Genomic DNA, 57,351 nt, shown 5'->3' on the forward strand with positions numbered 1-57,351 from the left:
ACAATCTCGACAAAACTCGCCGTCGAGGGTGAGGCCCAATATAAACAGGCGATCGCCGCTTGTAATTCCGAACTGTCCACGCTCAAGTCGGGCCTTGCGCTCGTGGAGAGCGAATTTCGCGGAAACGCTAACAGCATGGAGGCCCTCACGGCCAAGGGGGCCGCCCTGGATTCCATGTATAAAAAGCAACAGGAGAAGGTCTCCACCCTGGAGGCCGCCCTCCGCAACGCCCAGCGGGCACAGGAGGAATACTCCTCCCGGGTATCAACGGCACAAAGCAATATAGAGCGGTGTGAGCGGGCCCTTGAAACCTTGCGGAGGTCCACCGGGGACACCTCCAGAGAGCAAGAGGCCCTCACAAAGGAACTCGACAAATGGAACGCCGAACTTGAGGAGGCCCAGGCCGGACAGGCGGCGGCGGAGCGTGGGGTCCAGAACTGGCAAAAACAATTAAACGGAGCAAAGATTGAACTCAACACTTTATCCGACGAGATAGGGAAAAATAACGGATATTTGAGTGAGGCAAGGGCAAGCGCCGACGGGTGCGCGAACTCCATAGACAAATACGGGAAGGAGACAAAAAAAGCAGGAGAGGAGTCCGGGAAATTCGGCGAAAGAGCAAAAAGCGCAATCGACAACCTCGCCACCGTATTAGCGGCGGCGGGAATTGCTAAAACCGTGAAGGAGATCGCAGACACTCTTATGGAGTGTGCAAAGGCCGCAGAAAGTTTTGAAACTTCTATGGCGAAGGTCTCCACACTGGCAGATACAAGCGTCGTCCCATTGGAAACCCTCAAAACGGAACTTGTGACCTTGTCCGGCGAGACAGGCGTCGCCGTGGGGGCACTGGCCGAGGCGGCCTATCAAGCCCTCTCGGCGGGTGTGGATACGGCGGACGTTGTGAACTTTGTCGCCACGGCCACAAAGACCTCGGCGGCGGGCTTTACGGAGGCGTCGACGGCGGTTGACGTTCTGACAACCGCGATTAACTCCTACAAGCTGGAGGGAACAGAGGCCGAGCGCGTGGCCTCTATGCTCGTAAAGACACAGGACGAGGGCAAGACCTCCGTCGGAGAGCTGGCCGCCAACATGGGCCGCGTGATCCCGTCCGCCGCCGCCTACAACGTAAGCCTCGAAAACCTGACGACCGCCTATGCAATCCTTACTAAAAGCGGAACAAATACGGCTATTTCGACGACGAACCTCGGCGCTATGTTTGACGAGCTGGCAAAGAACGGCTCCAACGTGGCCGGGATTCTGGAGGATCAAACCGGAAAGAGCTTCTCCGAACTCATGGCGAGCGGCTCCAATCTCGGGGACATTATGGCGATCCTCTCCGATAGCGCGAACGGGGACGCGACCGCGTTCTCCAACCTCTGGAGTAGCACCACGGCGGGCAAGGCGGCCCTCTCCCTCCTCAATACCGGGGCAGAAGAATTTGACCGGACCCTCGGCGTTATGGCGAACAGCTCCGGGGCCGTCGACCGCAATTTTCAGATCATGGCGGATACAACGGAGTTTGCACACCAGCGAATGACAAACGCCGCGGAAAATCTGAAAATCGCCGTCGGAGACCAATTAAATCCGTCACTTGAAAGATTGTACGACGTAGGGACGGACGCTTTCACATGGGCGGCAGATTTCGCAAACGAACACCCAGCGGTCGTGAAAGCTGTTGCGGCGGTTGTCATAGGGCTCGGCACACTTGCGGCGGGAGTTACTGCCGTGGTAGCGGCAACTGCCGCGCTTGATGTGGTTATGGAGGCTAATCCGATAGGGTTGATTGCGGCGGCCACCGTTGCGGCTGTTGCCGCCGTCGGCGCATTTGCTTTTATGATGACCTCCGCGAGCGAGGAAACAAAAGCCTTTACGGGGTCACTCCAGGAGACAAAGGCGGCCTATGAGGAATTGTCCGAGACAATGGAGGCGGAGCAGGAGTCCACCGCCGCAAGCGCCGCCGCACTGGAGGAACTCCTCGCCGTAGAGGAAAAGTCCGCCGCACAAAAGGCGGCGATCTCTGAACTCGTAAACCAACTAAACGAAAGCGTCCCCGGGCTCAATCTCGCCTATGACGCGGAGCGGGACGCCCTGGAGGGCCTCACCGCCGCCGAGGTTTCGGCTATGGTCGAAAAGGCCGCCGCACAAGAGGAATATGAGGCCCAGGTCGCCCGCTTGTCTGAACTCTACACAGAACAGTCGGAAATATCCGCCCGCCTGGAGGAGGCTCAAGAGGCATTAAACACCGCCCAGGAAACAGGCTCCGGGAACACCAGGACACTCCAAAATGATATTAACGAACTCACCGCCGCCCAGGAAGAAAACGCCGCACAGATCGCGGAACTGGAGGAGGCGTCCCGGGAATACGGGGAGAAACAGGCGGAGGCCGCCGCCAAAACCCAGGAAATGACCTCCCGCGTGGAGGATATAACCGCCAAAATGGAGACCCTCCAAGCGGCCTATGAGGAAAGTTATAACGCCGCTATGGAGAGCATAGACGGACAACTCGGCCTCTTTAATGAGCTGGACGGATCGGCGAAAACCTCCATTGACAACCTGATCGGGACCCTACAAGGACAGGTCTCCTATATGGAAACCTACGCGGCCAACATTCAAAAGGCTATGGAGCTCGGTGTGGACGAGGGCTTAATTAAAAAGCTGTCCGACGGCTCCGAGGAGTCCGCGCAAATTTTGGCGGCCATTGTGGAGGGCGGCGAGGAGGATATAGCTGCCCTCAATGAACAGCTCGCAAAGGTGGAGAAGGGCAAAGAGGCGTTTTCCGAGACCGTGGCCGAAATGGAAACCGATTTTTCGGATCAAATGGAGGAACTTGTCCGGGACCTGGACGACGCGATCCAGGATATGGACCTATCCGACGACGCCTATCAGATCGGCGAAAACAATATGCAAGGGCTCATAGACGGAACGGCCAGTAAAAAGGCGGAGCTCGTGCGGAAGTATGCCGAAATGGGCCGCGCCGCCCTCGCCGCCTACAAGAAGGAGGTCGAACAAGCCTCCCCCTCGAAGAAATTCAACGAGGCGGGCCGCTTTGATATTCAAGGCATTATAAAGGGCGCGGAGGCAGAAAAGGCCAACCTCGCGGAGACCTACGCAGACGCGGGCCGGACCGCTTTGTCGGCTATGGAGAAAAGCCTCCCCTCCAGCGTGGAGGAACCGCCAACCTCGGCGGCCATCAACAGACAGACCGCGGCGATCGTGGCGGCGGTCCGGGGCCAGGACGGCGGAACAACTGGAGGTATCACTATCTATGTGGACAAGCTGGAGGTCCGGGACGATTCCGACGTTGAGCGGGTCGCCCGGGAACTCTACTATCTCACGGAACAGAAAAAGAGGTCGAGAGGAGGCGGCAGTTTATGAGCGGTTTTTCTTTCCGGGGCGTCCATAGTAGCAAATTCGGAATTTATACACAGGACACGAGCCGGATCATTCTCCCCCCGCGGCGGGAGGGAAAGGTCGTGATCCCGGGCCGCTCCGGCTATTATGACGGCGTGGCCGGGAATGTGTACGACGAGCGGGCGGAGACGATTCATTGTGCGTTTAAGTGCCCGAAAGGGAAAACCGTCCCGGAGGTATGCCGGGAGATCGCCTATTGGCTGTCCGGCACCGGGCGGCTCGCCTACGATAAAGAGCCGGATAAATACTATACGGCCCGTATCTCCGGCGGGCCCCCTATGGCGCAACACCTTAAATACGGGGAGTTTGATCTCACGTGGAACTATAACCCGCCTTTTGCCCTCGGGCGGACCGTGACCCAGCCGATCACCTCCGGGGAGAACCCGGTCGACTACCGGGGCACAGCGGAGACCCCTTGCATTATCGTTTTGAGGAACCTCTCCGACGCGGACGTCCTCACCATCACTATAACAGCTATAAAAAGGAGTGTTTGACTATGGACAAAAACAAGATCAAAGAAACGCTCGAAAAGCAGTTACAGCTACTTTCCGAGCGTTCCGCAGAAACAAAAAATCGGGATTATATGGAACTTGCGAAACTATCCGAGTCTATGTGCTTGCTGGCAGAGACTATCAATCGGATTTGTCCGAGCGTTCCGTGAAACGCTTTTGAAGCGTTTCAATAAAATCCGCGATCTCGTTTGCGCTGTCTACGTCGATAGGGTATCTATCGCCGCGGGCCGCGCAAAGGATTTTAGCAATCTCGATTGAATTTGTGATTGCCGCGTTTTCGTTCATTGGAATCATTCGTATCACCCCCTTTTCTGGAAGAAAGTTTACCACAGAAAGGAAAGAGCGGCAACGGAGAAATGCGAAAAGGAGTGTTTAATTATGTACGCTTGCGACTACCTGGAAAATGGGATTTTGAACGCCCTCCGCGGCGTCACCTTTGCGGCTCCGGCGAAATGCTACCTTGCCCTTTACCTCAACGACCCAGGGGAAAGCGGCACGGCAGGAACAGAGGTAAGCTATACCGGATATAAGCGGATGGAAATTGACTTTTCCGCCCCGGCGGATTCCAACGGCGGGATCGGGGTCCAGAACCTCACCGACATTACTTTTCCGACCCCCGTCTCGGCGGCGGGCACCATTACCCATATCGGCGTCGTGGATTCCCTCACGGGCGGGAATATGCTCGCCCGGGGCGAGCTTGTGGAGCCCCTCATTATCGGGGCGGAGGAGCCTCCCGTATTCCTGGCCGGGGACGTGCTTTTCTATCTCACCGGGAACCTCTCCAAGGCGTGGAAAACAAAGGTTTTGAACGTCCTCCGGGGAAACTCTATCCAAGGGATCACACCCTATTTTTCCCTCTGGAACGGATCGCCGGAGTCCTCCGGCTCCGAGCTGTCCGGGGACAATTACCAGCGCGTCCCCCTCACATTCGGGGCCCCGACGGAGCAAACCTCCGGCCAGATTATCGCCCGCAACTCCCAGGCGGCGGCGTTTCCAAGGCCCTCGACCGCGTGGGGGACCTGGACCTATTCCGCCCTCTACTCCGCCGAGACCTCCGGCGAGCCCGTCTATATTAAGCCCCTGACGGAGTCCGTGGAACTCAAGCGCGGATATATGCCCACGATTGCGGAGGGGGCCGTGGAGGTAGGGATCAACTAATCATGTATAACGATAGACGGTATAGCCTCGCCCGGTACTCCGTCAACCAGGAGGCAAAGACGGTCGAGATCGCGGAGAGCTTTTCCGAGGCTATGGGGGCGGTTGCCGGGGCCGCGATCCCCGTTGATTTCCGGGACAAATACGCGGAGGCCCTCCAGGGCTCCGCGCGGGGGACGGTCTCTGTTATTTCCACGTTCTCGGCGGCTGACCGCCTATTTACGACGGCGAGAATGTCGGCGGACGTAGTGACACGGGCCGCCCTCTCCGAGGCCATCCAGGGCTCCATATACGGACAGAAGAACACGCCCGCGGCCCTGACCGTCCGGGACGTGCTGGCCGCCCGGGCCCAGGGCTCGAAGAATGTCCCCGCGCCCCTGGAGCTTGCGGACCGTCTCACCGCGGCGGCGGCGGGCTCGAAGAATGTCACGGCCTCCCTCAAGGTCTCCGAGGTCCTGACCTCCATGTTAGAGGCGACCTCACAGACCACGGAGCGGACAACCCTCCAGCTCACGATCCCGCCCGGGGGAGAATTGCGGATTGACAGCGAGCTTTTTCTCGTTCTCTTGAATGGGGAAAACGCCTTGCATACACAGTCCGGGGACTGGATCAACGTATCCCGGGAACTCCTCCGGCTCATTATCGAAAGCGCCTCCGGCGGCCAGCTCCGGGGACAGCTCATTTATACGGAGAGATACCTATGATAGAAATTTTTGATAAATCGCGGCGGCGGGTAGCGATCGCGGAGAACGCTCACGCCATTTCAGAACAGGAACGGATTAACGCCGTTTGGTATTTCTATTTTTCCCTCCCGTATAAGGACCCGAAAAATGAGTATTGCAAGCCCTTCTATTACGTCCGCCACAACGGCGGGGAGCTTTACCGGATCATGCCCGAGACCCTGACCGTGGACGAGTCCGGGAGCGTGGCCTATCAGTGCGAGCACGTCCTCGCAACTCTGATTGACAATATTCTTTTCGGGTATCACGTTGTCGGGAACCTCGGGACCTATACCCCCGACGTGATCCGGTACGTCCTGGATCACCAGCTTGTGAAAAATTGGGTCCTGGACGAGTGCGACTATAGAAACCAATTTGAATATGGGTGGGAGCAAGAGTCCCTCCTCTCCGCCCTATTTTCCGTGGCGACACCCCTCGCGGGCCCCTACATATGGCGGACAAATACGGCGGTTTATCCGTGGCGGCTGTCTCTCAAACGCCTGGACACCACGGGGCGCCCGGAAATGTACGTCCGGCGGCGGCACAATATGACAAGCTACCAGCGGAGCCGGGACCCTCAAAATATTGTGACCCGCCTCTATCCCCTCGGCTATGGCGAGGGCGTGAACCAGCTCGGGATCGGGAGCGTAAACGGCGGCGTCCCATACCTCCAGAGCCCGAAAGCAATCACGGACAAATACGGGATTATCGAAAGGGTATGGACGGATCGCCGCTATGAGGACCCGGCCTCCCTCAAGGCCGCGGCGGAGGCTATGCTCCGGGAGCTCCAGGAACCCGCCGTCTCCTATTCGGTCGGCTATCAGGAAATGACCGCCTCCGACTTTGACAAGGCCGAGGTCGGAAAACGCCTCCGTATGGTTTACCCGGAGATCGGGGAGAGCGTGGACACGTTCATAACAGAGATTAAGCGGGACTATGAGGACGCGGAGCGGTCCTCCCTGGTTGTGGCGAACAAGGAGACCTCGATCGCCTCCTCCCTGGCCGATATGGCGGACCGCCAGAGGATTGAGCAGACATACGCCCAGGGAGCAACCCAAATTTATAGCCAAGCCCTCCAGGCGAATTGTGACCGCTCCTCCGGGGCGGTAATGGACTTTTTCATCCCGGAGGAAATGCGGATTATAAACAAGGTCCTCGTCAAGGTGCGAATGACAAAATTCCGGGCCTACTCCAAGAGCACGGAGAGCGACGCCGCGAAGGTTGTCACCTCTACCACAAACGACGACCAAACCCGCACGAGCTCGGACGGGGGCCGGACCACCTCAACCACCACCACCAGCGACGACCAAACCCGTACAAGCTCGGACGGGGGCCGGACCACCTCGACCACCACAAGCGGCGGCGGACAAACCACCTCCAGCGGCGGCGGGGCCACCTCCAGCGCGACGGCCCTCGAAAGCTCGAACGTCCTCCCGAGCCAGACCACCGGGCAAGCGGTCCACAACCACGGCCTCCATAACGGAGTGCGGATTGCAATATATGGGGGCGTGGATGAAAACGGGGCCGTGATTGCGGACGGATACGAAGTATGGGTGGATTCCGGTGCCCATATCCACCCGGCCCACTCCCATACCATCCCGCCGCACACGCACACCGTAGACGACCACTCGCACAGGCTCACCATTCCGGCACACTCCCACACGACCACGATCCCCGGCCACTCTCACCGCGTCACCATCCCGGACCATAGGCACACGATCACGATCCCGGGGCACTCCCACAAGGTAACGGTCCCCTCCCATTCCCACAATATCACGCCGGGGATTTATCAATATGGGAACCCTCAAAAATTCGGGCTTTATATCAATGGGATAAAAAAAGCGGATTTCTCCGGGAGGACGGCGGAGCTTGATATTACGGACCTATTGACAGGCTCGGACAACATGATCCCCCGGGGGAGCTGGTTGTCCCTGGAGGTCCGCCCGGACGACCTCGCCTATATCAGCATTGATCTAATTGTCCAGGGCTTTATACAATCCCGCGGGGATAAAACAGTTTAGGAGGTTTTTCTATGGCAACAGTGCTCTATCCCGGTATTGCGTTTTCGCCGCAAGCCACCCTCACAAACAACCTCGGCGCGGCGGATACCATTATTGAGGTCTCGGACGCCTCGGCGTTTCCGCCCGCCCCGAACCTCGCTACCATTGGAACGGACGAGGAGGGAGAGACCATCCTCTACACCGCCAAAACGGAGACCGCCCTCTCCGGGTGCAAGCGGGGGGTCGAGGGTGCGGCCCGGGCCTGGACGGCGGGCGAGCTGATCGGGCGGAACTTCACCGCGAAGGATCACGCCGACCTGATCGCCGCCATTTCGGAGACCCGCGGCGCGGCCACGGCGGCGGCGGGCGCGGCAACGGAGGCGGGGGAGGCCGCAAAGGCCGCCCAGGACGCCGCAAGGGCCGCACAAGAGGCCGCAAGCGAGGCGGAGGGTAAAGCTACAGAGGCGGCGGAAACGGCGGAGAAAGCGGCCCAGGACGCGGGACAGGCAAAGAAGGACGCACAGACCGCGGCGGACGCGGCGGCCACGGCCCAGGGCGCGGCGGAGACGGCACAGACCGCGGCCACTTCCGCCTCCACGGAGGCCAGCAACGCGAAGAAAGAGGCTGGAGAGGCGAAAAAGACCGCGGACGAGGCCCTGGAGACCGCCCAGGCGGCGGGCGGGCTTTACCCTCAAATTATTGTGACCGTGGCGGCGGGGGCCGTTGTGACGTGCTCCAACGGCTCCAAGAGCTACGAGCAGACCTCCACGGGCGCGGCGGTCGTGTTCAATGTCCCGGATTATGGGACCTGGAGCGTCTCGGCGGAGCGGGACGGCCTCCCCTCGAACACCGTCGAGATCGTGGTGGACACGGCGAAGCAGTACGCCGCCGCCCTGGCCTTTTTCGAGTCCACGATTACCGTCAACGTGGAGGCGGGCTCCTCCGTGGTATGTGAGGGCGGCGGAAAAACGCAGACCAAAACCTCCGAGACGGGCTCCGTCGTCTTTACCGTCACCTCGGCGGCCACCTACACCATAACGGCCACCACGGGAGACGAGACCACAAGCGGGACGGTCCAGATCACCGCCTCCGGCGAGGCGAAAACCCTCACCCTTGAATATTTCCGATCCACGATTACCGTCAATATCGCCGCCGGGGCTTTTGTCACTTGTACGGACGGCAAGACCTCCCTCGAAGGGACCTCCAACGGCTCCGTCGTGTTTATGGTCCACAATGCGGGGACGTGGCAGATCACAGGCTCCATGAATGGAGAGACCACGAGCGGGACGGTACAGATCACGGCGGGCGGCCAGTCGAAAGTCCTCAACCTTGAATTTTTCTCCGCTACGATTACCGTCAACGTGGAGAGCAGCTCAACCGTCACTTGTGCGAAGGGCTCCAACACGCAGACAAAGACCTCCACGGGCTCCGTCGTCTTTACAGTAAAGGAGGCGGGCACCTACACCATAACCGCCACCAAGAGCGGACAGGAGGCGAGCGGGACGGTACAGATCACGGCGAACGGCCAGACAAAAACCCTCTCCCTCGCATATGTCCATATTTATAGCGCGGCATGGGACGGCTCCAGCACGACCAAGCTCACAAGAGGCGACGACGCGGCCCTCTTTACGGACCCCGTCCCAGCCGTGGGAAACGGGGCCGGGTCCTCCCCCTTTGACAACCGCCTACCGTGGTCCGGCATGACAAAAGTAACGGACGGGAATAACGTCCTTGTGAAAATTCCGAAATATTGGGTAAAGGTATCTCACGCGCCCTTTAAGGTCCAGATCGCGGACAAGGCGACCCCGGGCTATCAGGTTTCCCCGGCCCACCGGGACCGCGGGGACGGAGTCGGCGAGCGGGATGTTGTCTATATTGGCCGCTATGAGTGCGACGGCTCCTATATGTCCAGGAGCGGACAGGCCCCGAAAGTTTCGACGCCCCTCGCCACCTTCAGGAGCGGGATTCATGCCCTCGGCGCGGAGTATTGGCAAGCGGATATTGCTTTACATTTGACGTGGTGGTTTTTGTATATCGTGGAATATGCGGACTGGAACGGCCAGACGGCGATCGGACAGGGTAACGTAAGCTCCGGCGCAAAGATCAACACCGGGGCCACCGATTCCATGACCTACCACACAGGCCGCGCCGCGGGGACAGACGGCCAGACCGCCGTCCAGTATCGGAACATTGAAAACCCGTGGGGCAACGTCCGCGAGTGGAGAGACGGGATCATTTTCTCCGATACCAATATTTGCACCTATAACAACCCGGCTAACTTCTCCGACGCCTACAACGGGACCGGGGCCGTGGTGCGGAGCAACAAACGGGCCGCGTCGAGTGGATGGATCAAGGCATGGGGCCACGACACCAACGACCCGAGTTTTATTTATCCCTCGGAGATCGGCGGGTCCGAGACGACGTTCGTCCCGGATTATTGCTATTATAGCACCGGGGTCCGGGCCCTCCTTATCGGCGGCACTATGGCTACGGCACCAACGCGGGGCCGTTCTGCCTCTACGGCTACTACACGCCCGCCAACACCTACGCCAGCCTCGGCTCGCGCCTTCAAAAGCTCCCTCGGGCGGCGTAGCCGCCGGGGGGACCGGGGGGTCGCAACCCCCCGGAGGTAACGATAAACACACATTGACGAAAAGGAGGGATACAAATAAAAAGGGACTGGCTACGCTATGCGACCGGGCTTTTTGGCTCCCGCGTCCCGGATTATTGCAATTATAACACCGGGGTCCGGGCCCTCAATATCGGCGGCAACTATGGCAACGGCACCAACGCGGGGCCGTTCTACCTCAACGGCAACAACACGCCCGCCAACACCAACGCCAACCTCGGCTCGCGCCTACTTATTCAAGACATAGTCTCACCGCGTAGCCTTTTCCGTACCGCTCGGTAAAAATTGCCGTAGGGACATGGTTTAGTAAGCCTTTTTGGTTTGAAAGACCGTGAGGTGAATAAGAAAATTTATTTACATCCGAGAGGCAAAACATGAAAAGAATAGGATTCCTCATGGAGAGGCTTTGCAAAAAGGAGAACGCCCTCCAGGCGATCGAGGAAATAAACGAGGATCGCAAAGACAATAAAACCGCTCAATGGGTGGAGCGGACGAAGGAGGAACGGGCGGAGGAGCTTTGCAAGATCGCCCGGAACTTCCACCCGAAACCCGCCCGGACCTTTGAGCGGTACGACCCCACCGCAGGGAAAACCAGGATTATCAACGAGCCCGCCCTCTGGCCGGACCAATATATCCACCACATGATCGTCCAAGTCTTAAAGCCCATCCTTATGCGGGGCATGGATTATTTTTGTTGTGGGAGTATCCCGGGCCGGGGCCCGCACAGGGAGAAAAAAGCGATTGAGAAATGGCTCGACAAAGACCGCAAGGGGACAAAGTACGGCGGCGAGGCGGATATTAAAAAATTCTATGATTCCCTATCTCCTCGCGTGGTTATGAGATTCCTTTGCAGGAAAATCAAGGACCGGGAATTTCTCGCCCTGATATGGAAGATCATCAAGGCCGGGATCAAAATAGGCTTTTATATTTCTCAATGGCTCGCTAACGCCGTACTTGAGCCCCTGGACCACTATATCCGGGAAAAGCTCGGTATCCGCCGATATGGGCGGTATATTGATAATTTTACTTTTTTCGGCCCGAACAAGAAAAGGCTCCACAAGGCGATCCGGGCGATCATGGAATACCTCGCCCGTATGGGCCTACGCCTAAAGGAAAATTGGCAAGTCTACAATACCCGAAAGCGCATGGTCGACGCCGTGGGGTATCGCATGAAACGGGGCTTAACCCTGATCCGCAAGCGGAACCTCCTCCGCCTAAAAAGACAATGCACACGGGCGAGTAAACGGATCGAGGCGCGGCGGCGGGTAGACCCGAAACAGGCCCGGGGGATTCTGTCCAGGGCCGGACAGCTTAAACATTGTGCGGGAAAGAAACAGTATGAAAAGCACGTCCTCCCGATCCGGCCAGTTTTGAAAAACGCCGTCCGGGAGGCGGACAAAAGGAGGAGAAACCTATGCTTGAATACACGATCGGCATAATGAGGGACGGCGGGCGGCCCCGCCGCTACCTCCGTATTAAATCCGACGAGGCGATCCAGGTATTGGACCCCGTCGTATCCTTCACAAGAGCACAGGAGGACAAAAGGAGCGTTTACGAGTGCATAATCGGGGCCCTGATTCACGAGGCCCAGGAAGGAGGCTTTTTCTATGAATGGTACGAGCTGGAGAGCGTCCTTGTGGAGGTGGACCACACCCTCCCCGTTGCCGCGACCGTCCAGCGCATGGGCCCGGAGGCCACGATCGCCGCCGCAAAGATCGCCCGCCTGACGTTGCCGGGGCTGGACCTCGACGACGGCCAGAGGATCGCGGTCTCCGCCCTTTATGAGGACTGGAGCCCCGGGGCCGCCTATAAGGTCGGGGACGTGCGGAACGCGGGCGGCCAGACGTGGGAGTGTTTCCAGGAGCACGACAGCGCGGTTTACCCGGACATTTCCCCGGAGGGGACCGCGTGGCGCACATTCTGGAGGCCCCTCCACGGAAACACGCCGGAGACCGCCCGCCCCTTTGTGGAGGTCCAGGGGGCCCATGATACATATAAGGCGGGCGAGTATATGGTTTGGACAGACGGGACCGTCCGGGAGTGTATCCGGGAGACGAGTTTCGGCCCGGACGACGACCCGGACGCCTGGAGCCTCCCGGACAAGCCCGCGCCCGCGGCGGCGGAGGCCGCAGACCTGGAGGCTATGACGATCCCCCAACTCAAAGAATACGCCAAGGAGCACGGGATCAGCCTCGCCGGGAAAACCCTCAAGGCGGATATTGTGGCGGCCATAAAGGCCGAGCTTTAAGAAGGAGGAACAAAAGACAATGAAAGAAAATATTTTTCGTGGCGTGATCGCCGCCGCCGTGGCCGGAGCCGCGGCATACTTCCAGGAACTCGCCCTCCCCGTGGCGGTCCTTTTCCTTGTTATGGTCGTGGACTATATCTCTGGCATGGTCCGGGCATGGACCCGGGGCGAGCTTTGTTCCCGCGTGGGAATTATGGGGATTGTAAAAAAGGCCGCCTATCTCCTGGCCGTCGTCGTGGCGATTGTGGCCGATTGGGTGGTACAGACGGCGGCGGGCCAGATCGAGGTCGATTTCGGCGGATTCTTCTTTTTCGGCCTCCTCGTGACAATCTGGCTCGTTCTCAATGAGTGTATTTCGATCCTTGAGAACATTTCGCAGATCGGCGTCCCGCTCCCGTCTTTCCTTGTGGCATTGATTGAAAAGCTGAAAAGTACCACGGAAAATAAGGGGGAGGAGTTGCTGAAATGACGGGGGCAGAAAGAGAAAACTATATCTGGAGCCGCCTCACCGCCGCGGGCTTGACGCCCGCGGGGGCGGCGGGGCTCATGGGGAACCTTTACGCCGAGAGCGGCCTCAACCCGGCGAACTTGCAAAACACCCACGAGAAAAAGCTCGGCCTCACAGACGCCGCCTATACCGCCGCCGTGGACGCCGGAACCTATACCAATTTCGCCGGGGACGGCGCGGGGTATGGCCTCGCACAGTGGACCTATAAGACCCGCAAGGCGGCCCTCCTGGCCTATGTCCGGGCGGCGGGTCGGTCCGTGGGGGACCTGGAGACACAGGTCGGTTTTTTGCTCCAGGAGCTCGCCGGGAGTTACAAGGGCGTCCTCTCCACGCTGAAAAGCGCCCAGGACGTCCGAACCGCCTCCGACGCCGTCCTCCTCCAGTTTGAGCGGCCCGCCGACCAGGGCGAGGCCGCCCGGGCCCGCCGCGCCGGGTACGGGAAAACCTACTTTGACCGATACGCTCCGGCGGACACCTCCGGCCTCATGCCCTCCGGCGTGTTTGTGGACAAGCTCCTCACCGTGGCGGGGAATTTCAAAACCCTTTATATCATGGGGTGCTTTGGGGCCCCTATGACGCCGGAGAACAAGGCGAGATATACCAAAAATCACGCCTACAATACAAGCGAGGCACAAAAGGCACGGATCAACGCCGCCTCCGCCGATACATTCGGCTTTGATTGCGTCAACCTCATAAAAGGGATTTTGTGGGGCTGGAGCGGGGACGTCTCCAAAAGATATGGCGGCGCAACCTACCCGACCGCGGCGGCATTTGCGGCGGGGGCTTGCCCGGACGTGTCGGCGGACGGCATGATTAAAATTTGTAAGGAGGTCTCCACCGATTTCTCCCGGATCGTCCCCGGGGCGGCGGTATGGGTAAAGGGGCATATTGGGGTATATATCGGGGACGGCCTCGCGGTCGAATGTACTCCGAAATGGAGGAACAAGGTCCAAGTGACCGCCGTCTCCAATATCGGGACAAAGGCCGGATACAACGCCCGCAAGTGGACCAAGTGGGGGAAAATCCCCTATATCAACTATGAGGAGGAGATCGAGAACATGAGCAAAGAGGAATTAAAGGCACTGATCCGGGAGACCGTCCGGGAGGTCCTCGACGAGGAAAACCCGATCTATAAGGATTTGAAGGACGTCCCGGAATACTGGAAACCCACCGCCGCGGCGCTCCTGGAGGCCGGAGCCGTGAACGGCGGAACCCCGGCGGAGGTATGCGAGACGGACCTCAACCTCCGCAAGGAGACGCTCAAGGCCGTGGTCGTGGCGGCCACATATCACGACGCCCGGGAGGGCAAGCAGTAGAAAAAAGGGCTGGAGGGTAACGCCTCCGGCCCTTTTCTTTGCTTTTGGTACGCCTTTTCTTTTGATAAGCTATGGAATATTACCATGAGTAGGGGGCTTTTTCATGTTAAAGTCAATTAAAATATGGGGTATTTCCATAGCAAGGAGGCGGAACCGTGAAAAAATTCCAGTTTGAGGGAAAGGGGAACATATCCGGGGACCGCGTCCGAGAGCTACGCCTCCGGGCCAGATTGTCACAGTCTGCCCTTGCGGCAAAAATGACCACGGAGGGCGTCATTATGGAACAGGACGTAATAAGCCGGATCGAGAGCGGCTCCCGCCTTGTGACCGACTATGAGCTCCTCGCCTTAACGAAAATTTTCGCCGTCTCGGCGGATTGGCTGATCGGATCGGGATAGAAACACCCGCCGCGGGAAGAATTTCCCCCGGCGGATTTTTGGGGCTTGACTTTGTGGTAAAATTAGCGTAATATAAGAGGCACAAACACAAGGGAGGCGGACAGCATGAGAAAGGGAACAACGGCCAGCACAAGCAAACTCGCAAAACTCCGGGCCGAGCGGGGGCTCGGGCTCCGCGAGCTTGCGGAGCTATCCGGCGTAGGTATCCGGCAAATACAAGGGATAGAGGGCGGGACCTCAAAAGTGGAGAATACCTCCCTAAAGAACGCCCTCGCCCTTGCGGACGCCCTCGGCGTACACCCTCGGGACCTGATATAAACACAACCCCGCCCGGCCAGTGGTCGAGCGGGGATTTTTATATATTGGAGGCTTGCGTTATGGGAAAGCATTATAAACATTTGACCTGGAGGGAGCGGCTACGAATTGAAACCCGCCTCAAGGATGGATGGACCCCCCAAAAGATAGCCGACGAGATCGGGCGGCACGTCTCCACTATTTACCGGGAGATCAAGCGGGGCCTCGGCGTCCAGCGCACGACGGACCTCATAGATTATGAGTGCTATATACCCGAGATCGCCCGGGAGAAATACGAGGCCACATTCTCCGGCAAGGGCCCGGACCTCAAGATCGGGAAGGACCACAAGCTGGCAAACTACCTCGGAGAGGTCCTAAAGGACGGCTATCGGTCCCCGGAGGCCGCCCTCGGGGAAATTGCGGTTAAAGGGATGGAATTTGATACTAAAATATCGCCCCGGACCCTTTACCGCTATATCGAAATGGGGATTATACCGGGCGTTTCAAGCGCAGACCTCCCCATTAAACGGAACCAGGGCAAAAAGAAAGAAAAGCAAAAGCCAAGGGCCGCCCGGAATTGCAGGGGTAAGAGCATAGAGGAGCGCCCCAGGGAGATCAACGCCCGGGAGGAGGTCGGGCATTGGGAAATGGACACAGTAGAGAGCGCCAAGGACGGGAGCCTGGAGCGGGTCCTCGCCCTGACTGGCCGCGTCACAAGGAACCAAATAAACATAAAAATTAAAACGGGCGAGGCGAAAATGGTCGTTGCCGCCCTGGACCGCCTGGAGCGGAAACTCGGGGCTTTGTTCCCGGTTGTGTTCCGTTCAATCACCGTTGACAACGGCTCCGAGTTTGCGGACGTGGAGGGTATGGAGCGGTCTTGTCTACGCCCGGGAGAAAAGAGGACGACGGTCTATTATTGCCATCCGTACAGCTCCAGCGAACGGGGCTCCAATGAGAAACAAAACGGCATGACCCGCCGCCGCCACCCGAAAGGGACGGACTTTAAGAAGGTCTCCCGGAAAAAGCTCCGGGAGACGACAGAATGGATCAATAACTATCCTCGGAAAATGTTCGGATTCCATACCGCGGCGGAGCTTTTCGCCGCCGCTTTTCCTGGCCTCCCCGCATTGTGCTAAAAAAATTTATAAAATTTTTCGCATTTCTCTTGACAAACGGCGTAAAAGGAGAATTTGAACAATGGTAGACCCTATTATAACGGAGGTCACCCAAAGGATTCGGGATTTTGTTTTGAGAAAAGTTACTGTCCCGCTCGCAACTCAAGAGCTCCATAATGAAATCTGTCAACAGCTCCAAAATATTTTGGGAGAGAAACGCTACAATGACTTAGCACGAGTGGATGCCGCTTTGCGTGCCGCTGGGCATACGCCAGTTATAGCCAGTGGCACTAATTCAGGATTGCCATGCATTACCATCTCTGTACAGCCTAAAGACGATACAGAAAAGCGAACCATTGAGGCAGTTATGATGGGCCTAATCCGAAAGCGCATTGTTGCACGTGGCCTTGGGGCGGATGTTTTAGGCGATTGGAAGGTTCGATTGGATATCAATACCCCGTACCTCGAAATCCGGTATCCCGAGAACGCAAAGGACAGGAAGCTGATTGCGGATACTATAATTCGGACAGGTGCCGCTGTCGTTGTTGTGGACAACCCTTTGACCAATGACACCGATTTTTAATCATGGCAATCATACCGGGGATTCTGTTACAAGAAGATTACTTGCAACAAAAATTAAGAATCACAATCGACTGGAACACTGAACTGGCTCCGATGGCCTGTTGTTTTGGGGCCACAGGCAGTGGGAAAACCTATCTCGTAAAGCTGATGACCGGGAAGCTGGTGAAGTACGGCAAGGCCAAGCTGACGATTTGTGACGGAAAGGGCGGGGGTGACTTCGATTTTCTAAAAGGCTGTGAGCGCTACGCCGCCATAGAGGTGACAGACGTATTTAATAATTTTTACCAGTCATTCCTTGCCCGTCAGAAGGGCGAGGACGAGAGCCGGGACATCATGTGCCTGCTTTTCGATGAATGGAGTGCTTACCTTGATAGCCTTGATTCCAAGAAGGAAGTGGAGGCCCAGCGGAAGAAGCTGGGACAGCTTTTGCGGCTTGGACGCAGCTTCCACGTCCATGTCATCGTGGGCCAGCAGAGAATGGACAGCACCTATTTCCAAGGATTTCGTGAAAATTTTAACATAGCAATTGGATTGTCAAATCTTTCCAAAGAGAGCAGGGATATGTTCTTTTCGGAGTACAAGGAGCAGATGGAGCCAGACCGGGCCAGAGGCACCGGGTACATGACGGTGAACGGGGCCAGCTTTACCCCCGTAGCCGTGCCCAAGGTGAACGACCTGGACAAACTGCACCGGGCCATATTAGCGGGTGTCACCCGCTGACCTACCGGCTATGCGGAGGGTAGAGGCCCCGCCCCTACCCCCCGCAAAAGGTAGATGAACAACCTAACAACAGTTAGCGAGGCCAACCCAACACTACTCCCAAAGTGGGGATTGGTCTGACACAAGAAAGGAGAAATACCATGAAAGGATTAAATCAGTTTGCAGGCTTTGATTTTGAGCGATTTTGTCAGGGCAAGCGGTTTGTGGCAACCGCAAGTAAAGAATGGGTAGACTACGACACGAAACAGCACCTTGGTACTGTGGTTACGGTGGCAATCACCGAAGATCAGACGGTGTATAAGCCTGGGAAAGACGGCAAGGCCATTTCCAATTTATTCGAGAAAATGGATTGGAAGGTCGAACGGGATATCAATATCCCTGTGGGCGTTCAGGTCGAGCCTGTGGAGGGTGTAGCCACTATCTACGGAGAGTACCGCAATCAACTGTCTGTCAAGGTGGCCGACATTAAAGTAATTCAGCCCACCGCTCCCGTGAGCGGCGGCAAGGGCTAAAAGGACACGTCAGGGGGCGGGGCGGCGGCGGAGCCGCAAGCCCGGCCCCCAGCGGGGCCGGAGGCCCCGCTACTCGACTAATTAACATATTTGGATACCTAAATCCAAAAATCCAGTATTTTCCAATTTTAAGGAGTGGTGCCTATTGAATGGGCTACACATCAGCAGGAGCGAAGTCTATCAAAGGGATGTTGCGACGCTGAAAAAATACCGAGAGGACTACTACAAAATCACGCTTCATAGACAGCTACGCCGGGCAGGGTATGAGGAAATTGAAGGAGACGGCGAGAGCAAGCGAGAAGCGGGGAAAAAGAACACGGCAGACAATGACGAAAAGCTGTCGGCCAGTCTGTCCCGCACGAGAGCGGCCATATATGAATTGGCGTTATGTAATGAGTGGGAATGGTTTGTAACACTCACACTGAACCCGGAATATCACGACAGAAAAGACCTGAAAAGCTATAAAAAGAAGCTGTCAACATGGATAAAGAACTATAATCGGACACACAAAACGGATATAAAATATCTGCTGATACCAGAAAACCATCAAGACGGGAGCTGGCATATGCACGGCCTAATGATGGGCCTGCCAATCGAAGTTCTACAAGAGTTTACGGAGCAAGAGAGATTGCCGATACGGATACTGATAGAGCTAAAACGGGGCCATAAGGTCTATACGTGGGAAGATTACGCAAAGAAATTTGGATATATAACAGTTACGAAAATAAGGCACTTGGAAAGTGTTTCACGATATATAACGAAGTATGTTACGAAGGACTTAGCGAAAACGAGGATAGGACTAAACGAACATTTATACTACTGTTCACAAGGCTTGAAGCGGTCGGAGTTGCTTTATACAGGCCAGCTAACGAAGGAGTTAGAGGAAGATTACAGCAACGACTATGTGAAGATAAAGACGGTGCCGAGCTTTGACGAGGCGATAGGGTATTTTGTGGATGGGTAGGACAAGCCGAAAAGCCGCAGGACGTGACAGGGGAGCGAAAAATATAAAATTGGCGGCAACGCCGCCCACCGCTGGCCCCATTTTAATAACGGCCCCGAAGGGCCGAAACCTTTTTCAAAACCGAATATAGGGGGTGGTCAATAGTGACAGAGCCAGGCATAGAGGGCCTAACAGTAACAAACGAAATCGGGGAACAGTATTTCATCATGGGCAAGAATCATATCAAAATCACAGAGCATTTTTCCGCTGATGGCAAGCCACTTGATGAACTGATAGCGGATTTAATAACGCAAAAAATCAAAGAGAATGCGGGAAAAAGTGCTTAATAACTGGTTAATAACTGGACAAACCCCCATAATTATGGTATAATAATCATGTTAGAAAGTGCCATAATTGTGGGGGCTGTTTCCTCAAAGGAGGATTTTTACAATGAAACAGCCCGTATATAACACCGCTCTCTATCTCCGCTTGTCCCGAGACGATGAAAACGCCGGGGAGAGTAACAGCATAGCCACCCAACGCATGATGTTACGCCGCTACGCAGAGCAAAATCACCTGTTTGTGGTCGATGAATACATTGACGATGGATATAGCGGCACGAACTTCAACCGTCCAAGTTTCCAACGTATGATTACCGACATTGAAGCGGGCCGCATAAACTGCGTGGTGGTGAAAGACCTTTCCCGTTTTGGTCGTAACTATTTGGAAATGGGAATGTATACGGAAATGCGTTTCCCTGAGTTGGGTGTCCGCTTTATTGCCGTCGATAGCGGAGTTGACAGCAACAACCAGCAATCAACCGAGTTTACCCCATTTTTGAACGTGATAAATGAATGGTACGCAAGGGACATTTCCCGCAAGGTCACCAAGGCATTTCGTACACGGAATGAAAACGGGGCGCACTATGGAGCATACGCCCCGCTGGGCTATCGGAAAGACCCCGAGCAAGTAGGCCATCTACTCATTGACGATGAAACAAAGTGGATAATCGAAAAAATCTTTGCTTTAGCCGTCCAAGGAGCAGGGGCCGCCAAGATAACCCACATACTTGCCACTGAACAGATACCCACACCGTCATGGCTGAACTTCCAGAGATACGGCACCTTCGCCCACGTCTACGAGGCCCAGCCAGAGGGCAAGCGGTACGAGTGGACGATAGCACAGGTAAAGAAAATCTTGCAGGATGAAAACTACATCGGGAATAGTGTCCACAACAAGCAAACCAACGTGTCATTCAAGAGCAAGAAGAAAATCCGCAAGCCTAAAAGTGAATGGTGGAAGGTTGAGGGCACCCATGAGGCCATAATCAGCAAGGCAGATTTTGAGCGGGTGCAACAGCACATAGCCAGCCGCCGCAGGAACCGGAAGGACGGCACACGGCAGATTTTCGCCGGGTTGGTGAAATGCGCTGATTGCGGGTGGTCGCTGGCATTTGGAACGAACCAGCGCAAAAAGGCCCCATACAGCTATTACCATTGTAGCAAGAATGGACAGGGCCTCCGTCAATGCTCTATGCACTATATCCGCTATGATGTGCTGTATAACTTTGTTCTCTCCCGTCTGCAATACTGGATTACCGCCGTTCATCAGGACGAGCAAGCCATATTGGACAGGCTTTCCAAGTCCACCATGACGGAGCAAGCCGCCGCAAGCAAACGGGCCGCACAGGAAAAGAGACGGGCAGAAAAGCGGTTGACCGAGCTTGACAACCTGTTAGCCAAGATTTACGAGGACAGGGTAAACGAGAAAATCACGGAGCGCAATTTCTCCATGCTGTCCCAGAAGTACCAGCAGGAACAGGGAAAGCTTGAGAAGAAGATTGAAGCGTTGACGGCCCAGCTTGCCAGCACCAAGGAGCAGGAGGACGGCATAAACAAGTGGGTGGAGTTAATCAAGCAGTTTTCCAGCCCCACGGAGTTAACCGCCGATATGCTTAACACCCTGATTGAAAAAATCCTTGTCCATGAGGCCACCAAGGACGAGGACGGCAACAGGGTACAGGAAATCGAGATTGTTTACCGCTTTGTTGGCAAGATTGATTGATGTCTTTTACTATGTTACTCCGGCCGGAGCTGCCCCGACATCGCCCTGCTGGAGCCGCTGGCTGGGGCGCTGGAGCTGACCGTCACCGAGCTGCTGTCCGGCCAGCGGGGGGAGGAGCCCGGAGAGGAGGCGGTGCGGGACTCGCTTCGCTTCGGGCTGTCCCAACTGGGGTCGAGGATCAAAACATGGCGGTGGCTGTTTGCGGCGGCAGCGGCGGTGCTGATCGCTGTTCTGGCCTGGCTGGGCTATACCTGGGTCCGAGACAACACCGAATGGTTGCCCCAGCGGGAGACGGTGGTTGCCTATATCAGCGGCTCTGACCGGGAGCGGCAGATTGCCCAGGCCCTGGGAGTAACCGGGAACAGCCTGCACCTGTATGAGGTTGCCCTGGCCGATGACTTTACTGCCTGTACGGTTCAGGCGGAGCTGTGGACCCATGAGGAGGGCTTGGTTGACAGCTGGCCGCTTCTGGAGACCGCCTCTGACAGCCGGGTCCTGTACGGCCCCCGCCGGCAGCTTCTGGTGCTGAGCATAGAGGCCCGCCACGAGGCGTGGTCAGAGGCGGAACATCGCTGGACTAAAATTTGGTTTGACTATGGGGTCAACTTCGCTGGCGCTTCCGTACAGGGCCGCCTGGATGAGATCTCCAGCCCCTATATCGGAAACGGTACGGCTTGGTCTCCCCCTCAGGGCGGAGTTGTGGACCAGGAGGAGGGCCTCACCCTGCTGACCCTGTCCGTTGGCGGTTCCGGCGGCGGGGTCTATGCTGCAGGCGGCCTGCCCCCGGAGCATGAGAAGGCTGTCTATCTGGCGGTGCGGATGTACTGTGAATAAGCCAAAATTCCCCGGCCGAGGCCGGGGAATTTTTTCCGGGGAAACGGGACGAATCTCTTGAAAAAGCCCTCGCCATACGGTACAATATCCGGGACAAGTGAGGGGGAGGCTGGACATATGGACAAGCGGACACTGGATGACCTGGCCCCGGGGCAGAGCGGGACCATTCTGTCCATCGGCAACAAATCGGGGACGGTGAAGCGCCGTCTGGTGGACATGGGCCTCACCCCGGGCACCCAGGTGAAGGTGACCAAGATCGCACCCCTGGGTGACCCCATTGAGGTGACCCTGCGGGGGTATGAGCTGTCCCTGCGCAGGGAGGACGCCGCCCGGATCGTCCTGGGCCAGCCCGGCCCCCGGTCCACCGGCGCGGCCCGGTCGGCCATGACCCGGCACGTCCCCGACCCGGAGACCGTCCGGCGCCAGCTCCGGGACCACGAGCACGAGCTGGAGGCCCATGCCGCCCGCTACGACCCCGCCGCCCATGATACCCGTCCCATGCGGGTGGCTCTGGCGGGCAATCCCAACTGCGGCAAAACAACCCTGTTCAACGCCCTGACCGGTTCTAACCAGTATGTGGGCAACTGGCCCGGCGTCACCGTAGAGAAAAAGGAGGGCGCCGCCCGCCTTGGGGACCGGACGGTGACGGTGGTGGACCTGCCCGGCATCTACTCCCTGTCCCCCTACTCTATGGAGGAGATCGTGGCCCGGGACTTCATCATCAATCAGGCCCCCGACTGCGTCATCGACATTGTGGACGCCACCAACCTGGAGCGGAACCTGTATCTCACCGTCCAGCTGCTGGAGCTGGAGCGGCCCACGGTGGTGGCCCTCAACTTTATGGACGAGGTGGCCCGGCGGGGGGACCGGATCGACACGGACCGGCTGGCCAAGGAGCTGGGGGTGCCGGTGGTGCCCATTACCGCCCGCACCGGCGAGGGCATCGAGGCGCTGCTGCATACCGCCCACCGGCAGATGCACCTGGGGGTGACGGTGGAGCCCGACGACCTCTACGACGACTACACCCACGATATCCACCACCGCATGGGCGAGCTGCTCCACGACTACGCCTACGCCGCCGGACTCCCTGCCCATTGGGCCGCCATCAAGCTGCTGGAGGGGGACTCCGTTGTGGAAGAGGCGTTAGAGCTTCCGGACGGGGTCCGGGACAAGCTGGCCGTCCTGGTGGCGGAGTATGAGAACTCCAGCGACCTGGGCGACCGGGAGACCCTCATCGCTGACAGCCGCTACCAGTACATTCAAAGGGTGGTGGAGGCGTCGGTGGTGCGGGGAGGCGCCCCCGGAGAGCTCACCTTCAGCGAGAAGATCGACCGGGTGGTCACCCACCGGGTGTGGGCGATCCCGCTGTTTCTGTGTACCATGCTGGTGATGTTTGTGGTCACCTTCGGCCCCTTCGGCTCCTGGCTGTCCAACGGGGTGGGGGCGGGGATGGACGCCCTCTCCCAGTGGCTGGCCCCCGTCCTGAAGGGCATGGAGGTGTCCCATGTGCTCGTCTCCCTGGTCTGCGACGGCATCATCGCCGGAGTGGGAGGCGTGCTCACCTTCCTGCCCCAGATTGCTCTGCTGTTTCTGTTTTTGTCCTTCCTGGAGGACTCCGGCTACATGGCCCGGGCCGCCTTCATCATGGACCGGCTTCTGCGCCGGTTCGGCCTGAGCGGAAAGGCGTTTATCCCCATGCTTATGGGCTTTGGCTGCTCGGTGCCCGCCATCATGGGGGCCCGGACCATGGAGAACGAAAAGGACCGGCGAATGACCATCCTGCTGGTGCCCTTTATGTCCTGCTCCGCCAAGCTGCCCGTCTACGGTCTGATCTCCGCCGCCTTTTTCGGCCCCTGGGCGGGACTGGTGGTGTTTGGGCTGTACGTTGTAGGGATGCTGGTGGGTATTCTTTCAGGACTGTTCTTCAAAAGCGCTTTGTTCGCCGGGGAGCCCGCTCCCTTTGTGCTGGAGCTGCCCCCCTACCGCCTGCCCTCCCTGGGCAATATGCTTAACCACGTGTGGCAGAAGGTGAAGGGGTTTCTGGTCAAGGCCGGGACGCTGATCCTGCTCATGTCCATGGTGCTGTGGCTGCTCCAGTCCTTCGACTTCTCCCTCCACATGGTGGAGGACGCCTCCCACAGCATGCTGGGGGCCATCGGCGGGCTGATCGCGCCCATCTTCGCCCCCTGCGGCTTCGGATACTGGCAGGCCGCCGTGGCCCTGCTTACCGGTCTTATTGCCAAGGAGATGGTGGTGTCCTCCCTGTCCATGTTCTACGGCTTCTCCCTCACGGCCTCCAGCGGGGCGGTGGCCGCCGCCATGACCGGCTTCACCCCTCTGTCCGCCTTTGCCATGCTGGTGTTTATCCTGCTGTACGTCCCCTGCGTAGCCGCCGTGTCTACCCTCTTCAAGGAGATGAACAGCTCCAAGTGGGCCTGGTTCTCCATCGCATGGCAGATGGGCTGTGCCTACGGAGTGGCTCTGCTGGTCTATCAAATAGGAGGTCTGTTTTTCGGATGATAAAGCTGATTTCATTGGACCTGGACGGCACCCTGCTTACGCCGGAGGGGACCATTACCGCCGCCTCCAGGGAGGCCATCGCCAGGGCCAGGGCGGCGGGGCTGCGGGTGGTGATCAACACCGGCCGTCCCGCCCAAGAGAGCATGTTTTTTGCCCGGGAGGCGGGGTGTGACGCCCTGTCGGCGGGAGCGGGAGGCGGCCTGGTGGTGGACGGCGCCTCCGGGCGGACCGTCCGCCGCTGGGATGTGGACGAAGGCTCCGCCCGGCGGGCCATGGAGCTGTGCCTGAGCTGGGACGTTCAGCTGCTCATCTATGCGGGGAACGAGATCCTGGTGAACGCCGCCTACAAAAAGTTTATGGAGCGCTGGTATCCCTTCCCCGCCTTTCACAAGGCGGTGACGGTGACCGAGGACTTTTTGGGATTTATGGCGGAGCATGACCTGCCCTTGGTGAAGATTCACGGGGAGCTGGGCGAGGTCCGGCCCCCAGTGGAGGAGCTGGCCGCCCTGCCCGATGTGACCCTCACCACTTCCAGCGGCCACGACTTTGAGCTCACCGCCGGTGGAGCGGACAAGGGTGCAGCCCTGGCGGTGATCGCGGAGCGGTACGGCGTTCCCCTGGACCGGTGCGCCGCCGTGGGGGACAGCGAGAACGATCTGAGCGCCTTCCGCGTGGCGGGCCTGCCCATTGCCATGGGCAACGCCCCGGAGCATGTGAAGGCCGCCGCCGCCCGGATTGCCCCCTCTAACGGGGAGGAAGGCGCCGCCTGGGCGGTTTTGAGTTGCTTGGAGTGAAAAACGGAGACGCGGTAAGCGTCTCCATTTTCTTATGCCCGGGGGTAAGGTTCCCGGACGTTGGTCAGGCCCAGGAGGTAGTCGATGCTGGTGTTATAGAAACATGCCAACTGCTTGAGTGTATCGATTGGGATATTCAGGTGGCCCAGCTCGTAATCGGAATAGGTTGTCTGATGGACTTGAAGAATTTTGGCCATCTCCGCCTGAGATAAGTCCTTGTCTTCCCGCAGTCCCCGCAGATGCTCCAGCATACTCATCACCCCAAAATATTATGGGGCATAAGGATTTTTTAAGTTGACATTTAAGGGAATAACCCTTAAAATGAGATTGAGGTGATTGCTATGAAACCAGGCCCCAAGAAAACGGTCTGTGTTCAGCTGCCGCTGGACTGGTATGACCAGGTGAAGGAGCAGGCGGAGCAGCTGGACAAAACGGTGCCGGGATACATACGGCAGGTGCTGCGGTGCTATCTGTGGCACGTGGAAAATGCGCCGGAGACGCTGACCGGCAGATGGATCATCCCATAAAAAACGCGCGTCCCGTGTTTGCGGGACGCGCGTTTTCAATACAGGCGGTTATTTCAGCTTCCAAATATCCTTGTTGTACTGCTCGATGGTCCGGTCGGAGGAGAAATACCCCGATTTGGCGATGTTGACCAGCATCTTCTTCGCCCAGGCCCGGCGGTCGCCGTAGTCCTTCAGGCACCGCTCCTTGGCGGCGATGTAGTCCTCCACATCCAGCAGGGCCATGAACCAGTCCTTGTACTTCATGTCGCGCCACAGGGCGGACAGCTCCGCCGGATCGCCGATGGCCAGCAGCTCGGGGGAGACGATGAAGTCCACCAGCCCCTCCACCGCCGGACGGTGGTAGTAGTCCAGGGGGCGGTAGGCGCGGCCGTCGGGCTCGCCGCCCTGGTACAGGCCGATCACCGTGTCGCTGTGCTGGCCGAAGGTGTAGATGTTCTCCTCCCCCACCAGCTGGGCGATCTCCACGTTGGCCCCGTCCAGGGTGCCCAGAGTGACCGCGCCGTTGGCCATGAACTTCATGTTGCCGGTTCCGCTGGCCTCCTTGGAGGCCAGGGAGATCTGCTCCGAGATGTCGCAGGCGGGGATGAGCCGGGCGGCCCAGGTGACGTTGTAGTTCTCCACCATGGCCACCCGCAGCCAGGGCCGGACCTGGGGGTCCTGCTTGATGAGCTTTTGCAGGCAGAGGATCAGGTGAATGATCCGCTTGGCCATGACATAGGCGGGGGCGGCCTTCGCGCCGAACAGGACGGTCACCGGCCGCTCGGGCAGCTTGCCCCCCTTGATCTCCAGATACTTGTGGATGATATACAGGGCGTTCATCTGCTGCCGCTTGTACTCGTGGAGCCGCTTGACCTGGATGTCGAAGACGGACTGGGGGTCCAGCTCAATGTGCTGAACGGCCCATAGGACGCGGCACAGCTGGTTCTTATTGTGCTGCTTCACCTCCAGCAGGCGGTCCAGAACGGCTTCATCCTCCTGGAAGTCCAGCAGCTTCTCCAGCTTGCGGGCGTCCTGCCGCCAGCCGGCGCCGATGCAGTCGTCGATCAGGGCGGTGAGCTGGGGATCGCAGGCCTCCAGCCACCGGCGGAGGGTGACGCCGTTGGTTTTGTTGTTGAATTTCTCCGGGTAAATGTCGTAAAAAGGCTTCAGCTCGGAGTTTTTCAAAATCTCGGTATGGAGAGCGGCCACGCCGTTGACAGAGAAGCCGCAGTGGATGTCCATGTGGGCCATGTGAACGCGGTCCTGCCCGTCGATGATGGCGACCCGGGGATCGGGATGGGCCTCCTTCATGCGGCGGTCCAGCTCCTGGATGACGGGCACCAGCTGGGGGGCCACCTTCTCGATAAAGGACAGGGGCCACTTCTCCAAAGCCTCGGCCAGGATAGTGTGGTTGGTGTAGGCGCAGGTGCGGCGGACCTGATCCAGGGCGGCGTCAAAGGACAGGCCCTTGGCGGTGAGCAGCCGGATCAGCTCGGGGATGACCATGGAGGGGTGGGTGTCGTTGATCTGGATCACCACATGGTCGGCCAGGGTGTCGGGGGCGTACCCCCGGCTCTCCAGCTCGGAGAGGATCAGCTGGGCCCCGGCGGACACCATGAAATACTGCTGATACACCCGGAGCAGCCGCCCCGCGTCGTCGCTGTCGTCGGGGTAGAGGAAGGAGGTCAGCCGGTGGGCGATGTCCCCCTTGTCAAAGTCGATGCCCACCCAGGGGGCGGAAGCGGGCTCGGCCACGTCGAAGAGGTGGAGCCGGTTGGCGCACTGGTTGTTGGCTCCGGGAATGGCGATGTCGTAGAGCACCGCCTTCAGGTCGAAACCGCCGAAGGGGACGTCGAAGGTGCACCCGGTGGGGATGAGCCAGCTGTCCGCCTCCATCCAGGGGTCAGGGACCTCGGTCTGGCGGTTGTGGTCGAATTTCTGCCGGAAGAGGCCGTAGTGGTAGTTCAGGCCCACGCCGTCGCCGGGCAGGCCCAGGGCGGCGATGGAGTCCAGGAAGCAGGCGGCCAGACGGCCCAGACCGCCGTTGCCCAGGGCGGGCTCCGGCTCCATGGACTCGATGACACCCAGGTCCCGGCCCAGGTCGGCCAGCAGGGCGCGGACCTCGTCGTGGAGTCCCAGGGCCAGCAGGTTGTTGGACAGGAGCTTGCCCATGAGGAACTCGGCGGAGAAATAGTAGAGCTTCCGTCCGCCTGACGGAGCGGGGCGGTCCTGAGCCAGCTGGCGGGTGAGGATCAGCAGCGCCTCATAGAGCTGGTGATCGTCGCACTGGTCAGGGGCGCAGCCAAAGCGCACCTGGGTGGTCTGAAAGAGCTGTTCTTTCAACTGCATAAAAACACATCCTTACTGTTTGGATTTCCTGGTTTTTGGAGCCTTGGGCAGCCGCTGGTATACCCGCATCTCCCGGTACAGGCGCTTGGAAAGCGTTTCGTCAAAGGCGCCGGGCAGGGCTCTCCACTGCCAATTATTCCCTAAGGTGGAGGGGATATTCATCCGGGCCTCCGAACCCAGCCCCAGCAGGTCCTGGAACTGCATCACCGCCAGGTCGGCGGGGGAGGCCCAGGCGGAGCGCATCATGCCCCAGTGGTAGCCCTCCCGCTTGGACAGGCGGAGATACGCCTTGGCGTAGGACACGTCCTTCTTGGGAGCGGAGGCCATCCAGCCCATGATGGTGTCGTTGTCGTGGGTGCCGGTGTAGACCACGCAGTGGGTGGGGTAGCGGTGGGGCATATAGTCGCTCTCCGCGTCCCGGCTGTCAAAGGCGAACTCCAGCACCTTCATGCCGGGATAGCCCGAATCCTTCAGCAGCTTGCGCACCGAGGGGGTGAGGAAGCCCAGGTCCTCAGCGATGATATCCTTTTTGCCCAGAGCCCTGTTCACCGCCTTGAAGAAGGCGATGCCCGGACCAGGCTTCCACTTGCCGTTGCGGGCGGTGGTGTCCCCGTAGGGGATGGCGTAGTAGGAGTCGAAGCCCCGGAAGTGGTCGATGCGCAGGGTGTCGTACAGCTGGAATTGGAAGGAGATCCGCCGCAGCCACCAGGCGTAGCCGTCCTCCTTCATGGCCTCCCAGTCAAACAGCGGGTTGCCCCACAGCTGGCCGTCGGCGGAGAAGCCGTCGGGGGGACAGCCGGCCACCTCGGTGGGCAGACCGGTTTCGTCCAGCTGGAACTGGTCCGGGTTGGACCATACGTCGGCGCTGTCCCCGGCCACGTAGATGGGCAGGTCCCCCAGAATGGACAGACCCAGGCCGTTGGCATACTTCTTCAGCGCCCGCCACTGGCCGAAGAAGAGGTACTGCACCGCCTTCCAGAAGGCGACCTCTCCAGACAGCCTGGTCCGGGCCCGGTCCAGCGCGTCGGGCCTGCGCAGGCGCAGCTCCTCCGGCCACTGGAACCAGGACAGGCCGTTGTGCTCCCCCTTGAGGGCCATAAACAGGGCGTAATCCTCCAGCCAGTCCTTCTGCTCCTCACAGAAGGCGGCGAAATCGGGCCGGTCCTGGGCCAGAAGGCGGGCGCAGGCCTTGTGCAGCACCGGGTATCGGGTGACGTACAGCGTTCCGTAATCCACCCGCTCCGAGTCGCTGCCCCAGTCCAGGTTCCGGTATTCCTCCGGCTCCAGGAGGCCGTCCTTGGCCAGCAGGTCCAGGTCGATGAAGTAGGGGTTTCCGGCAAAGGAGGAGAAGGACTGGTAGGGGGAATCGCCGTAGCTGGTGGGTCCCAGAGGCAGGACCTGCCAGAGGGACTGCCCCCCCGCAGCCAGAAAGCTGGCGAAGCGGTAGGCGTCCTCCCCCAGTGTGCCGATGCCGCAGGGGGAGGGCAGGGAGGAAATGGGCATTAAGATTCCTGCTTTTCTCACGATGGAATCACCTTTTTCTGTTAAAATAAAGTATGACAAAGGGCCGCCAGCGGCGGCCCTTGCGGTCAGGAAAGCCGGGCCACGCTCTCCCCCTCGATCAGCTGGAAGGGGACCAGCTCGTGGACAGGAGGGCTGTTGCGGGTAATGCCCCGGAGCAGGGCATCCACGCCCCGTTCCGCCAGCTGCTGGGTGTCCTGGCGGACGGTGGTCAGCCGGGGCAGGGAGTATTGTCCGATGGTGATGCCGTCGTAGCCCATAACGGAGATGTCCTCGGGGACCCGTTTTCCCAGGTCCCGCAGGGCCCGCATGGCGCCCAGGGCGGTGACGTCGCTGACGGCAAAGATGGCGGTCAGGCCGGGGCAGCGGTCCAGCAGCACCTTGGCGGCGGCGTAGCCGTCTTCCAGGGAGTAGCGGCATGGCTCGCACTGGCGATCCCCGTCAAAAGGGAGGTCCAGCTCCTGGCAGGCCTGCAGGCAGCCCAAATAGCGGCTGTGGCCGATCTGGAAGCAGGACCAGTTGCCCCCCAGCATCCCGATGTGCCGGTGGCCCTGTCCGGCCAGAAAGCGAACCGCCTGACGGGAGGCCTCCCGGTCGTCAGTGGTGATGGAGGAGAGGTTGTCAAAGCCCAGGTCCCCGGCGGTGTTGGTCAGCAGCACGCAGGGCACCGTGATGCCCTGAAAGGCGGCCTGAAACAGCTCCCGGTCGCCGCCCAGGAAGAGGATGCCCATGGGGCGGCGCTCCCGGCACAGCTGAAGGGCGTAGGCCACCTCGTTGGCGTCCTCGTCCAGGTAGTAGACGTCGGCGTCCTGTCCGGCGTCCCGCAGCAGGGACTGGAGCCTTTCCACCAGATCGGCAAAGAGCATGTTCATGGTGCCCTTGACGATGATGGCGATGCTGGAGCTGGCCTGCTGCTTCAGGTGCTTGGCGTTGTTGTTGGGCTGAAAGCCCTGCTCCTCCACCACCGCCATGACCCTGCGGCGGGTCTCGTCGCTGACGTCGGGGTGGTCGTTGAGCACCCGGGACACGGTGGCCACACCGCACCCGGACAGCCGGGCGATATCCTTGATGGTCACATCGTATCCCTTCTCTCTAGGTTGGTTATTTTAGCACATTTCAGGCGGAAACGCAAGTCCCAAGCTCAGCCCTTCACCGCGCCGGCGGCCACGCCCGCAATGATGTGCTTCTGGCAGGTGAGGTAGAACACGATGACAGGGATGATGGACAGCAGGATCAGGGCCATGGTCGCGCCCAGGTCCACAGTGCCGTAGCTGCCCTTCAGATACTGGATGTGGATGGGGATGGTGCGGTATTTGGTGATGTTCAGGACCAGGGAGGGGAGCAGATAGTCGTTCCACACCCACATGATTTCCAGGATGCCTACAGAGATCATGGTGGGCTTGAGCATGGGCAGCACCACCGAGAAGTAGGTGCGCAGGGGTCCGCAGCCGTCAATGGCGGCGGCCTCCTCGATCTCCAGGGGGATGGATTTGACGAAGCCCACGAACATGAAGATAGCCAGTCCCGCGCCGAAGCCCAGGTAGACGATGGGGATGGTCCAGGGGGTGTTCAGCCTCAGGGTGTCGGCGGTCTTGGACAGGGTGTACATGACCATCTGGAAGGGGACCACCATGGAAAACACGCACAGGAAGTAGACCAGCTTGCAGAAGGCGGAGTTCACCCGGGCGATGTACCAGGCGGCCATGGAGGTACACAGCAGAATCAGGGCGGTGGACAGGATGGTGATAATCACACTGTATTTCACGCTGTCGAGGAAGGGGTAGTTGCCAAAAGTCATGCCGGTGACAAAGTTGGACATGCCCGCCCACATGTCCCCGAAGGGCAGGGCGAAGGTATCCGTTTTGACAAAGGTGTTCAGCTTAAAGGAGTTGATGACCACAGCCGCCACCGGCAGCACGTAGATGACGCAGATGACCGCCAGGACCACAGACAGCACCATTTTCCGGCGTGATTCGGCGGAGAGAGCTTTTTTGTTCATTACTGCTGTACCTCCTTTTTGCGGGTATAGCCCAGCTGAGCCAGACCCATTGCGGCGACCAGGATGAAGAAGATCACGGCCTTGGCTTGAGCGGTGCCCTTGGCGGTGGCGCTGGCCATGTTGAAGGTGTTGAAGATGTTCAGGGCCAGCATCTCGGTGGTCTTGATGGAGGTGCCGCCGGGCTGGATGATGAAGGGCTGGCCGGCGGTGAGGGCCAGGTTCTGGTCGAAGAGCTTGAAGCCGTTGGTCAGGGACAGGAACATGCAGATGGTGATGGAGGGCATCACATTGGGGATGGTCACCTTGAACAGGGTCTGCCAGCGGGTGGCGCCGTCGATGCGGGCGGCCTCCAGCATCTCGCCGGGAACGTTCTGAAGTCCGGCGATGTAGATGATCATCATATAGCCGATCTGCTGCCAGCACATGAGGATGATCAGGCCCCAGAAGCCGTATTTCGTCTCCATCAGGATGGAGGTGGACCAGCGGCTGAGCACGCCGTCAAAGATCATGGACCAGATGTAGCCGAGCACGATGCCGCCGATCAGGTTGGGCATGAAGAAGACGGTGCGGTAGAGGTTGCTGCCCTTGATGCCCTGGGTCAGGGCGTACGCCACGGCGAAGGCCAGCACGTTGATGAGCACCAGGGACACCACGGCGAACAGGGCGGTGTACCCGAAGGCGTAGCGGAACGAGGCGTCCTGGAAGGTGCGGATATAGTTGCCCAGGCCGACGAACTGGGCGTCGGAGGTGGTCTGGAACTGGCACAGGGACAGCCAGATGCCCCAGAGGAAGGGCCACACAAAGCCGATGGTGAAGGCAATGATCACCGGGCCCAGGAACAGCGGGCTCCACATCCGAGTGGCACGGCGGATAGAGCTGCTGTTGGAGATCCGCTTCTTTTTCAAGTCGATCAACTCCTTTTTCATTTGTAGGGGCGCACAGGGTGCGCCTGTCGGAACGGCGGGCGGACCATGTCCGCCCCTACATACGGACGGAAGCAATGGCGGGGCGGGCGCATTACCCGCCCCGGCCTGATGTCAAAGGGTGCTGTTCTCAGAAAACTCAGCCGTTGATGGCCTGATACTGGGTGGCCCAGCCGTCGACAAAGGCGGTGCGGACCTGCTCCCAGTTGGCGTCGGACTGGGCGTTGTTGTACTGGTTCAGGGCGGAGACCAGCGAGGCCCGGTAGGCTTCCACGTTGGGCTGGAAGTTGGTGGCCCAGTTCATCACATAGCAGCCGTTGGCGGTGTACTCGTCGGCGGCGGCCAGGAAGCCGTTGGTGGACTCAGCCGCCTGCTTGTAGGGCATGACGCCAAAGGTGTCCACCAGCTTACGGGAGGCGTCGGGGTCGGTGACACACCAGACCATGAAGTCCATGGTGGCCTGCTGGTCGGCCTCAGAGGACTTGGCGTTGATGGCCCAGCAGTTCTCGGTGCCGCAGTTCAGGCCGGCCTTCTCCTCTCCGGCCACGCCGCAGTAGTAGGGGATCATGGTGGCGTTGGGGACGGCGTCCTTCACGCCCTCATACTCCCAGGAGCCGTTGACATAGAAGACGGCCTTGCCGTCCTTAAACTCCTGCGCGGCGTCGTGACCGCCGGTGGCCAGCTCGGTGGAGGGGACGGTGCTGTTGTTGATGCACAGGTCATAGAGGTTCCGGAAGTTGTCCATATACTTGCCGGAGATGGTGGGGGGACACTCGGTCCAGATGGAACCCTCCTGCTCGTAGTAATACTCCAGGTTGGCCATGTGGCCGGTAAAGCGCCAGGAGGAGTTGCCGTCCATGTCGGAGGAGGTAAAGGCGTCGAAGCCCAGGGTGGCGGCGTTGGCGTGGATATCCTCTGCCACGGCCTTCAGGGAGGCGAAGTCCTTGATCTCATCCATGGAGTGGCCGGCCTGCTGCACCAGGTCAGGGTTGACAATGATGCCGTAGCACTCGTAGCAGTAGCCGATGGAGACCAGCTTGCCGGTCTCGTCGTAGAGGTTGTAGGCGTCGGTATTCAACTCGTTGGCGATGGCGGAGCCGGTCAGGTCCAGGGCGTAGTCCTTCCACTGGGCCACGCCGTCCTGGTTGCCGATGACGAACAGCGTGGGGGGCGCGGACTTATCCATCTCCGCGATGAGGGTCTGGCTGTAGGTGCCGGAGGCGGCGGTGACCACCTGGACCGGTACGCCGGTCTGCTCGGTGTAGGTGGCGGCAATCTCCTGCAGGACGCTGTCAGACTCGGGCTTGAAGTTCAGCCAGTAGACGCGGCCGGAGGCGTCGGTGGTGCTGTCCTTGCCGCCGCAGCCGGCCAGCAGGGTCAGGGACATGGCGGCACTGAGCGCCAGGGCCAGGATCTTTTTGTACGTGCGCATTTCATTATCCTCCTAAACGAAAATTTTGTTCCTCTGGATCGGCTGGAAACGTTACTGGTGACGTTACCGGTAACGTTTCCGGCTAACCTGATTATAATAATACTCACGTTCCGCCCAGGATGCAAGTATAATTTGAGTATTTTGCCCAACTTTGGCGGGTTGTAAAAAAGCGAGTCCCCATTTTTGGCGGATATTACCAAAGATTTCCTTGGTACCCCGATTTTTTTCCGGCAGAGAGCAGTTTGCCGTTGTTTTTTTTGCCGGGGTGTATTATACTATACGCAGAGAAGTGTTTCCCTGCGGAGCCGGTTTGATCCCTGCTCCGCCCATCTCAATCGGGAGGTGTGATTGATGAGTAATTATGTGATCTCCATCAGCCGGGAGTTTGGCAGCGGAGGCCGCCTGATCGGAAAGCGGCTGGCCGCCCAGCTGGGCATCCCCTGCTACGACCGGACCATCATCCAGAAAACCTCGGAGAAGAGCGGGCTTTCCCCCGACTTCATCGCCCGGGCGGAGGAACGGGCCCGCAGCCGCTTCCACCTGTCCATCGCACCGGCGGGCATCGGGACTCCCGCCCTGGCTCATCAGGGCGTGCCCGTGAGCCACCAGGCATTTTTTGCCCAGGCGGAGGTCATCCGTGAGCTGGCCGATGAGGGTCCCTGCGTCATTGTGGGCCGGTGTTCCGACTATGTGCTGGGAGAGCGGCCCGAGTGCCTGAAGGTCTTTGTCCACGCCGACATGGCCAGCCGGGTGGAGCGGTGTGTGGATGAGTACCACATTCCCTCGGAAGACATGGAGAAGCGGATCGTCCAGATGGACAAGGGCCGGGCCAACTACTATAATTACTATACGGGGCACATCTGGGGGGATATGCGGCGCTACGATCTGACCCTGAACTCCGGCATAATTGGAGTGGAGGGGGCGGTGAGCCTGATCGTTGCTCTGGTGAAGGCGCGGGCCGCCCAGGACGGGCAGTGATGTACATGAACAGGCTGACCATACAGGTGTCCGGCGAGACGGGGCGCACCGACAACTACTGTGCCGCCATCCGGGGCGCCGGCGGAGAGCCGGTGGCCGGATACTGTTCCGCCCCCGACCTGCGCTGTCATGGGCTGCTGCTGTGCGGCGGCGGCGACATTGAGAGCGCCTGGTACGGCCAGGAGGACCGGGGGTCTCAGCCGCCGGACCGGGCCCGGGACCGGGCGGAGCTGGAGCTGTTCCGCGCCTTTTACGAGGCGGGCAAGCCCATCCTGGGCATCTGCCGGGGGATGCAGCTGATCAACGTGGCCCTGGGCGGCACCCTGGTTCAGGACCTGAGGCCGGAACAGCGCCCCTTTCACGTCGGCAAGGCGGACACGGTCCATCCCATCCGGAGCGCGGAGGACTCCATCCTCCACCGGCTCTACGGGCCGCTCTTCCAGGTGAACAGCGCCCACCACCAGGCGGTGGACGCGCTGGGGCGGGGCCTGCGGGCCTCGGCCTGGGCGGAGGGCGGCTTCCCGGAGGCCGTCGAGCTGGCGGAGCGGTCCATCCTGGGGGTCCAGTTCCATCCGGAGCGGATGTCCTTTGGTCGCCGCCGCCTGGATACGGTGGACGGCGCCGCTATTTTTTCCTGGTTCCTCGGCGCCTGCGGCGGGGACGCCCATGCGTTCCTCCTCCAGCAGGGAGCTATATCGGAACCCAACCGTTGCGTTACATAAGAAAGGATCTAAGACCATGCACAAATTTACCATTCGGCGGTGCCTGCGGCTGCTTTTAGCGGCAGCACTTTGCTTTGGAGCCCTGACCTTCACCGGTGCAGCGGACGGAGCGGAGGAGCTGGTCCGTCCAGCAGCAGAGCCGGTGCTGACGACGCTGGAGGAGGCCGAGGACCCCGCCCAGCCAGAGGAGGAGATCGATCCGGTCCAGGCGGCGGAGATGGAGGCCCGCCAGAAGGAGGCGGCCAGACTGCTGGCCCAGAAGGGGCTGACCAAGCAACAGAAGGAGGCCCTCAGTTCCCGTATGGGGAAGGACGAGTCCCTCTTCCGGCTGCTGAAGGAGGGGGAGCTGACCCGGGCGGATCTGGTGTATCTGTCCCTGCCCAACGGCCGGTTTGACCGGCTGGACCGGTACAGCGCCTGGGCGGCGGAGCACCCCAAGGACGGCGCAGAAGAGGTCGTCCTCCAGGTGAACATGGACCAGGATCAGGGGTTCTACAGCCTGATCTGGGAGACCGCCGATCCCTCCAGTCTGACCGTTCTGGTGAATAAGCACTACACCCTGCCCGCCGGCTATGTGCCCAAGCTGGAGGCGCTGGGCAGCCGCTACGGGTCGGGCTCTCTGCAGCCGGAGGCGGCGGCGGCCTTCCGGGCCATGGCGGACGCGGCCCGGGAGGACGGCATCTCTCTGCGCAGTGTGTCGGCCTACCGCTCCTACGCCACGCAGAAGAACACCTATAACCGATACTTAAAGCAGAATAAGCAGGCCACGGTGGATACCTTTTCCGCCCGGCCCGGCCACTCGGAGCACCAGACCGGTCTGGCGCTGGACATCAATGTGGCCAGCACCAAGGCCCACTTTGAAAATACCCCCGCCTTCGCCTGGCTGAAGGAGCACTGCGCCGGGCATGGCTTTATCCTCCGGTACGACCTGGGGAAGGAGGCGGTCACCGGCTACCGGTTTGAGCCCTGGCACTACCGCTATGTGGGGGTGGAGATCGCTCAGGCCATTATGGAGCAGGGAATCACCTACGAGGAGTATGTGGCGCGCCAGCCGGTGTGGTAACGAGAAAAGGAACCGGCCATCCTGACAGCAGGATGGCCGGTTTTCATCGTTTGACGGATCGCAGGCGGTACAGATAGGGGTACGCCGCCCGGAACAGGGAGGAGGTCAGCATTGCGCCCACCGCCAGCGCCGCCGCCATGCCGAAGGTGTGGAGCAGGGTGGACAAAAAGCGGGAGACGTCCCCGGCGACGCAGTAGCTCATGGCGTAGTAGATGCCTCCGCCGGGCACCAGGGGCAGCAGCGCGACCAGCAGATAGCCGGTCACCGGACAGCGGCGGATTCGGGCCATGACCTCCGAATACACCCCGATGGCCGCCGAGGCCAGGAACGCGGCAAATATGGTGCTCCCGCCCAGCAGGTAGATCAGCCAGCCCAGCGCTCCGCCCACGCCGCAGATCAGCTTGCCCATGCCGTGTATGTTGAACACCAGAGAAAAACCCACGCAGGCCAAACAGGCGCAGACGCAGGGCAGGATGTAATCCGTCCAGATCAGGATCATCGGTCTCCGCTCCTTCCCTTACAGCATCTCCACCAGTCCCAGCCCCAGGGCGGAACCGATGGCGATGGCCGCCGCCGTCAGAATGGACTCGGCGGCCCGGCTCAGGCCGGAGATGATGTCTCCGGCCATGATTTCCCGCATGGCGTTGGTCAGAGCCATGCCGGGCACCAGCACCATCAGGGTGCCGATGGTCACCGTATCCAGGCTGTTGCCCAGCCCGATCTGCACCAGCGCCAGGGACAGCAGGGAGGCCAGCGCGCTGCAGAAGGCGGTGCGGAAAAAGCTGTTGGAACCGATGAAGCGGCTCCCGTACAGCAGACAGATCCCGACGGCCAGACCGCCGGTCATAGCGGCCAGCGCGTCGGTCACGCCGCCGCCGAACAGAGGAGAAAAGAAGGCGGGGGCGATCCCGTAGCCCATCAGCACCTGCCAGGCGGCATACTTGGGGGAGCCCTTCACCGTGGCGGACAGCAGCTCCTGGGCCTTGTCCACCGAGGGGGGCTGGGTGCAGAGCTGGCGGCACAGGGCGTTGCACCGCTCCAGCAGCTCAATGTTTGTGCCGTGGCTGCCAATGCGGCGCATCCGGGTGATGGGGTGGCCCTCCGGCGTGGTGACGCTGACGATCACACAGTTTGGGATGGCGAACACCTCCGGGGACTCCAGCCCGTAGGCCTGAAGCAGCCGGCGCACCGACTCCTCCACCCGGTAGATCTCCGCTCCGCTGGACATCAGCTGGCAGCCCAGCTCCACCGAGATATTCAGCAGCTTGTCATAATCCATGGCGTTCCCTCCCGATGCTCTAGGATACAACGTTTTGCACCGGAATACAATCCCTAAAAAACAAAATTGTGAAAAATGTCCGCCGCACAGAAACGGCAAACCGCCCCGGCGGACAGCCGGGGCGGTTTGTCTGTGTGTGTTGTAAAAGGAGAGGGAGAAATGGGAGATACATGTTGTAGCTTGGCTACGGGTGTTATCATAAGGGATAAATACGGCAATTTCATGACATTGCCGTGAACTTTTTGTAAACTCCAAATTCCGTCCGTAAACGGCAAGCCGCCCCGGCCATACGACCGGGGCAGCTTGCCTGTGTGTTGTAAAGGAGAGAGAAAGGAGATACATTTCATTCACTTGACTACGGTACTATCATAGAATATGAATGCGGCTAAATCATGACGGGGGAATGAACTTTTTGTGAACATTCGCGGACGATTTTCCCCATTGCTCCCCAATCCGCCCTTATTGGACGGCAATCGCCAGCACCAGGGCGGCGGTGTCCTCCAGATTTTTGACGGTGATCTCCTCCTGGACGGTGTGGACCTTGGCCATGCCGGTGCCCAGCACCAGGGCCTTCAGGCCGTGGGCGCTCATGTTGTTGGCGTCGCTCCCCCCGCCGCTGGCGGCCAGGGAGGGCTCCAGCCCCGCCTTGCGGCAGGCGGCCATCAGCTGCTGCACAAAGGGGTCGTCCTCGGTGTAAGAGTAGGCGCTGTAGGCCTTGGTCAGACCGCCCTCCAGAGTGGCGCCGTACTTATCGCAGGCGGCCTGGAGGCAGTCCATCATATGCTGGCCCTGGGCCTCCAGCTTGTCGTCCCGGCGGCTGCGGCACTCGCCCACCAGCTCCGCCCGCTCGGGGACGATGTTGGTGGCGTACTGGGCGGAGATGGTGCCGATGTTGGCGGTGGTCTCCTCGTCAATGCGCAGCAGCTTCATGTTGGCGATGGCCTCGCACAGCACCTGCACGGCGCTGATCCCCTCCTCGGGGGCTACGCCTGCGTGGGCCCGGCGGCCGATGACGGCGGCGCTCAGTTTATACTGGCCGGGGGCGGCGGTGATGATCTTCCCTGCGTCGCCGCTGCTGTCCAATACGGCGGCCTTCTTGGCGGTGACGCGGCTGTAGTCCATGTGGCGGGAGCCCCGCAGGCCCACCTCCTCGCAGACGGTGAACAGAGCCTCGATAGTGGGGTGGGGCAGGTTCTGCTCCACGATGGTGCGCAGAACCTCTACAATGGCGGCGACGCCCGACTTGTCATCCCCGCCCAGCACAGTGTCCCCGCTGCTGCGGATAACGCCGTCCTCAATAACGGGCTTCACCCCCACGCCGGGGACCACGGTGTCCATGTGGGCGGCGAAGAGGATGGGCTCCCCCTCGGCGGTGCCGGGGAGGGTGCAGTACAGGTTGCCCGTCTCGCTGCCCGTCTGCTCGCCGCTGTTGTCCACATAGACCTGGCAGCCGATGGCCTTCAGGTCCTCCGCGACCCGGGTGGCCATGGCCCCCTCGTGGGTGCTTTCGCTGTCAATCTGCACATAGTCTAAAAAGGTGCTCAGCAGGCGTTCTTTGTTGATCATGGGAAAAACCTCCTTTAAAATTAGAAAGGGCGGCCGATGGCCGCCCTCAGGGTCCAGGGTTAGACGCCGTAGAACAGACCGGTGTCGATGCCGATGGGCGGGAAGCCGCCGGTAGCCTGGGATACCGCCAGCCAGATGATGAGCAGGATGGTCCAGAAGATCAGGAAGGCGATGGAGTAGGGCAGCATGGTGGCGGTGATGGTGCCGATGCCGGCCTTCTTGTCATAACGCTGGGCAAAGACCACAATAACGGCAAAGTAGGTCATCAGCGGGGTGATGACGTTGGTGCAGGAGTCGCCAATGCGGTAGGCCAGCTGAGACAGCTCGGGGCTGTAGTCCAGCAGCATGAACATGGGGACAAACACTGGGGCCAGGATGTTCCACTTGGCGGAGGCGGAGCCCATGAACAGGTTCATGAAGGCAGAGAACAGCACAAAGATGACCATCAGCGGAATCAGACCGATGTTGATGGAATCCAGGAAGTTGGCGCCGTTCAGGGCGATGATGGTGCCCAGCTTGGTGTACTCAAAATACTTGATAAACTGGGAGGAGACAAAGGCCAGGGCCAGGAAGGAGCCCATGGTGGCCATGGCCTTGGACATGGCGTTGCACACCTCACGGTGGTCCTTAAAGGTGCCCACGGTCTTGCCGAAGGCTACGGCGGGCAGGAAGAACAGCAGGGCGATGAGGACCACGATGCCGTCAATCAGGGGGGAGGCGGGACGGCCCAGCAGGGCGCCCTTCTCGTTCCGGAAGAAGGAGTTGGCGGGGATGCAGCAGGCGATGACAATCACGACGAAAATCAGCGCCACGATGCCGGCCCGGCGCAGGCCCTTGCGCTCAGCCTCGGTGATGGTGGTGAGGGACTCGTCCTCCTCGCCCAGCAGCTCGCCGCCGAAGGTCTCCAGCCGGGGCTCCACAATCTTGTCGGTGACAAAGGTGCCCACAATGGTAATCAGGAAGGTGGATACGAACATGAACCAGTAGTTGCCCATCACCTGAACATGGTAGTTGGGGTCAACGATGGACACGGCGGTCTGGGTGATGCCGGCCAGCAGGGGGTCGGTGGTGCCCACCAGCAGGTTGGCGGAGAAGCCGCCGGACACGCCGGCAAAGGCGGCGGCCAGACCGGCCATGGGGTGGCGGCCATAGGCCCGGAAGACCATGGCGCCCAAGGGAATCAGCACCACGTAGCCCGCGTCAGAGGCGATGTTGGACATCACGCCCAGGAACACCACCACCGGGGTGATAAGGGACTTGGGGGTGGCCTTCACGGTCTGCTTCAGCAGGGCGGTGATCAGGCCGGACTGCTCGGCCACGCCTACGCCCAGCATAGCCACCAGCACCATGCCCAGAGGGGCGTAGGAGGTGAAGTTGCTCACCGCGTGGGAGAAAATATAGGCCAGGCCGTCCTTGGTCAGCAGGCTGACGGCGGTGACGGTGGTTTCAGCCATCTCGCCGTTGGAGATCAGCTTGCCGGTGGCGGAGACGCCAACCGCGGCGCAGATGGCAGAAATGACGATGATGAATAGACAAAAGAGGGCAAACAGCGCGACGGGGTGAGGAAGCTTGTTGCCTACAGCTTCGATGCCATTGAGCCAGCGGTTATAGGCGCTGACCTTCTGAGGCGCGTCGTGTTTCTTTGACATTAATTTCTCTCCTTCAAACCTTCAAAAATGTTGTGTCCCGGTGTGTTTCTATGACGTACAGTCTGGAGTGAAAAAAACAACCTCCTTCCCCGCTTTTTCCACTGATATGCGGGACATAGCCCGCACATTGTACCATGCAGCGGGGAGAAAAGCAAGCAAAATGACGAGGAAAAACGAGGCTGATTTTTGGGCATTCGTCGTTTTGCATAAAATGGTGGAGAGCTGGAATGTGTCCGCATAATATGGACGCATGCTCGTAATCCGTACACGATTCTGGTAGTTTTTTCAGAAGAAAAACATTTTATACCATTCTTGACAGGATCTTATCTTGACAAAAAGAATCACTTGTGAGAAAATGAAAAGATTATAAGGCAGATAATCCCATTCTTTTCAAGCTGTGAGGTGCTTTCTTTTCGTGGACTTTTTCATCCGTTTTTGTCTTCGTGACAGGGACCCCCGGGCCCCTGAGACCAGGCAGTGGTGCGGCGCGCTGTCCGGAGGGCTGGGGCTGGCCCTGAATCTGCTGCTGTTTCTGGGAAAGATGCTGGCGGGCATCCTGACCGCCTCCATCGCCATTACCGCCGACGCCTTCAACAACCTGTCCGACGCGGCCTCCTCGGTGGTCACGCTGGTGGGTTTCCGGCTGGCCGGGCAGGAGGCGGACGAGGAGCACCCCTTTGGCCATGGCCGGGTGGAGTATCTGGCGGGGCTGGTGGTGGCGATGCTCATCCTTCTGGTGGGGGCGGAGCTGGTGCAGTCCTCCGTCCAAAGAATCCTCCATCCGGAGCCGTCGGTCTTCTCCGGCCTGACCGCGGCCATCCTGGCGGTGTCGATTGCGGTCAAGCTGGGGATGTTCGCCTTTAACCGGGCGCTGTCCCGGCAGATCCAGTCGGCCGCGCTGGCCGCAGCTGCCGCCGATTCCCTGTCGGACGCCTGCGCGACGGGTGTGCTGCTGCTGGGCCTGGCCGCCGGGCAGTGGTTCCAGCTGCCCCTGGACGGCTGGCTGGGGCTGGCGGTGGCGCTGTTCATCCTGCGCACCGGCTGGGGCGCCGCCAAGGATACCGCCGCGCCTCTGCTGGGCCGCCCCATGGACCGGGAGCTGGCCGCCGACATTGACCGCATCATCTGCGGCCACGACCATATTCTGGGAATCCACGATCTGGTGTACCACGATTACGGCCCAGGCCGGGCCATGATGTCCCTCCACGCCGAGGTGCCCGCAGAAGGGGATCTGCTGGAGCTGCACGACATCATCGACCATATTGAGCGGGAACTGAAGCGGAAGCACCACGTGGAGACCTGCATCCACATGGACCCGGTGGTGCGGGATGAGCGCACTGAGGCGCTGCGGAAGCAGGTGGCGGACGTCGCCCGGCAGATCGATCCTGCGCTCACCATCCACGACCTGCGCATCACTGCCGGTCCGATCCACACCAACATCCTCTTCGACGTGATGGCCCCCTACGGCTTCCGCCTGTCGGACAGCCAGGTGCGGGCCGAGCTGTGCCGGGGGGTGAGGGGGCTGTCCGACCGCTATTTCCCGATCATCCAGGTGGACCACTCCTATGTGGAGGAGTAAAACGGACGGTAATTCACAAATTATTCACCCAAGCGAAGCGGTTCGCGTTATAATAGAGAGGAAGACAACATCTGCGGGGACGGGCAGGACCGTCCCCGGGAAAAGAGTGAGGTGCCGTTTTTATGTCGAAGAAGGTCCTGATCGTTGAGGACGACGCCAACATTGCCGAGCTGCTCCACCTCTATCTGGAAAAGGAGGGCTTTGAGACCCAGGTGGCCAAGGACGGGGGCCGGGGGGTGGAGCTGTTCCGCTCCTTCCAGCCCGACCTGGTGCTGCTGGACCTGATGCTGCCCATCATGGATGGCTGGTCGGTGCTGAAAAAGATCCGGGAGGGGGACAAGACTCCCGTTATCATGCTCACCGCCAAGGGGGAGACCGAGGACAAGGTGTCCGGCCTGGAGCAGGGGGCGGACGACTATATCGTAAAGCCCTTTGAGATGAAGGAGGTGCTGGCCCGCATCCATGCGGTGCTGCGCCGCAGCGGCGTGGAGGAGGAGAGCGGAGAGAAGAAGCTGTCCTTTGACAAGCTGGTCATCAACCTGGACTCCTACGAGCTGCTGGTGGATGGCCAGCGGGTGGACACGCCCCCCAAGGAGCTGGAGCTGCTGTTCCATCTGGCCTCCTCCCCCAACCGGGTGTTTACCCGGAACCAGCTGCTGGATGAGGTGTGGGGCTTTGACTACTTCGGCGACAGCCGCACGGTGGATGTCCACATCAAGCGCCTGCGGGAGAAGCTGGAGGGGGTCAGCGGCCAGTGGCGGCTGAAGACCGTGTGGGGCGTTGGATATAAGTTTGAACTGGGGACATCCGCGTAAACGTGTTTTAGAAAGGACGGTGAGCCGGGATGCGTTCCCTCTACCGGCGCCAATTGACCATGATGGTGAGCATCATGCTGCTCTCCTTCACTCTGCTGGCCGGGGCCTTTATGCTGCTGTCCTACCGCTATATCATCGGGGAGACCCGGGACTCGGTGATCCGCAACGCGGGTTACATCGCCAGCTTTACTTCCACCTACTACCGGCGCTACCTTACGCTGGATGTGCAGGATGAGTTCTACAGCAGCTATATGGCCTCCATCGCCATGATCTCCAACTCCCACATCATTGTGGCCGACAGCACGGGAACGATCCTCTTTGCCACCGACGGCAGTCAGTTTGTTATGGACAACGCCGGCCAGCTCCCGGAGGATGTGGTGGAGCAGGTTCGGACCACCGGAACCTACAACGGCATGACCAGCCTGGGGGGCATCTACCCGGAGCGGCGGTACACCTCCGCCCTGCCGGTGATCAACCAGATCGGCTCCCTGACGGTCACCCAGGGGATCATCCTGGTGGGGGCCAGCGCCTCCAACCTGAACGAGATGTGGTCGTCCACCGCCACCATCTTCTTCTTCTCGGCGGTGGTGGTGTTTCTCATCTCAGTCATCGCCAGCACCCTCACCTCCGCCTATCAGACCCGTCCCCTGATCGAGATGGCGGAGGCCGCCCGGAAGTTCGGCCAGGGGGAATTTGACATGCGGGTCACCGGTTACGAGGACCGGGGGGACGAGGTCAGCGATCTGGCGGAGGCGTTCAACTCCATGGCAAACTCCCTGGAGAAGGTGGAGAGCCAGCGGGCGGAGTTCATCGCCAACGTTTCCCACGAGCTGAAGACCCCCATGACCACCATCGCCGGCTTTGCCGAGGGGATTCTGGACGGCACCATCCCGCCGGAGCGGGAGCGGGAGTCGCTGGAGATCGTGGTGTCGGAGACCCGGCGGCTCAGCCGGCTGGTGCGGCGGATGCTGGACCTGTCCCGGCTCAACGCCCTGGCGGAGAGCACCGTCACCGCCCAGGAGACCTTCGACCTCACCGAGGTGATGTCCCGGGTGCTCATCAGCCTGGAGACCAAAATCACCGACCGGCAGCTGGATGTGGAGGTCCAGATGCCGGAGGACAAGCTGATGGTGTGGGGCGACCCGGACTCTATCACCCAGGTGTGCTATAACCTGCTGGACAACGCGGCTAAGTTCGCCGCTCCCGGCACCGCCATCACCGTGCAGATCACCAAAAAGGACGGCAAGGCCCACACCAGAATCCGCAACCTGGGGGCCACCATCCCGCCGGAGGAGCTGCCCCTGCTCTTTGAGCGGTTCCACAAGGCGGACTACTCCCGCTCTATGGACCGGGAGGGCGTGGGCCTGGGGCTGTATATCGTAAAGACGATTTTGGGCAACCTAAAGGAAACCATCACTGTCACCAGCGAGGACGGGGTGACCCAGTTCCATTTTACCCTGACGCTGGCCTGATCCTCCGGAGGTGTTATCATGGACAAGCGAACAAACGGCCTGTGGCAGGGCGGCGCCTGGGAGCATCCGGAACGGGAGCTGCCTGATCCCCCCGCCGTCCGAATCCCGGAGCCGGCGCCCCGGCGGCCCGTGCTGCGGGTGCGCCAGAGGCGGCGGCGGTGGCCCCGCTATGTGGGCCTGCTGGCCCTGATTTTGGCGGTCTGCGTCTCTGTGGGCCTGCTGGAGCGGTATTTTGCCTGGAGAGCGGTGAGCCAGTGGAGCGGCGGGGACCGCTTCCACTCCTACGGAGACGACTACCGCCCGCAAAACAGCGAGCTGGACAATACGCCCCCCTCCATCCCCAAGGCGGAGACCGGGACGGGGGTGACGGTGGAGCTCCTTCCTCCCCAGGGAGTTCCGCTGAGCTACACCCAGATCTATGAGCGGACCCTGCCCTCTGCGGTGTCCATCGAGTCGCTGACGCCGGAGGGTCTCAGCTCCGGCAGCGGCGTGGTGCTGACAGAGGACGGCTATCTCATCACCAACGCCCACGTGGTGGCCGGGGCCAAGGCGGTCAGCGTCACCCTCCACGATAACCGGGTCCTGCCCGCCAGCCTGGTGGGCTTCGACGCGATGGAGGATCTGGCGGTGCTGAAGGTGGAGGCCAGCGGCCTCGCCCCCGCCCGGTTTGGGGACTCCAACACCCTGCGCATCGGGGAGCCGGTGGCCGCTCTGGGGGACTCCTTGGGCTACCGGGCCACCTTTACGGATGGCATCGTCTCCGCGCTGTGCCGGTCCGTGGAGGTGGACGGCATCACCATGGTGCTGATCCAGACCAGCGCCGCCATCAACTTCGGCAACTCCGGCGGGCCGCTGCTGGATCAGTACGGCCAGGTGATGGGCATCAACACCATCAAAATCGTCACCGAGGACGGCTCCGCCGAGGGGCTGGGGTTCGCCATCCCCTCCCAGCGGGTGAAGTATGTGGCCGACCGCCTCATCGCCGGGGAGAAGGTCCGGGCCGGCGTGTTCGGCTTTACGGTGAGCACCGTGCCGCTGGAGGGCGGCGGGCTGCAGCTGGTGGAGGTGGAGAAGACCAGCGACGCCTGGGTCAAGGGCCTGCGGGACGGCGACGTGATCCTGGCGGCCGGCGGCCAGCCTGTTACCGGCATTCAGGACCTGACTCAGCTCAAGCTGTCCCTGGGCGCAGGGGACGTGGTGGAGCTGACCTATCTGCGGGATGGGGAATACTATACGGTTGAAGTGGAGCTGATCGAGGCATGATAAATACGACCCTGTGCTATATTCAGCGGGGAGAAGAGTACTTGATGCTCCACCGGGTGAAGAAGGAGAACGACCTGAACAAGGACAAGTGGATCGGCATCGGGGGGAAATTCCTGGATCGAGAGAGTCCGGAGGACTGCCTGCTCCGGGAGGTGGAGGAGGAGACCGGCCTGATTCTCACCGATTACCGCTACCGGGGGATCGTCACCTTTGTCTCCGACCGATGGCCCACCGAGTATATGCATCTGTTCACCGCCGATGGCTTCACCGGGGAACTGAAGGAGTGCGACGAGGGCGTGCTGGAATGGGTTCACCGGGACCGGCTCCTGGAGCTGCCCCATTGGGAGGGGGACGCCATCTTCCTGGACCTGCTGCAGCAGGAGGCCCCCTTTTTCTCCCTGAAGGTCTGCTACGAGGGGGACAGACTGGCCGGAGCGGTCCTCAACGGGAGGACCATCTGATCAATATGCTCCCCTGCCCCCTGCGGCGGGGAGCCAAACAACCGTAATGATGAAAGGAGTTTTTGCAAATGAGACCGGAATATGCCAACGCCTTTGGCCTGCGCAAGGTATCAGACAAGGAGGGGGAGCTGCTGGAGGTCACCCTGGACATTTCTTACAAGTATATGGAGAACGCCATAACGGTCAACGCCCAGGGCGGGATTGAGAACGTGGCCACCCCCGCCGCCGACACGGTGGCCTCCATCGTCATGAACCGGCAGAGCGCCATCTCCCTGCGCAACCTTCTGATCCAGACGCTGGGCACAGAGTAAACGGCCGTTTTTTTGCCACATAGTATCAGCGAACCGTCCACCCGTACAAGGTGGACGGCTCGCTGATACTCATTGATCGGGCCGGACGCTCAGCACTCCAGCTTTTCCAGGGTGCAGGTCTTGGCGATGGACTTCCGGATCTCCGCCCGCAGGGGCAGGACCGAGGTGGGGGAGACGGACAGCTCGTCGATGCCGATGGCTAGGAAGGTCTCCAGCAGCTCCAGATCGGCTCCCAGCTCGCCGCAGATGCCGATCCAGATGCCGGCCTTGTGGGCGGCATCGGTGGCGAGCTTCAGCGCCCGGAGGACGGCGGGGTGATGGGGATCGAAGAACTTGCCCAGGTCGTTGGCCTGGCGGTCGCAGGCCAGGGTGTACTGGGTCAGGTCGTTGGTGCCTACGGAGAAGAAGTCCACCTCCCGGGCCAGCTCCTCGGCCACCAGGACGGAGGCGGGGGTCTCGATCATAATGCCGAGCTCGGTGTCCTTGTTGTAGGGGATGCCTTCGGCGTCCAGCTCGGCCATCACCTTCTGACAGGCCCGCTTGCACTCCTTTACCTCCCACACCGAGGTGATCATGGGGAACATGATGGCCACCTTGCCGTAGGCGGAGGCCCGGTACAGGGCCCGCAGCTGGGTGCGGAAGACCTCGGGCCGGTTCAGGCAGATGCGGATGGCCCGGACGCCCAAGGCGGGGTTCTCTTCCTTGCGCATCTCAAAGTAGTCCACCTGCTTGTCTGCGCCGATGTCCAGGGTGCGGATGACCACCCGTTTGCCCCCCATGGCGGCGGCTACCTGCTTGTAGGCGTTGAACTGGTCGTCCTCGGAGGGGTAGTCGCTGGCGGCCAGGTAGAGGAACTCGGAGCGGAACAGGCCGATGCCCTGGCCGTCGTTGGACAGCACCGCGGCCACGTCCTCAGGGGAGCCGATGTTGCAGTAGACCATCATCTCCCGGCCGTCCAGGGTGACGTCCTGCTGGCCCTTCATGGTCTCCATCAGCTCCTTCATCTCCCGCTGCTTCTCCTGCTTGGCCTGGTAAGCGGACAGGGTGATGTCGTCGGGCTCAATCGCCACCTGACCGGTCTCGCCGTCGATGTAAGCCTCCCGGCCGGCCTGCTCCGGCTTCAGTGCGTCCCCCAGGCCGCAGATAGCGGGGATGCCCATGGTGCGGGCCAGAATGGCGGTGTGGCTGTTGCTGGAGCCGCCCTGGGTGATGAAGCCCAGGATCTTGCTCTTATCCAGCTGGAGGGTCTCGGAGGGGGCCAGATCGTCGGCGGCCAGGATGACCGGCACATCGGAGTCGATGCCGCCGTCGGCAATGCCCATCAGGTTGTTGAGGATGCGGCGGGTGACGTCCTTGATGTCGGCGGCCCGGGCCTGCATGTAGGCGTCGTCCATGGCGGCCAGCATAGCGGAGAACTCCTCGCCGGCGGTCTCCACCGCCTTCTCGGCGCAGCAGCCCCGCTCGGTGAGGGTGTTCATCATGCAGTCCACATAGTCCTCGTCCTCCACGAACATGGCGTGGGTCTCAAAGAGAATGGCGGTCTCCTCCCCGGTCTCCTCCCGTGCCTGATCGGCCAAGGCGTTCAACTGCTCGATGGACTTCTCCTGGGCGGCGGTGATGCGCTGCTTCTCTGCCTCAAGGTCGGCGGCGGGGGCGTCGGAGATGGTGGTGCTGGAGCGCTGGAAAAAATAAATCGGGCCGTTTGCGACGCCCCTGGACACGCCTTTACCCTGCATTACGATCATGACATACTCCTCCTTGTTTTTATCCTCAAACAGGGGCGCCTGCCAGTGGAGGCAGACGCCCCTGCATGGCGTTTTACAGATTCTCTTTGAAGAACTGCTCCATGGCGGCGCAGTTGGCCTCCTCGCTGCCGCCCTCCACGGTGACCTTGACGGTCTCGCCGGATTTGATGCCCATGCCCATGATGGCCATGAGTTTGGTGGCGGCTGCGGACTTGCTGCCGTCCGCCTTGGTGATGGTGATGGTGCTGTCCAGCCCTTTGGCGGCCTTGGCCAGCAGTCCGGCGGGACGGGCGTGGACGCCGATGGGATCGGTGATGGTGTACTGGAATTCTTTCATGGGAATCTTCCTTTCTGACTTTATTTCGCTGGAGATGCACTCCGAAGCTTCTGTACATGTAAGCTCCAGACCGCTGGCCGGGGCGCAGGCGGATGACGGGGAGCGGCGCGGGCCGGTCCTGCGGCGGCGCTTAAGCGGTGTGCGTTCGCAGGGGGAAATCCTCCTGCCGTGCAGGTAAACTTACTATATCAAACTTGGATGATTTTGTCCAGTACCTTGCCCCCTTCAGATTGAATCGAAAGCGATCCATACTCGTCAGAACTGGTCATCGGAGCCGCCGCCCTGAACAGTTTGCGCCGGTTCCCCGGAACTCATACCCCAGGGCGGCGTTGTGAAAATCGGAAAAGGACGGGGGGAATCCGGCCCCCCCGTTTGTAAAGAACGAGGAAAAGAGGGGCGGAGGAAAAATTCCCCTTGACAATGAGACGGCGTTCCATATAATAAGCCTCAAGTATTTTAGTTAAAAATATTTAGATAAAATACTTGAGATTACTGCCGCCGGAGGCGGCTCCAATTTAGAAAGGACGGTCGATGAACATGGAAATCACCTTTGAGAATGTACGGGACATCATTGTCAGCACCTTGAGCTGCGACGCGGAGGAGGTCAAGCTGGAGACCAATCTGGTGGAGGACCTGGAGGCCGACTCCCTGGAGATCGTGGAGCTGTCCATGGCCCTGCAGGAGAGCCTGGGCGTTGGCATCGAAGACGAGGACCTGGAAAAGATCCACACGGTCCAGGACATTCTGGACTATATTAAAGGCAAACAGGCGTAACGAGCCGGGGAGACTTTGTATGGAATTGCAGGAAGTTTGCGCTCTGATGGACCGCTTTGCCGCCTCTGGCCTGACGGCCCTGGAGTGGGAGCGCCAGGGGGAGCGGATAGCCCTGCGGCGGGAGGGAGCGGTCCCTGCGGCCGCAGCTCCCTCCGTTCTGCCAGCCCCTCCCGTCCAGGAGGCGGAGGAGACAGGGGAGACGGTGGCCGCACCCCTGGTGGGGGTGTTCTACGCCGCCCCCGCTCCGGAGGAACCCCCCTATGTCACCGCCGGCGCTCAGGTGAAAAAGGGGGATACCCTGTGCCTCATCGAGGCCATGAAAATGATGAGCGAGGTCCCCGCCCCCGCCGACTGCGTCATCGAGGCAGTCCTGGTGAAGGACGGCGAGGCGGTGGGGGTGGGCGCCCCGCTGTTCCGCATCCGGAGGGTGTGAGACAATGCTGAAGCGTGTGTTGATTGCCAACCGGGGGGAGATCGCCCTGCGGATCATCCGGGCCTGCCGGGAGCTGGGGGTGGAGACGGTGGCCGTCTGGTCCCAGGCGGATGAGAGCGCCCTCCACGCCCAGCTGGCCACCCGTTCCCTGTGCATCGGCCCGGCTAGGGCGGCGGACAGCTACCTGAATCAGGATGCCATCCTCTCCGCCGCCCTGGCTACCGGCTGCGACGCCATCCATCCCGGCTACGGCTTTCTGGCGGAAAACCCGGACTTTGCCGACCGGTGCGTCCAGGCGGGGCTGAAGTATGTGGGACCCTCCGGGGACGTGATCCGGAAGCTGGGCAGCAAGTCGGCCGCCCGGACTCTGGCGCAGAAGGCCGGGGTGCCGGTGGTGCCCGGGTCGGACGGCCCGGTGAAGAACGCCCGTCAGGCCGAGGCGCTGGCGGAGCAGGTGGGCTACCCCGTGCTGCTGAAGGCCTCCGCCGGAGGCGGAGGCCGGGGCATGCGCCAGGTGGATTCCGCCGGAGAGCTGAAGGCCCGGTTCAAGGAGGCCCAGGCTGAGGCGGTGGCCTGCTTCGGAGACGGGGAGATGTACCTGGAAAAGCTGGTACTGAACCCCCGGCACATTGAGTTTCAGATCATGGCGGACACCCAGGGCCATGTGGTCCACCTGGGGGAGCGGGACTGCTCCATCCAGCGCCGCCGCCAGAAGCTGGTGGAGGAGTCCCCCTCCATGGCCCTCACCCCCGCCCTGCGGGAGGAGATGGGCCGGGCCGCTGTGACCGCCGCAAAGGCGGCGGGCTACGTGGGGGCGGGGACGGTGGAATTTGTCCTGGCCCCCGATGGCGCCTTCTATTTTATCGAGATGAACACCCGCATTCAGGTGGAACACCCGGTCACCGAGCTGGTCACCGGCATCGATCTGGTGAAGGAGCAGCTGCGGGTGGCGGCTGGTCTGCCCCTGTCCTTCACTCAGGAGGACGTTCGGGTGACGGGCCACGCCATCGAGTGCCGCATCAACGCGGAGGACCCGGAGCGGGATTTTCTGCCCTGTCCGGGGACGACCACCTTCCTCCACCTGCCCGGCGGGCCGGGGGTACGGGTGGACACCGCCCTGTACACCGGCTATGAGGTGCCCCCCTACTACGACTCGCTGGCGGCCAAGGTGCTGGCCCACGCCCCCACCCGGCTGGAAGCCATCCGCCGGATGCGCCGGGCGCTGGAGGAGCTGATTGTCGAGGGCTACCCCACCAACGCGCCGCTGGCCCACCTGATCATGCACGACCCCGAGTTTGTCCGGGGCCGGTATGACACCGGCTTTCTGGAACACAATCTGGACCGGCTGCTGGAGCTGGCCCGGACCTGTGACCGCCTGATGGAGGGAGAGACGTGAACCGAATTTTTTCCCGGCGCCGGGACCGGATGCTGGTCTACCAGACTATGCGGGAGGGGAAGCTGGACTCCTCCCGGCGGATCAAATGCCCGGAGTGCGGCGCGGAGAGCGCCGGACTGGAGTGGGAACGCGCCCTGCAGGTCTGCCCCAGGTGCGGTTTTCACGCCCCGATCGACGCCTATTACCGGCTGTCCGGCATCCTGGACCCCGGCTCCTTCCAGGAGCTGGAGGAGGTCCCGCCCGCCGATCCGCTGGCCTTTCCGGACTACCCGGCTAAGCTGGCCAGGCTGGAGGTGGAGACCGGCCTGCGGGACGGAGCGGTCACCGCGCTGGGCAGGATCGAGGGCCGCAGGGCGGTCTTCGGCGTGATGGACAGCCGGTTTCTCATGGGCAGTATGGGCACGGCGGTGGGGGAGCGGATCACCCAGGCCGCCGAGTACGCCGCCCGAAAGAAGCTGCCGCTGGTGATATTCTCCGCCAGCGGCGGGGCCAGGATGCAGGAGGGGATCTTTTCCCTGATGCAGATGGCCAAAACCGCCGCCGCCATCCAGCGGTTTCAGAGCCGGGGCGGGCTGTATATCTCCTGCTTCACCCACCCCACCACCGGCGGGGTGACAGCCAGCTTTGCTTCACTGGGGGACATCATGCTGGCCGAGCCGGGGGCCCTCATCGGCTTTGCCGGGCCGAGGGTCATCGAGCAGACCATCAAGGAACAGCTGCCCGAGGGCTTCCAGCGCGCAGAATATCTGCTGGACCACGGCTTTTTGGACCAGATCGTCCCCCGGAGCGAGTGGCGGACGGTGCTGGCCCAGCTGCTGGCCCTCCATGAGAAGGGGGGACGTTCATGAGCCGCTTTACACCGGAGGAGAAGGTGAAGCTCGCCCGAAACCCGGCCCGTCCGGGGACGGCGGACTTCATCGGCGCTCTGTTCACCGGCTTCTTTGAGCAGCGGGGGGACCGCCTGTGCGGCGAGGATGCCAGCATTCTGGGGGGCATCGCCCGGTTCCACGGACGGCCTGTCACCGTGATCGGCCACCGGAAGGGGAAAAACCTGGAGGAAAACCTGCGCTGCAACTTCGGCATGCCCTCCCCCGAGGGCTACCGCAAGGCCCAGCGGCTGATGAAGCAGGCGGAGAAATTCGGCCGGCCCATCATCACCTTTGTGGACACTCCGGGGGCCTACCCCGGAAAGGAGGCGGAGGAGCGGGGCCAGGGGGAGGCCATTGCCCAGTGCCTGGCCCTGATGAGCGCCCTGGAGGTCCCCGTCATCTCTGTGATCACCGGGGAGGGGAACAGCGGCGGGGCCCTGGCTCTGGCCGTGGCCAACCGGGTGCTCATGCTGGAGCACGCAGTGTACTCGGTACTCTCCCCTGAGGGCTTTGCCTCCATTTTGTGGAAGGACGCCTCCCGTGCTGAGGAGGCCTGCGGGGTGATGAAGCTTACCGCCCAGGACCTGCGCCGGGGCGGCATCGTCCAGGGGGTCCTGCGGGAGCCGGAGGGCGGCGCTCATACCGACTGGGAGGCCATGTTCCGTACGGTAGACGCGGCGCTGACCAAGGAGCTGGCCGCCCTGGATAAGCTGAAGGGCCCGGCCCTGGCGAAGCAGAGATACGATATGTTCCGCGCTATGGGGCAAAATCTGCCTCCCGCGGGGAGGGAGGAGCCATGAGCGCGCCCCATATTTTAGCCACCGGCCGGTGCCTGCCGGAGCGGGCGGTGACCAACGAGGAGCTGAGCCGGGCGGTGGACACCAGCGACGAGTGGGTGTTCAGCCGCACCGGGATACATCAGCGGTATTTCTGCGCGGGAGAAACCGGCGTTCAGCTGGCGGCCGGCGCGGCCCGGCAGTCCATGGAGCGGGCGGGCCTGACCGCCGCCGACATAGGCGTGTGTCTGGTGGGCACCTTTACCCCCGATCACGCCAGTCCCTCCACCGCCTGTCTGCTCCAGCGGGAGCTGGGGCTGGAGGAGGACACCCTCTGCTTCGACCTGAACGCCGCCTGCGCCGGGTTTTTGTACGGCCTGAAGACCGCCCACGCTCTGCTGGCCGGCGCACCCCGCCCTTATGCTCTGGTGGTGGGGGCGGAGGTCATCAGCCGGGTGATGGACCACACCGACCGCAACACCTGCGTCCTCTTCGGGGACGGGGCGGGGGCGGCAGTGCTCCGCCGGGACGAGACCCGGAGCTGGCACACCGTCTTCGGCTCCCGGGGGGACCCGGACAGCATCCGGGTCCAGGGACCGGGACCAGTCCCCTCCGCCATCCATATGGACGGAAAGGCGGTGTTTCGCTTTGCCGTGGAGGTGGTGGAGCGGTCCATCCGCCAGCTGCTGGAGGCGGAGGGGCTGGCCTCCGTCAACGACCTGGATCTGGTGGTCTGCCACCAGGCCAACGCCCGGATTATTGACCATGTATCCAAGAAGCTGAAGGCCCAAGAGGGCCTGTTTTATAAAAATATGGACCGCTACGGCAACACCTCCGCCGCCAGCATCCCCATCGCCCTGGACGAGCTGGTCCAATCGGGCAGGCTGCGCCCCGGGATGCGGGTGCTGACGGTGGGCTTCGGCGGCGGCCTGACCTGGGCCGGGGCGCTGCTGCGCTGGTAAAGGAGAGATACTATGAAGCTGAACGAGATCCTGGGGACCGAGTTCCCCATTATCCAGGGCGGCATGGCCAACATTGCCACCGGCGAGTTTGCCGCCGCCGTGTCCAACGCCGGGGCGCTGGGCCTCATCGGCGCAGGGGGCATGACGGCGGAGCTGCTCCGGGAGCACATCCGCACCTGCAAATCCCTTACGGAAAAACCCTTTGGCGTGAACATCATGCTGATGAACCCCGCCGCCGCGGAGATGGCCCAGGTGGTCATTGAGGAGGGGGTGAAGGTGGTCACCACTGGCGCGGGGGTACCCGGCCAGTTCGTTCCTGCCTGGAAGGAGGCGGGCATCAAGGTTTTCCCCGTGGTCCCCGCCACCACCCTGGTGCGCCGCCTGGAACCCCTGGGGGTGGACGGCTTCATCGCCGAGGGTACCGAGAGCGGCGGCCACGTGGGGGAGCTGACCACCATGGCCCTGGTGCCCCAGGTGTGTGAGATGACCGGCCTGCCCGTCATCGCCGCCGGAGGCATCGCCTCGGGCCGGCAGCTGGCCGCCGCCTTCGCCTTGGGGGCCTGCGGGGTCCAGGTGGGCACCTGCCTGCTGGTCAGTGTGGAGTGCCCCATTCACGACAACTACAAGCAGGCCGTCCTGAAGGCCAAGGACAGCGACACCACCGTTACCGGCCGCAGCGTCAACGCCCCGGTGCGAATCTTGAAGAACCAGATGTCCCGGGAGTATCTGAAGCAGGAGCGGGCCGGGGCCGGCCGGGAGGAGCTGGAAAAGTTCACGCTGGGCTCCCTGCGCCGGGCGGTCTTCGACGGCGACACCAAAACCGGCTCCCTCATGTGCGGCCAGACGGCGGGCCTGCTCCATGCGATTCGTCCCCTGCGGACTATTTTTGAGGAAATGGTCCGGGACAGCCAGGCCGTTCTGGCAGAGACGGAGGCAAAATGGGGGTAATACTGGGCAGCAAGACCCTTCCCCTGCCGGTTCTCCAGGGGGGAATGGGGGTAGGGATCAGCCTGGACCGGCTGGCCGGAGCGGTGGCCGCCCAGGGCGGGATGGGGACCATCTCCACCGCCGCCTGCGGCTTTCTGGAGCCGGATTATTCCGAAAACTTCCAGGGGGCCAACCTCCGGGCCTTGGACCGTCAGGTCCGCCGGGCCAGGGAGCTGGCCCGGGGCGCGGGATTGGTAGCGGTCAACGCCATGGTGGCCACCGTCCAGTACGCCGACAGCGTCCGCACCGCTCTGCGGGCTGGGGCGGACGCAGTGGTCAGCGGGGCGGGACTGCCCCTCCAGCTGCCCGCCATTGCGGCCCAGGTGCCTGGGAATACCGCCGCTCTGGCTCCCATCGTCAGCGGAGGGAAGGCCGCCGCCCTCATCAGCAGGGTGTGGGACCGGCGCTACCAGCGGGTCCCGGATTTTGTGGTGCTGGAGGGTCCCCTGGCGGGCGGGCACCTGGGCTTCTCACCCGAGGAGGCCAGAGAGGCTCAGGCGGGACGGCCCGCCTCCCTCAGCCGCCTGCTCCAAGAGGTACGGGAGGCGCTGGCCCCCTTCCGGGACAAATACGGGCGGGATATCCCTGTTTTTGTGGCCGGAGGCGTGGAAAACGGCGGAGATATGGCCCGCTACATGCGGGAAGGGGCCGCCGGAGCCCAGTTCGCCACCCGCTTTATCGCCACCCGGGAGTGCGACGCTGGAGAGGACTTTAAACGCATCCTTCTGAACGCCCGGGAGAAGGACGTCACCATTGTCAAAAGCCCTGTGGGCATGCCAGGACGGGCCCTGCGCAGTCCCCTGATCGACCGGGTGGAGGCGGGGACGCAGCCCCGCCCCGCGCGGTGCGTCAACTGCCTGACGCCCTGCAAAAAGCTGGAGTCCCCCTACTGCATCTCCCAGGCCCTCATCGACGCCTGGCACGGGGACTGGAACAACGGCCTGTTCTTCTGCGGGGCGAATGTGGGCCGGATGGACCGGATGTCCACAGTGGAGGAGCAGATCCACCAAATTATAACAGAATGGAGGGCGGCGCAATGATCGCCTTTGTATACGCCGGACAGGGCAGCCAGAGAGTGGGCATGGGAAAGGATTTTTATGAGGAATTTCCCGGCTTTGCCCGTGTGTTTGACCATGCTCCGGTGGAATTCGACCTGAAGACGCTGTGCTTCGAGGGGCCGGAGGAGAAGCTGTCCCAGACCCGGTACACCCAGCCCTGCATGGCGGCCTTCGCCGTGGGGGTGACCAGCCTGCTGGCCCAGGAGGGCATCCGCCCCCAGGCGGCGGCGGGGCTGTCCCTGGGGGAGTATTCCGCCCTCCACGCCGCCGGGGTGTTCAGTCAGGGAACGGCCATCTCCACGGTGGCTTTTCGGGGGAAGGTCATGGAGGAGGCCGCCGCCGGACTGGAGTGCGGTATGACCGCCGTGCTGGGCCTGGACCGGGAAAAGCTCCAGACCGCCTGCGATGGAGCTTCGGAGCTGGGTGTGGTCCAGATCTGCAACTACAACTGCCCCGGCCAGCTGGTCATCGGCGGGGAGCGGGCGGCGGTGGACCGGGCCGGTGAGCTGGCCAAAGAGCTGGGGGCCAAGCGGTGCATGCCGCTGAAGGTGAGCGGCCCCTTCCACACCCGCCTGATGAAGCCCGCCGGGGACGCGCTGGCAGCTTACTTCCGGACCCTGGACTTTGGACCTATGGAGTTCCCCGTCTACTTCAACTGCAAGGGCGGCCCCATAGAGGCTGGCGAGACCATCCCCGCCCTGCTGGAACGGCAGGTGCAGTCCTCCGTCTACTGGGAGGACACCATCCGCCGCATGGAGGCGGACGGCATTGACACCGTGGTGGAGATCGGGCCGGGGAAGGCCCTGAGCGGCTTTTTCAAAAAGACGGCTCCGGCCATCAAGACCTATC

General features: G+C 61.0%; 55 protein-coding genes (1 of these 55 only partly in view). 41 read left to right on the forward strand and 14 right to left on the reverse strand.

Translation table 11 applies throughout. The features are described 5' to 3' along the window. Together VV088_RS18130 and VV088_RS18135 are read left to right on the forward strand one after the other, a co-directional pair. A partial coding sequence (locus VV088_RS18130) for a phage tail tape measure protein (RefSeq protein WP_334602086.1) occupies window positions 1–3,375 on the forward strand: 3,375 nt, incomplete at its 5' end. Next, window positions 3,372–3,905 (forward strand): phage tail domain-containing protein, encoded by a 534-nt coding sequence (locus tag VV088_RS18135; RefSeq protein ID WP_334600442.1) that lies wholly within the window; start codon window positions 3,372–3,374, stop codon window positions 3,903–3,905. The genes VV088_RS18130 and VV088_RS18135, both read left to right, overlap by 4 nt. A 138-nt stretch (window positions 3,906–4,043) precedes the next feature. Here the strand turns inward: VV088_RS18135 and VV088_RS18140 are convergent, their stop codons facing one another. After that, window positions 4,044–4,217, reverse strand: a complete 174-nt coding sequence (locus tag VV088_RS18140; RefSeq protein ID WP_325293600.1) for a hypothetical protein — start codon at window positions 4,215–4,217, stop codon at window positions 4,044–4,046. Window positions 4,218–4,301: 84 nt separating this feature from the next. On the opposite strand from VV088_RS18140, the gene VV088_RS18145 reads away from it, so the two are divergent. From VV088_RS18145 to VV088_RS18240, 20 genes are all read left to right on the forward strand, one after another. Then, a complete protein-coding gene (locus VV088_RS18145) occupies window positions 4,302–5,081 on the forward strand; it encodes a phage tail fiber protein (protein WP_334600440.1) in 780 nt (259 codons plus the stop codon). 2 nt (window positions 5,082–5,083) lie between these two features. Next, window positions 5,084–5,782: a hypothetical protein gene (locus tag VV088_RS18150; RefSeq protein ID WP_334600439.1), complete on the forward strand. Its 699-nt coding sequence runs from the start codon at window positions 5,084–5,086 to the stop codon at window positions 5,780–5,782. Continuing rightward, entirely contained in the window at window positions 5,779–7,818 is a 2,040-nt protein-coding gene (locus VV088_RS18155; protein WP_304965849.1) for a phage tail protein, read from the forward strand. Before VV088_RS18150 ends, VV088_RS18155 begins: the two co-directional genes overlap by 4 nt. An 11-nt stretch (window positions 7,819–7,829) precedes the next feature. After that, the gene (locus VV088_RS18160) at window positions 7,830–10,430 is read left to right on the forward strand and encodes a hypothetical protein (protein ID WP_334602087.1); all 2,601 of its coding nucleotides are present in this window, start codon (window positions 7,830–7,832) and stop codon (window positions 10,428–10,430) included. Window positions 10,431–10,800: 370 nt separating this feature from the next. After that, entirely contained in the window at window positions 10,801–11,865 is a 1,065-nt protein-coding gene (locus VV088_RS18165) for an RNA-directed DNA polymerase (RefSeq protein ID WP_334600437.1), read from the forward strand. Then, window positions 11,841–12,674, forward strand: a complete 834-nt coding sequence (locus VV088_RS18170; RefSeq protein WP_334600436.1) for a Rho termination factor N-terminal domain-containing protein — start codon at window positions 11,841–11,843, stop codon at window positions 12,672–12,674. The genes VV088_RS18165 and VV088_RS18170 overlap by 25 nt, the downstream gene beginning before the upstream one ends. A 19-nt stretch (window positions 12,675–12,693) precedes the next feature. Further along, entirely contained in the window at window positions 12,694–13,143 is a 450-nt protein-coding gene (locus VV088_RS18175; RefSeq protein ID WP_334600435.1) for a phage holin family protein, read from the forward strand. Next, entirely contained in the window at window positions 13,140–14,498 is a 1,359-nt protein-coding gene (locus tag VV088_RS18180) for a phage tail tip lysozyme (protein ID WP_334600433.1), read from the forward strand. The genes VV088_RS18175 and VV088_RS18180 overlap by 4 nt, the downstream gene beginning before the upstream one ends. Before the next feature lie 155 nt (window positions 14,499–14,653). After that, a complete protein-coding gene (locus VV088_RS18185; protein ID WP_304965974.1) occupies window positions 14,654–14,896 on the forward strand; it encodes a helix-turn-helix domain-containing protein in 243 nt (80 codons plus the stop codon). 105 nt (window positions 14,897–15,001) lie between these two features. After that, complete coding sequence (locus tag VV088_RS18190) at window positions 15,002–15,214, forward strand: helix-turn-helix domain-containing protein (protein WP_304965975.1); 213 nt, start codon at window positions 15,002–15,004, stop codon at window positions 15,212–15,214. A 59-nt stretch (window positions 15,215–15,273) separates the two neighbouring features. Beyond that, window positions 15,274–16,329 carry an IS30 family transposase gene (locus VV088_RS18195; RefSeq protein WP_334600432.1) on the forward strand — a complete coding sequence of 352 codons (1,056 nt, stop codon included), beginning with the start codon at window positions 15,274–15,276 and terminating at the stop codon, window positions 16,327–16,329. Window positions 16,330–16,390: 61 nt separating this feature from the next. Next, a complete protein-coding gene (locus tag VV088_RS18200; protein ID WP_334602088.1) occupies window positions 16,391–16,891 on the forward strand; it encodes a hypothetical protein in 501 nt (166 codons plus the stop codon). A 41-nt stretch (window positions 16,892–16,932) separates the two neighbouring features. Beyond that, entirely contained in the window at window positions 16,933–17,610 is a 678-nt protein-coding gene (locus VV088_RS18205; RefSeq protein ID WP_334602089.1) for a hypothetical protein, read from the forward strand. Window positions 17,611–17,750: 140 nt separating this feature from the next. Further along, on the forward strand, window positions 17,751–18,122 hold the full coding sequence (locus VV088_RS18210; protein ID WP_334602090.1) for a hypothetical protein: 372 nt from the start codon (window positions 17,751–17,753) through the stop codon (window positions 18,120–18,122). 145 nt (window positions 18,123–18,267) lie between these two features. After that, complete coding sequence (locus VV088_RS18215; protein WP_334602091.1) at window positions 18,268–19,086, forward strand: rolling circle replication-associated protein; 819 nt, start codon at window positions 18,268–18,270, stop codon at window positions 19,084–19,086. A gap of 143 nt (window positions 19,087–19,229) precedes the next feature. Beyond that, window positions 19,230–19,412, forward strand: coding sequence for a hypothetical protein (locus tag VV088_RS18220; RefSeq protein ID WP_334602092.1), 183 nt, complete (start codon window positions 19,230–19,232; stop codon window positions 19,410–19,412). A gap of 103 nt (window positions 19,413–19,515) precedes the next feature. Then, window positions 19,516–21,129, forward strand: a complete 1,614-nt coding sequence (locus tag VV088_RS18225; RefSeq protein WP_334602093.1) for a recombinase family protein — start codon at window positions 19,516–19,518, stop codon at window positions 21,127–21,129. 132 nt (window positions 21,130–21,261) lie between these two features. After that, window positions 21,262–21,963, forward strand: a complete 702-nt coding sequence (locus tag VV088_RS18230; RefSeq protein ID WP_334602094.1) for a hypothetical protein — start codon at window positions 21,262–21,264, stop codon at window positions 21,961–21,963. Window positions 21,964–22,080: 117 nt separating this feature from the next. Next, window positions 22,081–24,483 carry a ferrous iron transport protein B gene (gene feoB, locus VV088_RS18235; RefSeq protein ID WP_334602095.1) on the forward strand — a complete coding sequence of 801 codons (2,403 nt, stop codon included), beginning with the start codon at window positions 22,081–22,083 and terminating at the stop codon, window positions 24,481–24,483. Then, entirely contained in the window at window positions 24,480–25,277 is a 798-nt protein-coding gene (locus tag VV088_RS18240; protein ID WP_334602096.1) for a Cof-type HAD-IIB family hydrolase, read from the forward strand. The genes feoB and VV088_RS18240 overlap by 4 nt, the downstream gene beginning before the upstream one ends. Window positions 25,278–25,309: 32 nt before the next feature. Here the strand turns inward: VV088_RS18240 and VV088_RS18245 are convergent, their stop codons facing one another. Continuing rightward, window positions 25,310–25,528, reverse strand: coding sequence for a helix-turn-helix domain-containing protein (locus VV088_RS18245; protein ID WP_334602097.1), 219 nt, complete (start codon window positions 25,526–25,528; stop codon window positions 25,310–25,312). Window positions 25,529–25,618: 90 nt separating this feature from the next. Here VV088_RS18245 and VV088_RS18250 point away from each other — a divergent pair, with 90 nt between their 5' ends. After that, on the forward strand, window positions 25,619–25,804 hold the full coding sequence (locus VV088_RS18250; RefSeq protein ID WP_334602098.1) for a hypothetical protein: 186 nt from the start codon (window positions 25,619–25,621) through the stop codon (window positions 25,802–25,804). A gap of 48 nt (window positions 25,805–25,852) precedes the next feature. Here VV088_RS18250 and VV088_RS18255 read toward each other — a convergent pair whose 3' ends face one another. The 6 genes from VV088_RS18255 to VV088_RS18280 all read right to left on the reverse strand — a co-directional run bounded on the left by VV088_RS18255 (window position 25,853) and on the right by VV088_RS18280 (window position 34,007). Beyond that, window positions 25,853–28,132: a glycogen/starch/alpha-glucan phosphorylase gene (locus tag VV088_RS18255; RefSeq protein WP_334602099.1), complete on the reverse strand. Its 2,280-nt coding sequence runs from the start codon at window positions 28,130–28,132 to the stop codon at window positions 25,853–25,855. A gap of 12 nt (window positions 28,133–28,144) precedes the next feature. Then, window positions 28,145–29,659 carry a 4-alpha-glucanotransferase gene (malQ, locus tag VV088_RS18260; RefSeq protein ID WP_334602856.1) on the reverse strand — a complete coding sequence of 505 codons (1,515 nt, stop codon included), beginning with the start codon at window positions 29,657–29,659 and terminating at the stop codon, window positions 28,145–28,147. Window positions 29,660–29,721: 62 nt separating this feature from the next. Further along, complete coding sequence (locus tag VV088_RS18265) at window positions 29,722–30,729, reverse strand: LacI family DNA-binding transcriptional regulator (protein ID WP_334602100.1); 1,008 nt, start codon at window positions 30,727–30,729, stop codon at window positions 29,722–29,724. Window positions 30,730–30,794: 65 nt separating this feature from the next. Continuing rightward, window positions 30,795–31,652 carry a carbohydrate ABC transporter permease gene (locus VV088_RS18270; RefSeq protein WP_334602101.1) on the reverse strand — a complete coding sequence of 286 codons (858 nt, stop codon included), beginning with the start codon at window positions 31,650–31,652 and terminating at the stop codon, window positions 30,795–30,797. Then, entirely contained in the window at window positions 31,652–32,524 is an 873-nt protein-coding gene (locus VV088_RS18275; RefSeq protein ID WP_334602857.1) for a carbohydrate ABC transporter permease, read from the reverse strand. The genes VV088_RS18270 and VV088_RS18275 overlap by 1 nt, the downstream gene beginning before the upstream one ends. A 190-nt stretch (window positions 32,525–32,714) precedes the next feature. Beyond that, entirely contained in the window at window positions 32,715–34,007 is a 1,293-nt protein-coding gene (locus VV088_RS18280; RefSeq protein ID WP_334602102.1) for an ABC transporter substrate-binding protein, read from the reverse strand. A 351-nt stretch (window positions 34,008–34,358) separates the two neighbouring features. Here VV088_RS18280 and VV088_RS18285 point away from each other — a divergent pair, with 351 nt between their 5' ends. The 3 genes from VV088_RS18285 to VV088_RS18295 are packed head-to-tail and all read left to right on the forward strand — an operon-like array spanning window position 34,359 to window position 36,770. After that, a complete protein-coding gene (locus tag VV088_RS18285; RefSeq protein WP_334602103.1) occupies window positions 34,359–34,985 on the forward strand; it encodes a cytidylate kinase-like family protein in 627 nt (208 codons plus the stop codon). Further along, the gene (locus VV088_RS18290; protein ID WP_334602104.1) at window positions 34,985–35,707 is read left to right on the forward strand and encodes a gamma-glutamyl-gamma-aminobutyrate hydrolase family protein; all 723 of its coding nucleotides are present in this window, start codon (window positions 34,985–34,987) and stop codon (window positions 35,705–35,707) included. The genes VV088_RS18285 and VV088_RS18290 overlap by 1 nt, the downstream gene beginning before the upstream one ends. Before the next feature lie 16 nt (window positions 35,708–35,723). Then, window positions 35,724–36,770 (forward strand): M15 family metallopeptidase, encoded by a 1,047-nt coding sequence (locus VV088_RS18295; protein WP_334602105.1) that lies wholly within the window; start codon window positions 35,724–35,726, stop codon window positions 36,768–36,770. A 43-nt stretch (window positions 36,771–36,813) separates the two neighbouring features. Here VV088_RS18295 and VV088_RS18300 read toward each other — a convergent pair whose 3' ends face one another. The 4 genes from VV088_RS18300 to VV088_RS18315 all read right to left on the reverse strand — a co-directional run bounded on the left by VV088_RS18300 (window position 36,814) and on the right by VV088_RS18315 (window position 41,264). Further along, on the reverse strand, window positions 36,814–37,269 hold the full coding sequence (locus VV088_RS18300) for a threonine/serine exporter family protein (RefSeq protein WP_334602106.1): 456 nt from the start codon (window positions 37,267–37,269) through the stop codon (window positions 36,814–36,816). 18 nt (window positions 37,270–37,287) lie between these two features. Further along, window positions 37,288–38,049: a threonine/serine exporter family protein gene (locus tag VV088_RS18305; RefSeq protein ID WP_334602107.1), complete on the reverse strand. Its 762-nt coding sequence runs from the start codon at window positions 38,047–38,049 to the stop codon at window positions 37,288–37,290. 459 nt (window positions 38,050–38,508) lie between these two features. Further along, entirely contained in the window at window positions 38,509–39,615 is a 1,107-nt protein-coding gene (locus VV088_RS18310; protein WP_334602108.1) for a M20/M25/M40 family metallo-hydrolase, read from the reverse strand. 59 nt (window positions 39,616–39,674) lie between these two features. Next, window positions 39,675–41,264, reverse strand: a complete 1,590-nt coding sequence (locus VV088_RS18315) for an AbgT family transporter (protein ID WP_334602109.1) — start codon at window positions 41,262–41,264, stop codon at window positions 39,675–39,677. A gap of 415 nt (window positions 41,265–41,679) precedes the next feature. Between VV088_RS18315 and VV088_RS18320 the strand changes: the two genes are divergently transcribed. The 6 genes from VV088_RS18320 to VV088_RS18345 all read left to right on the forward strand — a co-directional run bounded on the left by VV088_RS18320 (window position 41,680) and on the right by VV088_RS18345 (window position 47,165). Continuing rightward, window positions 41,680–42,843 carry a cation diffusion facilitator family transporter gene (locus tag VV088_RS18320; RefSeq protein WP_334602110.1) on the forward strand — a complete coding sequence of 388 codons (1,164 nt, stop codon included), beginning with the start codon at window positions 41,680–41,682 and terminating at the stop codon, window positions 42,841–42,843. Window positions 42,844–42,965: 122 nt separating this feature from the next. Continuing rightward, on the forward strand, window positions 42,966–43,658 hold the full coding sequence (locus tag VV088_RS18325; RefSeq protein ID WP_334602111.1) for a response regulator transcription factor: 693 nt from the start codon (window positions 42,966–42,968) through the stop codon (window positions 43,656–43,658). Window positions 43,659–43,717: 59 nt separating this feature from the next. Next, complete coding sequence (locus tag VV088_RS18330; protein WP_334602112.1) at window positions 43,718–45,130, forward strand: sensor histidine kinase; 1,413 nt, start codon at window positions 43,718–43,720, stop codon at window positions 45,128–45,130. 18 nt (window positions 45,131–45,148) lie between these two features. Continuing rightward, the gene (locus VV088_RS18335; protein WP_334602113.1) at window positions 45,149–46,393 is read left to right on the forward strand and encodes a S1C family serine protease; all 1,245 of its coding nucleotides are present in this window, start codon (window positions 45,149–45,151) and stop codon (window positions 46,391–46,393) included. Beyond that, window positions 46,390–46,854 carry an NUDIX hydrolase gene (locus VV088_RS18340; protein WP_334602114.1) on the forward strand — a complete coding sequence of 155 codons (465 nt, stop codon included), beginning with the start codon at window positions 46,390–46,392 and terminating at the stop codon, window positions 46,852–46,854. The genes VV088_RS18335 and VV088_RS18340 overlap by 4 nt, the downstream gene beginning before the upstream one ends. 68 nt (window positions 46,855–46,922) lie before the next feature. Beyond that, entirely contained in the window at window positions 46,923–47,165 is a 243-nt protein-coding gene (locus VV088_RS18345) for a hypothetical protein (protein ID WP_334602115.1), read from the forward strand. An 89-nt stretch (window positions 47,166–47,254) separates the two neighbouring features. Here VV088_RS18345 and ptsP read toward each other — a convergent pair whose 3' ends face one another. Both ptsP and VV088_RS18355 read right to left on the reverse strand, forming a co-directional pair. Continuing rightward, window positions 47,255–48,910 (reverse strand): phosphoenolpyruvate--protein phosphotransferase, encoded by a 1,656-nt coding sequence (ptsP, locus tag VV088_RS18350; RefSeq protein ID WP_334602116.1) that lies wholly within the window; start codon window positions 48,908–48,910, stop codon window positions 47,255–47,257. A 73-nt stretch (window positions 48,911–48,983) separates the two neighbouring features. Further along, window positions 48,984–49,247 carry an HPr family phosphocarrier protein gene (locus VV088_RS18355; RefSeq protein WP_334602117.1) on the reverse strand — a complete coding sequence of 88 codons (264 nt, stop codon included), beginning with the start codon at window positions 49,245–49,247 and terminating at the stop codon, window positions 48,984–48,986. Window positions 49,248–49,790: 543 nt separating this feature from the next. Between VV088_RS18355 and acpP the strand changes: the two genes are divergently transcribed. The 9 genes in view from acpP to fabD are tightly spaced (at most 19 nt apart) and all read left to right on the forward strand, a layout consistent with a single transcriptional unit that may run on beyond the window. Next, the gene (acpP, locus tag VV088_RS18360; protein WP_442913193.1) at window positions 49,791–50,021 is read left to right on the forward strand and encodes an acyl carrier protein; all 231 of its coding nucleotides are present in this window, start codon (window positions 49,791–49,793) and stop codon (window positions 50,019–50,021) included. A gap of 19 nt (window positions 50,022–50,040) precedes the next feature. Continuing rightward, window positions 50,041–50,454 (forward strand): acetyl-CoA carboxylase biotin carboxyl carrier protein, encoded by a 414-nt coding sequence (locus VV088_RS18365; protein ID WP_334602119.1) that lies wholly within the window; start codon window positions 50,041–50,043, stop codon window positions 50,452–50,454. A 4-nt stretch (window positions 50,455–50,458) separates the two neighbouring features. Beyond that, entirely contained in the window at window positions 50,459–51,850 is a 1,392-nt protein-coding gene (gene accC / locus VV088_RS18370; RefSeq protein ID WP_334602120.1) for an acetyl-CoA carboxylase biotin carboxylase subunit, read from the forward strand. Beyond that, a complete protein-coding gene (accD, locus tag VV088_RS18375; RefSeq protein ID WP_334602121.1) occupies window positions 51,847–52,698 on the forward strand; it encodes an acetyl-CoA carboxylase, carboxyltransferase subunit beta in 852 nt (283 codons plus the stop codon). Before accC ends, accD begins: the two co-directional genes overlap by 4 nt. After that, on the forward strand, window positions 52,695–53,519 hold the full coding sequence (locus tag VV088_RS18380; protein WP_334602122.1) for an acetyl-CoA carboxylase carboxyltransferase subunit alpha: 825 nt from the start codon (window positions 52,695–52,697) through the stop codon (window positions 53,517–53,519). Before accD ends, VV088_RS18380 begins: the two co-directional genes overlap by 4 nt. After that, window positions 53,516–54,457, forward strand: coding sequence for a beta-ketoacyl-ACP synthase III (locus VV088_RS18385; protein WP_334602123.1), 942 nt, complete (start codon window positions 53,516–53,518; stop codon window positions 54,455–54,457). Before VV088_RS18380 ends, VV088_RS18385 begins: the two co-directional genes overlap by 4 nt. Before the next feature lie 12 nt (window positions 54,458–54,469). Next, window positions 54,470–55,405 (forward strand): nitronate monooxygenase, encoded by a 936-nt coding sequence (locus VV088_RS18390; RefSeq protein WP_334602124.1) that lies wholly within the window; start codon window positions 54,470–54,472, stop codon window positions 55,403–55,405. Then, on the forward strand, window positions 55,396–56,484 hold the full coding sequence (locus VV088_RS18395; RefSeq protein ID WP_334602125.1) for an NAD(P)H-dependent flavin oxidoreductase: 1,089 nt from the start codon (window positions 55,396–55,398) through the stop codon (window positions 56,482–56,484). The genes VV088_RS18390 and VV088_RS18395 overlap by 10 nt, the downstream gene beginning before the upstream one ends. After that, window positions 56,481–57,351 carry the 5' portion of an ACP S-malonyltransferase gene (gene fabD / locus VV088_RS18400; RefSeq protein WP_334602126.1) on the forward strand. It continues 62 nt past the right edge of the window, so the window shows 871 of its 933 coding nt (coding positions 1–871); it begins with the start codon at window positions 56,481–56,483; the stop codon falls past the right edge of the window. Before VV088_RS18395 ends, fabD begins: the two co-directional genes overlap by 4 nt.

This window comes from Lawsonibacter sp. JLR.KK007, from assembly GCF_036941135.1.
Classification (GTDB): Bacteria; Bacillota; Clostridia; order Oscillospirales; family Oscillospiraceae; genus Lawsonibacter.

Excerpts from the sequence above, each read along its gene's own strand:
- VV088_RS18395 (WP_334602125.1), top strand. The coding sequence starts at position 55,396 with ATGGGGGTAATACTGGGCAGCAAGACCCTTCCCCTGCCGGTTCTCCAG.
- VV088_RS18140 (WP_325293600.1), bottom strand. The coding sequence starts at position 4,217 with ATGATTCCAATGAACGAAAACGCGGCAATCACAAATTCAATCGAGATT.
- VV088_RS18190 (WP_304965975.1), top strand. The coding sequence starts at position 15,002 with ATGAGAAAGGGAACAACGGCCAGCACAAGCAAACTCGCAAAACTCCGG.
- VV088_RS18285 (WP_334602103.1), top strand. The coding sequence starts at position 34,359 with ATGAGTAATTATGTGATCTCCATCAGCCGGGAGTTTGGCAGCGGAGGC.
- VV088_RS18310 (WP_334602108.1), bottom strand. The coding sequence starts at position 39,615 with ATGATCAACAAAGAACGCCTGCTGAGCACCTTTTTAGACTATGTGCAG.
- accC (WP_334602120.1), top strand. The coding sequence starts at position 50,459 with ATGCTGAAGCGTGTGTTGATTGCCAACCGGGGGGAGATCGCCCTGCGG.
- VV088_RS18200 (WP_334602088.1), top strand. The coding sequence starts at position 16,391 with ATGGTAGACCCTATTATAACGGAGGTCACCCAAAGGATTCGGGATTTT.
- VV088_RS18175 (WP_334600435.1), top strand. The coding sequence starts at position 12,694 with ATGAAAGAAAATATTTTTCGTGGCGTGATCGCCGCCGCCGTGGCCGGA.
- VV088_RS18385 (WP_334602123.1), top strand. The coding sequence starts at position 53,516 with ATGAGCGCGCCCCATATTTTAGCCACCGGCCGGTGCCTGCCGGAGCGG.
- VV088_RS18245 (WP_334602097.1), bottom strand. The coding sequence starts at position 25,528 with ATGCTGGAGCATCTGCGGGGACTGCGGGAAGACAAGGACTTATCTCAG.
- VV088_RS18330 (WP_334602112.1), top strand. The coding sequence starts at position 43,718 with ATGATGGTGAGCATCATGCTGCTCTCCTTCACTCTGCTGGCCGGGGCC.
- VV088_RS18335 (WP_334602113.1), top strand. The coding sequence starts at position 45,149 with ATGGACAAGCGAACAAACGGCCTGTGGCAGGGCGGCGCCTGGGAGCAT.
- VV088_RS18195 (WP_334600432.1), top strand. The coding sequence starts at position 15,274 with ATGGGAAAGCATTATAAACATTTGACCTGGAGGGAGCGGCTACGAATT.
- VV088_RS18180 (WP_334600433.1), top strand. The coding sequence starts at position 13,140 with ATGACGGGGGCAGAAAGAGAAAACTATATCTGGAGCCGCCTCACCGCC.
- VV088_RS18240 (WP_334602096.1), top strand. The coding sequence starts at position 24,480 with ATGATAAAGCTGATTTCATTGGACCTGGACGGCACCCTGCTTACGCCG.
- feoB (WP_334602095.1), top strand. The coding sequence starts at position 22,081 with ATGGACAAGCGGACACTGGATGACCTGGCCCCGGGGCAGAGCGGGACC.
- VV088_RS18170 (WP_334600436.1), top strand. The coding sequence starts at position 11,841 with ATGCTTGAATACACGATCGGCATAATGAGGGACGGCGGGCGGCCCCGC.
- VV088_RS18290 (WP_334602104.1), top strand. The coding sequence starts at position 34,985 with ATGTACATGAACAGGCTGACCATACAGGTGTCCGGCGAGACGGGGCGC.
- VV088_RS18160 (WP_334602087.1), top strand. The coding sequence starts at position 7,830 with ATGGCAACAGTGCTCTATCCCGGTATTGCGTTTTCGCCGCAAGCCACC.
- VV088_RS18325 (WP_334602111.1), top strand. The coding sequence starts at position 42,966 with ATGTCGAAGAAGGTCCTGATCGTTGAGGACGACGCCAACATTGCCGAG.
- VV088_RS18295 (WP_334602105.1), top strand. The coding sequence starts at position 35,724 with ATGCACAAATTTACCATTCGGCGGTGCCTGCGGCTGCTTTTAGCGGCA.
- VV088_RS18270 (WP_334602101.1), bottom strand. The coding sequence starts at position 31,652 with ATGAACAAAAAAGCTCTCTCCGCCGAATCACGCCGGAAAATGGTGCTG.
- VV088_RS18210 (WP_334602090.1), top strand. The coding sequence starts at position 17,751 with ATGAAAGGATTAAATCAGTTTGCAGGCTTTGATTTTGAGCGATTTTGT.
- VV088_RS18355 (WP_334602117.1), bottom strand. The coding sequence starts at position 49,247 with ATGAAAGAATTCCAGTACACCATCACCGATCCCATCGGCGTCCACGCC.
- VV088_RS18280 (WP_334602102.1), bottom strand. The coding sequence starts at position 34,007 with ATGCGCACGTACAAAAAGATCCTGGCCCTGGCGCTCAGTGCCGCCATG.
- VV088_RS18300 (WP_334602106.1), bottom strand. The coding sequence starts at position 37,269 with ATGATCCTGATCTGGACGGATTACATCCTGCCCTGCGTCTGCGCCTGT.
- VV088_RS18250 (WP_334602098.1), top strand. The coding sequence starts at position 25,619 with ATGAAACCAGGCCCCAAGAAAACGGTCTGTGTTCAGCTGCCGCTGGAC.
- VV088_RS18315 (WP_334602109.1), bottom strand. The coding sequence starts at position 41,264 with ATGTCAAAGAAACACGACGCGCCTCAGAAGGTCAGCGCCTATAACCGC.
- VV088_RS18150 (WP_334600439.1), top strand. The coding sequence starts at position 5,084 with ATGTATAACGATAGACGGTATAGCCTCGCCCGGTACTCCGTCAACCAG.
- VV088_RS18225 (WP_334602093.1), top strand. The coding sequence starts at position 19,516 with ATGAAACAGCCCGTATATAACACCGCTCTCTATCTCCGCTTGTCCCGA.
- VV088_RS18155 (WP_304965849.1), top strand. The coding sequence starts at position 5,779 with ATGATAGAAATTTTTGATAAATCGCGGCGGCGGGTAGCGATCGCGGAG.
- VV088_RS18345 (WP_334602115.1), top strand. The coding sequence starts at position 46,923 with ATGAGACCGGAATATGCCAACGCCTTTGGCCTGCGCAAGGTATCAGAC.
- VV088_RS18135 (WP_334600442.1), top strand. The coding sequence starts at position 3,372 with ATGAGCGGTTTTTCTTTCCGGGGCGTCCATAGTAGCAAATTCGGAATT.
- VV088_RS18340 (WP_334602114.1), top strand. The coding sequence starts at position 46,390 with ATGATAAATACGACCCTGTGCTATATTCAGCGGGGAGAAGAGTACTTG.
- VV088_RS18365 (WP_334602119.1), top strand. The coding sequence starts at position 50,041 with ATGGAATTGCAGGAAGTTTGCGCTCTGATGGACCGCTTTGCCGCCTCT.
- VV088_RS18305 (WP_334602107.1), bottom strand. The coding sequence starts at position 38,049 with ATGGATTATGACAAGCTGCTGAATATCTCGGTGGAGCTGGGCTGCCAG.
- VV088_RS18145 (WP_334600440.1), top strand. The coding sequence starts at position 4,302 with ATGTACGCTTGCGACTACCTGGAAAATGGGATTTTGAACGCCCTCCGC.
- VV088_RS18165 (WP_334600437.1), top strand. The coding sequence starts at position 10,801 with ATGAAAAGAATAGGATTCCTCATGGAGAGGCTTTGCAAAAAGGAGAAC.
- VV088_RS18390 (WP_334602124.1), top strand. The coding sequence starts at position 54,470 with ATGAAGCTGAACGAGATCCTGGGGACCGAGTTCCCCATTATCCAGGGC.
- ptsP (WP_334602116.1), bottom strand. The coding sequence starts at position 48,910 with ATGATCGTAATGCAGGGTAAAGGCGTGTCCAGGGGCGTCGCAAACGGC.
- VV088_RS18380 (WP_334602122.1), top strand. The coding sequence starts at position 52,695 with ATGAGCCGCTTTACACCGGAGGAGAAGGTGAAGCTCGCCCGAAACCCG.
- VV088_RS18255 (WP_334602099.1), bottom strand. The coding sequence starts at position 28,132 with ATGCAGTTGAAAGAACAGCTCTTTCAGACCACCCAGGTGCGCTTTGGC.